This is a genomic window from Kouleothrix sp. (assembly GCF_046328425.1).
Lineage (GTDB): Bacteria > Chloroflexota > Chloroflexia > Chloroflexales > Roseiflexaceae > Kouleothrix.
In genome coordinates, this window is record NZ_JAXLWP010000043.1 from 1 (window position 1) to 48,987 (window position 48,987).

38 protein-coding genes and 1 pseudogene are annotated in these 48,987 nt (G+C 67.4%); 24 read left to right on the forward strand and 15 right to left on the reverse strand.

The annotated features are described in order from the left end of the window. Nucleotides 1-209 precede the first annotated feature (209 nt). The 3 genes and pseudogenes from U0177_RS27250 to U0177_RS27260 form a co-directional block, all read right to left on the reverse strand. On the reverse strand, nucleotides 210-548 hold the full coding sequence (locus tag U0177_RS27250; protein WP_409573839.1) for a hypothetical protein: 339 nt from the start codon (nucleotides 546-548) through the stop codon (nucleotides 210-212). 14 nt (nucleotides 549-562) lie between these two features. Continuing rightward, nucleotides 563-1,087, reverse strand: a complete 525-nt coding sequence (locus tag U0177_RS27255; RefSeq protein WP_409573876.1) for a hypothetical protein — start codon at nucleotides 1,085-1,087, stop codon at nucleotides 563-565. A gap of 24 nt (nucleotides 1,088-1,111) precedes the next feature. Continuing rightward, a pseudogene (locus U0177_RS27260) lies at nucleotides 1,112-1,339 on the reverse strand (RHS repeat-associated core domain-containing protein); the annotation flags it as partial. On the opposite strand from U0177_RS27260, the gene U0177_RS27265 reads away from it, so the two are divergent. Then, nucleotides 1,338-1,601, forward strand: a complete 264-nt coding sequence (locus tag U0177_RS27265) for a hypothetical protein (protein WP_409573840.1) — start codon at nucleotides 1,338-1,340, stop codon at nucleotides 1,599-1,601. The pseudogene U0177_RS27260 and the gene U0177_RS27265 overlap by 2 nt on opposite strands. Continuing rightward, nucleotides 1,594-1,896, forward strand: a complete 303-nt coding sequence (locus tag U0177_RS27270; protein WP_409573841.1) for a type II toxin-antitoxin system RelE family toxin — start codon at nucleotides 1,594-1,596, stop codon at nucleotides 1,894-1,896. Before U0177_RS27265 ends, U0177_RS27270 begins: the two co-directional genes overlap by 8 nt. Nucleotides 1,897-3,822: 1,926 nt before the next feature. Here the strand turns inward: U0177_RS27270 and U0177_RS27275 are convergent. The 3 genes from U0177_RS27275 to U0177_RS27285 form a co-directional block, all read right to left on the reverse strand. Beyond that, nucleotides 3,823-5,607, reverse strand: a complete 1,785-nt coding sequence (locus U0177_RS27275; protein WP_409573842.1) for an RHS repeat-associated core domain-containing protein — start codon at nucleotides 5,605-5,607, stop codon at nucleotides 3,823-3,825. Nucleotides 5,608-5,801: 194 nt separating this feature from the next. Then, nucleotides 5,802-6,233 (reverse strand): hypothetical protein, encoded by a 432-nt coding sequence (locus tag U0177_RS27280; RefSeq protein ID WP_409573843.1) that lies wholly within the window; start codon nucleotides 6,231-6,233, stop codon nucleotides 5,802-5,804. A gap of 896 nt (nucleotides 6,234-7,129) precedes the next feature. Next, complete coding sequence (locus U0177_RS27285; protein WP_409573844.1) at nucleotides 7,130-7,441, reverse strand: hypothetical protein; 312 nt, start codon at nucleotides 7,439-7,441, stop codon at nucleotides 7,130-7,132. Between U0177_RS27285 and U0177_RS27290 the strand changes: the two genes are divergently transcribed. Continuing rightward, nucleotides 7,435-8,079: a hypothetical protein gene (locus U0177_RS27290; protein ID WP_409573845.1), complete on the forward strand. Its 645-nt coding sequence runs from the start codon at nucleotides 7,435-7,437 to the stop codon at nucleotides 8,077-8,079. The two genes, U0177_RS27285 and U0177_RS27290, sit on opposite strands and share 7 nt — an antisense overlap. Nucleotides 8,080-8,324: 245 nt before the next feature. On the opposite strand, the gene U0177_RS27295 is transcribed toward U0177_RS27290, so the two are convergent. From U0177_RS27295 to U0177_RS27305, 3 genes are all read right to left on the reverse strand, one after another. Further along, a complete protein-coding gene (locus U0177_RS27295) occupies nucleotides 8,325-8,831 on the reverse strand; it encodes a DinB family protein (protein ID WP_409573846.1) in 507 nt (168 codons plus the stop codon). Nucleotides 8,832-11,073: 2,242 nt separating this feature from the next. Beyond that, nucleotides 11,074-12,333: a hypothetical protein gene (locus U0177_RS27300; protein WP_409573847.1), complete on the reverse strand. Its 1,260-nt coding sequence runs from the start codon at nucleotides 12,331-12,333 to the stop codon at nucleotides 11,074-11,076. A 47-nt stretch (nucleotides 12,334-12,380) separates the two neighbouring features. Next, nucleotides 12,381-18,263 carry a WD40/YVTN/BNR-like repeat-containing protein gene (locus U0177_RS27305; RefSeq protein WP_409573848.1) on the reverse strand — a complete coding sequence of 1,961 codons (5,883 nt, stop codon included), beginning with the start codon at nucleotides 18,261-18,263 and terminating at the stop codon, nucleotides 12,381-12,383. 182 nt (nucleotides 18,264-18,445) lie between these two features. On the opposite strand from U0177_RS27305, the gene U0177_RS27310 reads away from it, so the two are divergent. Both U0177_RS27310 and U0177_RS27315 read left to right on the forward strand, forming a co-directional pair. Next, nucleotides 18,446-20,548: an ArnT family glycosyltransferase gene (locus tag U0177_RS27310; protein ID WP_409573849.1), complete on the forward strand. Its 2,103-nt coding sequence runs from the start codon at nucleotides 18,446-18,448 to the stop codon at nucleotides 20,546-20,548. Between the two features lie 43 nt (nucleotides 20,549-20,591). Further along, nucleotides 20,592-21,416, forward strand: a complete 825-nt coding sequence (locus U0177_RS27315) for a MaoC family dehydratase N-terminal domain-containing protein (RefSeq protein WP_409573850.1) — start codon at nucleotides 20,592-20,594, stop codon at nucleotides 21,414-21,416. A gap of 8 nt (nucleotides 21,417-21,424) precedes the next feature. Here the strand turns inward: U0177_RS27315 and U0177_RS27320 are convergent, their stop codons facing one another. Then, nucleotides 21,425-22,279, reverse strand: coding sequence for a hypothetical protein (locus U0177_RS27320; protein ID WP_409573851.1), 855 nt, complete (start codon nucleotides 22,277-22,279; stop codon nucleotides 21,425-21,427). Between the two features lie 391 nt (nucleotides 22,280-22,670). Here U0177_RS27320 and U0177_RS27325 point away from each other — a divergent pair, with 391 nt between their 5' ends. The 6 genes from U0177_RS27325 to U0177_RS27350 all read left to right on the forward strand — a co-directional run bounded on the left by U0177_RS27325 (nucleotide 22,671) and on the right by U0177_RS27350 (nucleotide 27,047). Further along, the gene (locus U0177_RS27325; RefSeq protein ID WP_409573852.1) at nucleotides 22,671-23,027 is read left to right on the forward strand and encodes a transposase DNA-binding-containing protein; all 357 of its coding nucleotides are present in this window, start codon (nucleotides 22,671-22,673) and stop codon (nucleotides 23,025-23,027) included. An 87-nt stretch (nucleotides 23,028-23,114) separates the two neighbouring features. Further along, nucleotides 23,115-23,537, forward strand: coding sequence for a hypothetical protein (locus U0177_RS27330; protein WP_409573853.1), 423 nt, complete (start codon nucleotides 23,115-23,117; stop codon nucleotides 23,535-23,537). Nucleotides 23,538-23,744: 207 nt separating this feature from the next. Beyond that, on the forward strand, nucleotides 23,745-24,176 hold the full coding sequence (locus U0177_RS27335) for an IS4 family transposase (protein WP_409573854.1): 432 nt from the start codon (nucleotides 23,745-23,747) through the stop codon (nucleotides 24,174-24,176). A 100-nt stretch (nucleotides 24,177-24,276) separates the two neighbouring features. Beyond that, complete coding sequence (locus tag U0177_RS27340) at nucleotides 24,277-26,001, forward strand: CARDB domain-containing protein (protein ID WP_409573855.1); 1,725 nt, start codon at nucleotides 24,277-24,279, stop codon at nucleotides 25,999-26,001. Nucleotides 26,002-26,016: 15 nt separating this feature from the next. Beyond that, complete coding sequence (locus U0177_RS27345) at nucleotides 26,017-26,655, forward strand: DNA methyltransferase (RefSeq protein ID WP_409573856.1); 639 nt, start codon at nucleotides 26,017-26,019, stop codon at nucleotides 26,653-26,655. Between the two features lie 14 nt (nucleotides 26,656-26,669). Next, the gene (locus U0177_RS27350; RefSeq protein ID WP_409573857.1) at nucleotides 26,670-27,047 is read left to right on the forward strand and encodes a DUF4406 domain-containing protein; all 378 of its coding nucleotides are present in this window, start codon (nucleotides 26,670-26,672) and stop codon (nucleotides 27,045-27,047) included. Here U0177_RS27350 and U0177_RS27355 read toward each other — a convergent pair. Next, nucleotides 27,044-28,048 carry a GNAT family N-acetyltransferase gene (locus U0177_RS27355; RefSeq protein WP_409573858.1) on the reverse strand — a complete coding sequence of 335 codons (1,005 nt, stop codon included), beginning with the start codon at nucleotides 28,046-28,048 and terminating at the stop codon, nucleotides 27,044-27,046. The two genes, U0177_RS27350 and U0177_RS27355, sit on opposite strands and share 4 nt — an antisense overlap. A 121-nt stretch (nucleotides 28,049-28,169) precedes the next feature. Between U0177_RS27355 and U0177_RS27360 the strand changes: the two genes are divergently transcribed. After that, the gene (locus U0177_RS27360; RefSeq protein WP_409573859.1) at nucleotides 28,170-29,075 is read left to right on the forward strand and encodes a LysR family transcriptional regulator; all 906 of its coding nucleotides are present in this window, start codon (nucleotides 28,170-28,172) and stop codon (nucleotides 29,073-29,075) included. 3 nt (nucleotides 29,076-29,078) lie between these two features. Here U0177_RS27360 and U0177_RS27365 read toward each other — a convergent pair whose 3' ends face one another. Together U0177_RS27365 and U0177_RS27370 are read right to left on the reverse strand one after the other, a co-directional pair. Beyond that, nucleotides 29,079-31,184 (reverse strand): thioredoxin domain-containing protein, encoded by a 2,106-nt coding sequence (locus U0177_RS27365; RefSeq protein WP_409573860.1) that lies wholly within the window; start codon nucleotides 31,182-31,184, stop codon nucleotides 29,079-29,081. Between the two features lie 145 nt (nucleotides 31,185-31,329). Next, a complete protein-coding gene (locus tag U0177_RS27370) occupies nucleotides 31,330-32,493 on the reverse strand; it encodes a mandelate racemase/muconate lactonizing enzyme family protein (RefSeq protein WP_409573861.1) in 1,164 nt (387 codons plus the stop codon). Nucleotides 32,494-32,614: 121 nt separating this feature from the next. Here U0177_RS27370 and U0177_RS27375 point away from each other — a divergent pair, with 121 nt between their 5' ends. The 3 genes from U0177_RS27375 (at nucleotide 32,615) to U0177_RS27385 (ending at nucleotide 36,539) form a co-directional block, all read left to right on the forward strand. Further along, a complete protein-coding gene (locus U0177_RS27375; RefSeq protein WP_409573862.1) occupies nucleotides 32,615-33,070 on the forward strand; it encodes a GtrA family protein in 456 nt (151 codons plus the stop codon). 398 nt (nucleotides 33,071-33,468) lie between these two features. Beyond that, complete coding sequence (locus U0177_RS27380) at nucleotides 33,469-34,401, forward strand: type II CAAX prenyl endopeptidase Rce1 family protein (protein WP_409573863.1); 933 nt, start codon at nucleotides 33,469-33,471, stop codon at nucleotides 34,399-34,401. 29 nt (nucleotides 34,402-34,430) lie between these two features. Beyond that, nucleotides 34,431-36,539 (forward strand): sensor histidine kinase, encoded by a 2,109-nt coding sequence (locus U0177_RS27385; protein WP_409573864.1) that lies wholly within the window; start codon nucleotides 34,431-34,433, stop codon nucleotides 36,537-36,539. A gap of 35 nt (nucleotides 36,540-36,574) precedes the next feature. On the opposite strand, the gene U0177_RS27390 is transcribed toward U0177_RS27385, so the two are convergent. After that, nucleotides 36,575-36,970: a DoxX family protein gene (locus tag U0177_RS27390; RefSeq protein WP_409573865.1), complete on the reverse strand. Its 396-nt coding sequence runs from the start codon at nucleotides 36,968-36,970 to the stop codon at nucleotides 36,575-36,577. Nucleotides 36,971-37,178: 208 nt separating this feature from the next. On the opposite strand from U0177_RS27390, the gene U0177_RS27395 reads away from it, so the two are divergent. The 5 genes from U0177_RS27395 (at nucleotide 37,179) to U0177_RS27415 (ending at nucleotide 41,797) form a co-directional block, all read left to right on the forward strand. Beyond that, nucleotides 37,179-38,462, forward strand: a complete 1,284-nt coding sequence (locus U0177_RS27395) for a sensor histidine kinase (RefSeq protein WP_409573866.1) — start codon at nucleotides 37,179-37,181, stop codon at nucleotides 38,460-38,462. Further along, nucleotides 38,440-39,075 carry a response regulator gene (locus U0177_RS27400; RefSeq protein WP_409573867.1) on the forward strand — a complete coding sequence of 212 codons (636 nt, stop codon included), beginning with the start codon at nucleotides 38,440-38,442 and terminating at the stop codon, nucleotides 39,073-39,075. Before U0177_RS27395 ends, U0177_RS27400 begins: the two co-directional genes overlap by 23 nt. A 47-nt stretch (nucleotides 39,076-39,122) precedes the next feature. Continuing rightward, entirely contained in the window at nucleotides 39,123-39,767 is a 645-nt protein-coding gene (locus U0177_RS27405; RefSeq protein WP_409573868.1) for a response regulator, read from the forward strand. 341 nt (nucleotides 39,768-40,108) lie between these two features. Further along, the gene (locus tag U0177_RS27410) at nucleotides 40,109-41,335 is read left to right on the forward strand and encodes a cation:proton antiporter (RefSeq protein WP_409573869.1); all 1,227 of its coding nucleotides are present in this window, start codon (nucleotides 40,109-40,111) and stop codon (nucleotides 41,333-41,335) included. A 111-nt stretch (nucleotides 41,336-41,446) separates the two neighbouring features. Then, complete coding sequence (locus U0177_RS27415) at nucleotides 41,447-41,797, forward strand: hypothetical protein (protein ID WP_409573870.1); 351 nt, start codon at nucleotides 41,447-41,449, stop codon at nucleotides 41,795-41,797. A 69-nt stretch (nucleotides 41,798-41,866) separates the two neighbouring features. Here U0177_RS27415 and U0177_RS27420 read toward each other — a convergent pair whose 3' ends face one another. Further along, nucleotides 41,867-44,086, reverse strand: a complete 2,220-nt coding sequence (locus U0177_RS27420; protein WP_409573871.1) for a choice-of-anchor X domain-containing protein — start codon at nucleotides 44,084-44,086, stop codon at nucleotides 41,867-41,869. A 211-nt stretch (nucleotides 44,087-44,297) separates the two neighbouring features. Here U0177_RS27420 and U0177_RS27425 point away from each other — a divergent pair, with 211 nt between their 5' ends. From U0177_RS27425 to U0177_RS27440, 4 genes are all read left to right on the forward strand, one after another. After that, nucleotides 44,298-45,428, forward strand: coding sequence for a flavin-containing monooxygenase (locus U0177_RS27425; RefSeq protein WP_409573872.1), 1,131 nt, complete (start codon nucleotides 44,298-44,300; stop codon nucleotides 45,426-45,428). A 175-nt stretch (nucleotides 45,429-45,603) separates the two neighbouring features. After that, nucleotides 45,604-47,031 carry an MFS transporter gene (locus tag U0177_RS27430; protein WP_409573873.1) on the forward strand — a complete coding sequence of 476 codons (1,428 nt, stop codon included), beginning with the start codon at nucleotides 45,604-45,606 and terminating at the stop codon, nucleotides 47,029-47,031. 63 nt (nucleotides 47,032-47,094) lie between these two features. Then, nucleotides 47,095-47,685 (forward strand): TetR/AcrR family transcriptional regulator, encoded by a 591-nt coding sequence (locus U0177_RS27435; RefSeq protein WP_409573874.1) that lies wholly within the window; start codon nucleotides 47,095-47,097, stop codon nucleotides 47,683-47,685. Nucleotides 47,686-48,082: 397 nt separating this feature from the next. Further along, nucleotides 48,083-48,937 (forward strand): hypothetical protein, encoded by an 855-nt coding sequence (locus U0177_RS27440; RefSeq protein WP_409573875.1) that lies wholly within the window; start codon nucleotides 48,083-48,085, stop codon nucleotides 48,935-48,937. Nucleotides 48,938-48,987 lie beyond the last annotated feature (50 nt).

Below are 48,987 nucleotides of genomic sequence, written 5' to 3' on the forward strand. Positions count from 1 at the left end.
CGCAAGCATTAAAGGCTACAATTGAGAAGCACTATTTTTTTAGCGCTATTTGGAAACTATGCCCACGGCAGAATATCTAGCTCGGTAAAAAGAGCTTGATAGATACGTACGTTTTGAGGATCGATATAAGGCAGTTGTAACGGTATATGCATAGATAAGCTATTCTCATCCAAGACGTAAATATTATTTTTAGTAAGTGTTTCAATAATTCATTGTTCAATAGGTTCTAAAGCATTGGTTGTTGCATCTATGACTTGAAGTATCTTGCCATATTCTACAACGCGCCAAATAGCAGCGTATGGCCCAACCATTGAGAGTTGTAAACCCCATAAACTTTTATTTTCTCGAAGAACATATTGAAAACTAACATCGATATTAATGTCAGTTTCATCTTCCATAACAATGATTGCGCCTATCTCTTCCTCAATATGAGCATATATACGTTGTACATATGCCGTTCGTTTAAAATAAAAACGTGGTTCGATTAATGATAAGTATTTTTCCTTCACTCGGTCGACAATTTGCTGATATTCATTTGCATCAATCATACTACTTCTCCAAATTACTCTTCAAGAATAGGTTTAAACCTACGTGGTATTGGGTAACTATGAAGCTGTCCTCGTGTATACTTATTTACTCTTACTCGAGAAGTCGGGGATCCGTCGGGTAGCTTGGCTCCAGGAATATCTTGACCGAAATCACGTTCTCGAGTTCGATCATATTTATCGACATCAGGATTTGTCCCAGTATTCCAGGCCTCACGAGTGTATTTTTCAGCCGTCTCGCGATCAGAATATGTACTTACAGGTCCATCCGTCTTGACTCTATTCTTATTGTTGGGTGTACCTTCTACATGTTCGTCCTGCTTTTGCCGCTTTATGGGCAGATCGTCAGATGTTTTAGGGGCATACGGATCATCCGACGTTATGGGGACAATTGCTCCCGCCGCATCGGTGGTATATGCAGTTCCACCTCCAGCTGCTACATACGACGCTGCTGTTCCTACTCCGAAGAGCGTTGCTCCGCCAGCCAATGCGGCAGACTCACTCACCACAACAATGACACAAACAGCCGTATCGACGATCAAACCCGTCGCACAATGCCCCGTCGGATCAATGTTCTTGACAGGGTTGTTTAATCCGTAACTGTAACGATTGAGATCTTGCGGAGAACTTACATATACCACCACGCTATCCGCGCTGACAAAGCGCGCGAGCTCCGGGTCGTACAGCCGTGCATGATTGTACAGTAGGCGCGTATGAACTACAAGCAGCGCGAGAGTTGACCCTGTATGGGCATGCAGCAAGGTGTATAATAGTCCCGATAGGAGGTACCCCATGGAATGGAAACAGGTTACATCGGAACATTTTCCGACAGTCTATGAACATGGCCAACCGGTCGCAGTTTTGGTGGATCTTTCGACGTTTCAGGCACTAGTGTCTGCGGCCGAGCGGCTCGATCAATTGGATGCTGCGGATGAACCCTGGATTCGCGCTGTCGTCGAGCGCGTCCGTACCTATCGTCAACAGCATCCGGATGAGGTCATGCTCTTTGATACGCCAGAGGCGGCGTTGGCGGCGCTGGATTCGCCAGATGACTGAGCCGCCCTATCGTCTCGCATTCGATCGCACCCTCAAACATCAGATTGAGCAACTTCAGGGCAAATTGCGCCAGGAGGTGCGGCAGCGGATTGCGAATCTAGCACGAGAACCGCGCCCCAGCTACGCGCGGGAATTGCGCGGTTATCCTGATGTCTACCGTTGCTGGCTCTCCGACGCACGATATCGGTTGATCTGGGCGGTTGATGACACTGCGCGCCGCGTCGAGATCTACTATGTCGGCCGTAAACCTGACTATGATGCACTCCTCGGTGGGTCGGAGTCGGTTGAGGAGTGATGCGGTTCCGCGTCGCGCCGGCCAGATATCGGGCACCAAATAATGCCATGGCTCGCTTACAGCGCGATGGTCGGGGCGGCGCGCTGCCATTCGCGCTCATGCCGCGCGGCATCAGGGGCCGTCCCGCCCAGCCACGCCCAGAGGGCACCCGACCCCGGCGGCTGGGGCTCGCGCCCCAGACCCCAGAATGAATGCCATCGCTCTTGCTACGCCGGTGGTACATGCCTCGTGGCGTGGGTATGGGTGATGGTTGGCCCTGTGGCAGAGATGCAGGGCGGTGTCTGCGCTCACCCGCTCTCCGCTGGTACGGCCGTCTTTTCCGTAGGGCGCGCATCGTGCGCGCCTTCTCCCTGCCGAGGTGAGCCGGAGCCGTCCCGCCCGGCCACGCCTAAAGAACACCCGACCCCGGCGGCTGGGGCTCGCGCCCCAGACCCCCAATGTCAGCGACGGGCGATTGGAAGGCTGGTGGCGCAGGCCTCGTGGCGCGCCCTGAGGCTGATCGAGGCGATAAGCGGATCAGTCTGCCGCAGGAGGCGTTGTTGCGTGAGCCGAGCGCCTATGAAGCGCACCGTTTCATTTCGGTATTGGAGCCCGCGCACGCGGGCTTCGTATACCCAGGCGAGCGCGTGAGCCCGAGCGCAAGTGGGCTGCGCTCGCGCCGGCGGTCGTGCCGCTGTTCTGGATCTGCACAATCCGCGCGCTGGCCGGGAAGCTGGCCGGCTGGATGTACAGCGAATGGTGCGCCGTGTGCGTGCTGGCGATGGATTTCCAGCTCTTCCATTAGCGCGGTTTCGAGGGCAGCCTGCACGCCGACCAGCGCGGAGCCGCGCATTTGGGCGACCAAGGCATCGGCGACGTCGGTCTAAAAGCTAGCGACCTAAAGATGACACTACCAAACTTTATAATTTATAAATAATGAGCGATGAAATTATTGACAAACATAGTGCGATAATAAGAAATCGCTCTAATTTTTTAAAATCTATTCTCATATACTCTACATTTGGATCCCGTAAGTCCGAACCCAGCGAATTATAACCATGAATATCTAATATTGAGAGCTTAATATTATGTTCTCGCTTCATATATCCCACAAATTTACTTGTCTCAAAAACAAGCACTCCTATAAGCGGAGCTGAAAAGTATAATATATATGCCAAGAATGGAATAAAAGCAATTCTATTCTTCCAAATGTCAGAACCAGAAAAACTGATCAGCAATCTAATAGCTATAGAAAGCGAAAAGAAAATCATCCATGATTTACAATATACATGTACTTTCGATTTAATCACCCGACGATGCATATACTATCCTCAAATAAATACTTCTCCGAATACCGTGAATGTAATTAAAATTAAAAGAATAAGGCAACGAATGTATTCTGTATTAGCGCAATAACAAACAGAGACGAGGTACATGCACATAAGAAGGCGTTCTGTAACGCATTAGCATGTATTCATATCTCAATTCTGTATTATCCGTACACCAAACTAGGCCTATCGCGATGGACGACGCATCTGAAAACAGTCGCGCTAGAGAAAGACTCACAACTCCCCTAGGAATACTATAGAAACAACTGGCTGTAACCAGTATCTTTTCTACATTGTTGCTGTGGTCTAAGAAATGTCGCTTTTAGCTCATTTCTGCTGTCAATGCGCGCATCGACTAACAAACGGAATGCTTACGGCATGACACACACTTGTTCTGAAAACGCGATTTACGCATCCTGATGCCTTGCGCTATTATTTCCGAGGCTCGTTACGCTGCTACTCGGCCCTGAGGCTTTTCGGCGTCCCAATGCGCTATTTCTACTCCAGCACAAATGTGTGTCATGCAATGAGCAACGGAATGTCATTATGTAGTCCTCCAATTACCTATTGAAAAACCGACAAGAGGGCTTCGAATTAGAGTATAGTAACAGCTAATCACTTATCCGGAGGTATGCGACATAAACTCGCTATGCTCCTTATTCGTTTGCTGAATGGATTCCATGAGTTCTGCTGGAGCATTATCGATGATAACAGAATAGGTGCTACCGTCCGGCCTAGTCCCTATAATGGTTACTCTCCGTTTCAGTGGATCTACTTCGATAGAGACTGTGCCATTATCGGTGGCAAACACTGATGCCCGATCGATAGCTTCATTTGCTAGAATGAAACTCTGATTGACATAGTAACCAATCCCAAGTAGTCCACCGGCAGCGGCGGCGCTACAAACAGGACATGGAGCAAAAGCGAGCCCAGCGACAATTGCAGCTCCGCCATAGATAAGATCCCACTTGAGCTTATGTTTGCTAAGAGTATCCGTATAGGCATCCGTCTCGCCAGGCTTGATCGTGATCTTATTAGAATTATGCCCTCTTGGATCCGTCGCCTTCACCGGCGCGTTGAGCACGTAGCTGTAGCGATTGAGCGCCTGCGGGTTCGCCGGCCCCCACGGCACGCCAGCCTGCTGGCGCTGCTGGTCGCTCAGCTCGAACCAGAAGCCGAGGGTATTCTCGCCACCGATCTGCGCGGCAAACCCTGGCTCGTGGAAGTCGGCCGTCAGCCCCTTGAGCTGCACGCCGTCCAGCCCGCCTGAGGCGCTGCTCGGCACCACGCTATCCGCGCTCACAAAGCGCGCGAGCGTCGGGTCGTACAGCCGCGCATGATAATCGAGCAAGCCGCTGCTGTCCAGCCGCTGCCCGGTGTAGTTCAGGCTGGTTGCATTGATGCCGCCGCTGCGCACCGCGCCCCACGCGTCGAAGTCTTGCCGGCTCGTCGCGCTGCCGCTTGCGCTCGTCGCGAAGCTCACCGAGCCAAGCTGGTCGCCATACAGGTAGCTCACGCCCGCCGCGCTGTCGCGCAGCGCCACCACCTGGCCGTTGAACGTGTAGTACTGCGTGCTCGCGCCGCCGACAATCTGCTCCCACAGCCCTGCAAAATAGACAGTCGTGACGCCGCCGACGGTCTTGGCTACGCGCGTGCCGTCGCCGTCGTAGGTGTAGCTCTCCGTCACGCCCGCGCGCGTCACGCTCAAGGGCAGGTTGTCCGCTCGCCGCCAGGTTGTCCGCCCGCCGCCGCTCACGAGGTTGCCGTTTGCGTCGTAGCTGTACGTGCTCCCGCCCACCGTGCGCGCCTGGTGCGGGCCGGCGCCGGTGCCGTTGCCGTTCGCGCCGTAGGCGTAGCTTCCCACGCCGGTCTTGCTCAGCAGGTTGCCCAGCGCATCGTAGGTCATGCTCTGGTCGTAGGCCGCCGGTGCGCTTGGCCCGGTGGGTGTGGTCGTCGGCGTGGCCGTCGGGCCGGCGGGCGTGTTCGTCGGCGTGGCCGTCGGGCCGGCGGGCGTGTTCGTCGGCGTGGCCGTCGGGCTGCCGCCGCCCGATGGGCCGGGCATCGCCGCACTGTCCAGCCGGATGTCGTCGAAGGTCGCGTCGACCGCGTTCGAGTTCGTCGCGCCGACCACCAGCTTGCTCGCCTGGCTGGTGAAGGTTTGGCTGGCGCTGCTGGCGAACGCCGCGCCAAATGCGGCGTCGCCAACCGCCAGAAATGCCTCCAGCACGCCGTCCGCGCCCGTGCCTTTTTTCTGGTGGATGCCGATCCGGTAGAGTGTGTTCGCGCTCAATGCCGCGCTGGTGCCCAGCGTGGTCGAGCCGCTCTTGAGCTGCAGCGTGCCGCTGCTGGTGGGCGAGCCGGGGCCTACGCGGCCCCGTGCCCTGCGGCAGGGGTGCGACGTCACCCCTGCACCCCCGTTTGGGGCTTCGCCCCAAGCCCCGTTAAAGAATACCGCCTCGGTTGCAGCCTCGGTGGTACATGCCTCGTGGCACAGAAGCATGTGTATGGTTTGCCCTTAGTGTCTATCCGTAAATTGCCATGTCACACAAAATATGGGCGCAGGCAAGTTGCACCAAGGCTAACCAATTGCTGGCCTTCTTACACCAGCGGGTGCGCAGGCGCACGGCGCTTGAGTAACCAGTTGAAGGTGCGCTCAACCCACCCACCGCCGCGCCGGAAAACCAGCTTCGCCTGGCACGTCACCAGCCGGCGCAGCCACCGCCCGCGTCGTCTCCGATGTTTGATGTGCGGCGTATAGCCGCTCAGGACAAAGGTATGCACATCACTGTAGTCATAGCCGCGATCGGCACAGAAGTGTTGCTGCTGTGTCGGTCGTTTCGCCACAATCGTGACCACCAGCTCGCGCACCATCGTTTTGTCGGCTGCATTTTGCCCCGGTGATCCGCACGGCGATGGGTGCACCGCGCTGATCGACCACCGGGTGGATTTTGCTGCCTGAACGCGCACGGTCGGTCGGATTCTTTCCAGTCGCTTGGCCGCCCAGTGGCGCCGCACCACTACGGCTGTCAATCGATTGCCAGGTCCACTGGATGTGGCGCGTGCGGTTGTAAAAGCGTAGCAGCACCTCCAGTATTTTGGCAGAAGCGGCCTTGCTGCTCCCAGACTTGAAAGCGGTCGTGGATGACCGAGCTGCAAACGCCAAACCACGAACGATGGACGGCTTTCCGATTGGCGGCCGGTCCACAGGGACATACCAGATGCCATTGATAATCGCGCGGGTATCAGCCCTCGGTCGTCCCAGGCCACGACGGACCGGTTGTTTGGGGAGCAAGCGCTTGATTTTGCGCCACAGCGGGCGTGGCACACGAAAGTAGTCAACGTTCTTCGGTTTTGTGCTAGGATAGCGCATGGCGTAGCCTTTCTGACGATACCGATTCGCACCAGTATTGTCGGGCGGCTACGTCTCGTTGTCCACCCCCTCCCCATTTACGGATAGACACTTAGGCATAGGCGCAGAGCAATGTTTCCGCTCCCCCGCTCATACCAAATTCGCTTGATGACTTACACTTTGGTGGGGGTTTGGGGCGGCGAAGCCGCCCCCAAATTTCTTTTTCTTGTGCGGCGCCCGGCAAAGCCGGGCGCCGCACAAGAAAACACAAGTAATCAAACGGAGTTGGTATCAAACGCTCAAACGCACCCCCGCTGGGGCTTGCGCCCCAAGGCCCAATGTGAGCTGCGTGGCAATCGAAATGCCGGTGGCGCATGCCTCGTGGCGTACCTCCAAGCCAGTCAAGGCGATCGGAAACGATATATCGCTATCGCTTCCATGCCGCAATCAAATCGACGCCATTTCGATCATCGCGCGGCGCGGCAGCGCGGCCCCTACCTTCGGTATATGATTCGTGAACAAGATCCGTCGTGGGTAGCGCGCCCATCGGCCTACGGCCCAATCGCCCGGAGAGCGCTCATGCAACACAATCGAAACACATCGCCCGCCCGTAATGGCACGCTGCCGCCGGAATCGCCAGTTCAGTCGCCGGAATCGCTAGTTCGGTCGCCGGAGTCGCTAGTTCAGTCGCCGGAATCGCTAGTTCAGTCGCCGGAATCGCCAGTTCGGTCGCCGGAATCGCTAGTTCAGTCGCCGGAATCGCTAGTTCAGTCGCCGGAATCGCCAGTTCGGTCGCCGGAATCGCCAGTTCAGTCGCCGGAATCGCCAGTTCAGTCGCCGGAATCGCCAGTTCGGTCGCCGGACGCTCAGAGCCGCGCGCGGATGTCACGGCTGCGCCGGCAGCTTGGCGGCTACAACGCCGACGCGCGCGTCAGCCAGCGCCTGCTCGCCGCGCAGGTGGCGATCGAAACCGTGCAAACCGACGCCAGGCTCAGCGCGCGCATGGCCGCACGCGGCTACGACGCTGCGCGCATGGCCGAGGGCCTTGCGCTGCACGCCGCAGCAAAGGCGCAGTATCAGCACGCCCGCGCCCACGCCGATCAGCAGCGCGCCGCCAACGCTACACTCACAGACGCTCTGCGCAAGGCCCGCGCGACCCACAAGGAGTATGTGCAGATCGCGCGCGTGGCATTTCGCGCCGCCCCGCTCACTGCCTCCGCGCTCGGCCTCGACAAGCCGAGCATGCGCTTCACTGCCGACTGGCTGCTGCAGGCCGGGCAGTTCTACGCTACCGCGCTGGCAAGCCCGGCGAGCGTCGCGGCCTTCGCGCGCTACGGCGTGTCGGCCGAAGACCTGGCGGCGGCACAGGCGCAGGTGGCGGCGGTAGCTGCTGGCGCCAGCGCGCAGAACAGCGCACGCCTCGCCACGGAGTACACCGCAACGACGCGCAGCACGGCAATGGCCGCGCTCGATGATTGGATGCGGGATTTCTTGGCAATTGCGAGGGTGGCGCTGGCTCAGGGGTAGGCTGGGGCTTCGCCCCAAGCCCCGTTAAAGAATACCGCCTCGGTTGCAGCCTCGGTGGTGCATGCCTCGTGGCACAGAAGCATGTGATGGTTTGCCCTGAGGCATGAGCCTACGGCGTTGCCACTGGTACGGCCTTTCCCGTAGGGCGCGCATCGTGCGCGCCTTCTCCGCATCGGGGTGAGCCTGGGGCTATGCGCCCCGGAGCGATCCACTCCTGCGGGGGCGCTGCGCCCTGAAGCGACCGATCAGGCGCTCCGGTAGGGCGCCTCGTCGTCGATATTGCCGATGAACTCAGGCAGGTCGGTGTGGCCGAGCTGCTGGCGGATGGCCAGGTTTTCGCCAGTATGATACCAGTAGTGGTAGATCACCCGCTGCATCAGATTGCCGAAGCTCGTGCTCCAGGTGTTTGTTGGCGTGGTGTAGATCTCGAGCAGCTTGGCGGTTGTCACTTGTTCGAGCCAGGTGTCGGCGGCGGCGGTGACGTGGCGCCAGAGGCCAAGCATCTCGGCGAGCGACGGCGCGCTGGCGGGGGCGCCATAGGCGAACTGCTGGTTCAGCTCGGGCGCCGGCACGCTGCCCTGCGCGAACGTGATGAAATAGCGCTGCTCTTGCCAGGCCAGGTGGCCGACGTTCCAGCTAATGCAGTTCATGGGCACAAAGCGGTGGCGCGCGTCCTGCTCGCCGAGGTCGGCGAGGCCGCGCAGAAACTCGGCGCGGGTGAAGCGTAGCTGCTGAACCAGCGGGTGCGGCATGGCAATTCTCCTGCGTGTATTGCGTGTGTTGAGAGGAGTATAGCGCCGATAGCGGGCGAAATCGCTCCGGTTTTGAGCGGGCGTTTGCTTTTGGGTGTGCCTGGGCCTTGCGCTCCAGGCTGCTCCGGGGCTCTGCGCCCCGTGCCCGCGTTTGCCGAAACTGCTTCGGGGCCTGCGCGGCCCCGCGCCCCGCGGCAGGAGGCCGCCGCCGGCCTCCTGCACCTCCCCGCTGGGGCGATGCCCCAGGCCCCGTAAAGAATGCCACCTCATTTGCGATGCCGGTGGTGCATGCCTTGTGGCAAACCGACACGTCATTCTGTGCTCTGAGGCATGATCGTACGGCGTTGAAGCTGGCACGGCCTTTCCCGTAGGGCGCGCATCGTGCGCGCCTCGTGCTCGCCCCTCCAAAGGCTTTCGGGGGCTATGCACCCCATGCCCGCGTTTGCCCGAAACTGCTTCAGGGCCTGCGGCAGAAGGCCGCCGCCGGCCTCCTGCACCTCCCCGCTGGGGCGATGCCCCAGGCCCCGTAAAGAATGCCACCTCATTTGCGATGCCGGCGGCGCATGCCTTGTGGCAAACCGACACGTCATTCTGTGCTCTGAGGCATGATCGTATGACATTGCCGCTGGCACGGCCTTTCCCGTAGGGCGCGCATCCGTGCGCGCCTCGTGCTCGCCCTCTCAAAGGCTTTCGGGGGCTATGCACCCCATGCCCGCGTTTGCCCGAAACTGCTTCAGGGCCTGCGGCAGAAGGCCGCCGCCGGCCTCCTGCACCTCCCGCTGGGGCGATGCCCCAGGCCCCGTAAAGAATGCCACCTCATTTGCGATGCCGGCGGCGCATGCCTTGTGGCAAACCGACACGTCATTCTGTGCTCTGAGGCATGATCGTATGACATTGCCGCTGGCACGGCCTTTCCCGTAGGGCGCGCATCGTGCGCGCCTCGTGCTCGCCCCTCCAAAGGCGTTCGGGGGCTATGCACCCCGTGCCCGCGTTTGCCGAAACTGCTTCGGGGCCTGCGCGGCCCGCGCCCGCGGCAGGAGGCCGCCGCTCCCGTAGGGCGCGCATCGTGCGCGCCTCGTGCTCGCCCCTCCAAAGGCTTTCGGGGGCTATGCACCCCATGCCCGCGTTTGCCCGAAACTGCTTCAGGGCCTGCGGCAGAAGGCCGCCGCCGGCCTCCTGCACTCCCCGCTGGGGCGTGCCCCAGGCCCCGTAAAGAATGCTACCTCATTTGCGATGCCGGCGGCGCATGCCTTGTGGCAAAGCCGACACGTCATTCTGTGCTCTGAGGCATGATCGTATGACATTGCCGCTGGCACGGCCTTTCCCGTAGGGCGCGCATCGTGCGCGCCTCGTGCTCGCCCCTCCAAAGGCTTTCGGGGGCTATGCACCCCATGCGCGTTTGCCCGAAACTGCTTCAGGGCCTGCGGCAGAGGCCGCCGCCGGCCTCCTGCACCTCCCGCTGGGGCGATGCCCCAGGCCCCGTAAAGAATGCCACCTCATTTGCGATGCCGGCGGTGCATGCGCTTGTGGCAAACCGACACGTCATTCTGTGCTCTGAGGCATGATCGTACGGCACTGACATTGGTACGGCATTCGTTCCCGTAGGGCGCGCATCGTGCGCGCCTTCTCCGCATCGGGGTGAGCCTGGGGCTATGCGCCCCGCGCCCCGCTCGCTCGAAACTACTTCGGGGCCTGCGCGGCCCCGCGCCCCGCGGCAGGAGGCCGCCGCCGGCCTCCTGCACCTCCCCGCTGGGGCGATGCCCCAGGCCCCAGTAAAGAATGCCGCCTCATTTGCGATGCCGGTGGTGCATGCCTTGTGGCAAACCGACACGTCATTCTGTGCTCTGAGGCATGATCGTACGGCGTTGAAGCTGGCACGGCCTTTCCCGTAGGGCGCGCATCGTGCGCGCCTCGTGCTCGCCTCTCCAAAGGCTTTCGGGGGCTATGCACCCCATGCCCGCGTTTGCCCGAAACTGCTTCGGGGCCTGCGGCAGGAGGCCGCCGCCGGCCTCCTGCACCTCCCCGCTGGGGCGATGCCCCAGGCCCCGTAAAGAATGCCGCCTCATTTGCGATGCCGGCGGCGCATGCCTTGTGGCACGGCAAGATGTATTGGTTTGCCCTGAGGCATGAGCGTACGGCTGTGACGCTGGTACGGCATTCTTTCAGCCGGAAAGGTTGTAGGAAAACCGGCAGGGTTTTCCTGCGCGGGGGCCGGGGGGCGCAGCGCCCCGGAGCGGCACGCTCAGCCTGCGCCGGGCAAGCTCGCCAGCTCGCGGCGCAGGTCTTCGATCTCAATCACGATATGCGGCGGCGTCTGGATGCCGTGCTGCGCCTGCTGGCGCTCGAGCAGCTTCAGGCGGCGGCGCTTGTCCTCGATCGCCTCGGGCGGCAGCGGCGGCGGGCTGGCCTGGCGCGGCGCGGGGCTGTTAGCCGCGAACCAGTCGCGAAACATCGCGCCGGCCACCTGGAAGCGCGCGCCGCCCGAGGCGACGGCGGCGACCCCGTGGTAGCACAGCGCGTCGAGCAGCTGCGGCAGGTTGGCCTGCGCGGGCAGCCGGGCGCGCAGCTCGGCCTCGCTCAGCGCGCCGGCCTCGGCCAGCGCGGCGTAGACGCGCAGCCCCTCGACGCCCAGGCCATCGGCCCAGTCGGCGAAGTCGTGGCGCTCGCGCTGGAAGGCAGCGGCGGCCTGGCGCGCGGCCTCGGGGGTTGCGCGGTCGGGCGCGAGGCTCCACAGCTGGTAGGCCAGGTACTGCGTCAGAAACGGCTGGCCGCCGCTCTGCTCGAGGATTGCGGCGACCGCCGGCTCGGCGAAGCGCCCGGCCGCAGGCGCGCTCAGCAGCGCGCGCGCCGCCGCGTCGCCGAGCACGGCCAGCATGTGGTACACCAGCACGTTCCACAGCGGCGAGCCGCGCTGGCGCACCTGCGTCAGGAAACGGTGCGAGCCGGCCATCACCACCTTCAGCAGCGCGCGCGTCGACTGGCCCACCAGCAGGGCGCGCAGCGCGGTGTGCAGGTCGGCGGCCCACGGCTGCTCGACGATCTCCTCGCACTCGTCGAGCAGCAGGATCAGCCGCAGCCGCGCGCCGCGCCGCGCCAGCGCGGCGCGGCCCCAGCCCTCGAGCAGCCGCCGAAATGCTGGCGCGGGCGGCTGTCCAGGGCCAAACAGCGCCGGGTCGATCGGCGGCAGCGCCAGGTCGGGCGCGAGCGCATCGCGGGCCTGCTCGGCCACCAGCCGAAACAGGTCGTCGGCCGAGTCGAGCCCCTCGCCGCTCAGGTCGAGCAGTATCGGCAGCGCCAGCATATCGGCGGCGGGCACCTCAAGCGCGCGGCGCAGCGCTTCGAGCATGCTGGTTTTGCCCATGCGCCGCCCGCCCACCAGCGCAATCGAGTCGCCGGGCGCGCCGGTGAGCTTTTGGGCCAGCGCGGCCACGTCGGCATCGCGGCCGAAGAACATGGCTGGCTCGACCGGCAGGTTGTAGTTGTAGGGGTTTGCATCTGGCATGGCATTTCTTTTCCATGGTGCTTGTGGCGGGCTGTATCGCCGGCGCCTCAGGCGGCGGGCAGCGCGAGGACATAGCGCTCGATCCAGCGGCGGTACAGCGGGATGCTCAGCTCCCAGCCGAGCGAGCCGCTGCGAACCAGGCTCTGGTCGCACAAGCGGTCGAGCGCGAGCTGGCGCGCGCGGCGCGCCTCGGGCGGCAGCTCGGCGGCCAGCAGCGCCGCGTCGGGCTGGGGCGCGGCGGCCAGCAGCCGCAGCAGCTCGGCCTCGGGCGCGGGCGGGCCGCCGTTGTCCATGCCCCACAGGCTCTCGGCCATGTAGTTGCGCGGCAGGCGCAGGTAGGCCTCGATCGCCTGCGCGGCGCGCTCGGCCGAGACCACCGCCGGCCGATCGAGGTCGCGCACGGCCTGGCTGCAGATCTGGCGCGTGAGGAACGGGTGGCCGCCGCCAGCCTCGGCGAGCATGTCGATCGCGGCATCGTCGTAGCTCACGCCCATCTGCCCGCCGAGCGACATGATCATTGTGCGGGCGTCGGCCGGCTCGAGCGGCGGCAGCGGCAGCTCGCCGAAGAACGAGTAGAACGGGTTGCGCTGGCCGTCCATCCGGTCGGCGCGGTTCAGCAGCGGGTCGAGCCCGGCCACCAGCACGGCGAAGCGCCCGCGCCAGCGCGGATTCTCGGCCAGGCCGCGCAGCACCGCCGCGAAGTCGGCGTAGGCCGGCTGGCCGAACAGGATGTCGATCTCGTCGACGAACAGCAGCAGCCCTGGGCGCCGCGGCTGGCTCGCCAGCAGCGCCAGCAGCTCGCCGACAGCCTGGCGGAATGCCTGGGCCTGCGCAGCAGCGTCGGCGGCGGCTAGCTCGGCCGGCAGCGCGGGCAGGGCCAGGTCGGGCGCGCTGGCCTCGATCGCCGCGCGCCAGCCGCTCAGCGCCTCGGCGTACAGGTAGCCAAAGCCGCCGACATACTCCTCGATGTTGATCGTGGCCACCGGCCAGCCGCACTCTTCGCGCAGCCGGCCCATCAGCGACGACTTGCCGATCTTGCGCACGCCGAACACCGCCACCGAGCGGCCGCCAATCAGCCGCCGCTGGAGGTCGGCCAGCAGGCTGCTGCGCCCAAAGAACGACAACACATCGGTGACGGCGGCGCGCATGTCGTACAGGTCGGTGCGCCCGGCGTACAGGTCGATCTGCTCCTTCAGCGCCTCGATCTCGCGGCTTGCCAGGCGCGCCTGGCCGATCAGCGAGCTGGGCAGCGGCACGATCGTGAGGCCTTCCTGGGCGCGCAGCGCGAAGATCTGGTACAGGTCGCCGGCGCGTGGCGGCTGGTCGATCACCACCGCAGCGGTGCGGCCGCGCAGCTCGCCGCCGGTGGTGCGCGCGGCCGCGCACAGCGCGCCAAACTCAGCCAGGTCGAGCTCGCGGTCGAGCACCATGCGCACATACAGCGGCGAAACGTCGGCCCACAGCGGCAGGCTGCTGGTAGCCAGCAGGCCGAATGCGTCGGCCGGGGCCACCGCGAAGCCGGCCTGCTCGAGGAAGCGCCGCGCCTCGGCGAACAGCGGGTGCGACTGGCGGGTGCGCTCGGCCAGCTGCGCGGGCGCGCCAGGCGCAAGCTCGCGGCGATGCACCTCGGCCAGCATCGGGTCGGCCACGCGCCAGCCGGCCTCGTCGCGCAACAGCAGGCCGCGCTGCGCCAGGGCAGGGCAGGCGCTCTGCAGCGCGGCCGGGCTGCTGGCCGCGCCAAGCTCGCGCAGCGCGGCGTCGATCTGCGCGAGCGCGAGCGGCCCCTCGAGCGGGGCGTGCAGCAGCACCAGCTGCTCCAGGGGCTCGGCGGCGGCGGCGCGCTCGGCGTAGGCGCGGTAGCCGGCCGCGGCCAGCAGGTAGCGCGGGTGGCGCAGCAGCCAGCCGAAGGTGCGCGCGCGCAGCCGGTTCGGCCGCGCGATGCCGGCGTAGGCATACGCCAGCGCCAGCGCGAGCAGCAGCCCCGGCCCCACCGCCAGCAGGCCGGCGTTGGTGCGCAGCCAGAGCAGCCGCCGCCAGGACCAGGCGACCATCGACCAGTACGCGCCCTGCGGGCGGACGAGCTGCGGCAGCGGCAGGCTGATCGTGCGCAGCGCCACGGCGCTGCCCGGCGCGTACAGGTTCGCCACGCCGTCGCGCACAATCAGGGCTCTGGGGGGCACACCCTGGACGCGCGCCAGCGGCACCCTGCCATACTCGCTATCGAGCAGCTCGATCGTATCGCCGCTCAGCACATAGCCATTCTGCTGCAGCCGCTGCGGCTCCGCGAGCCGCGACCAGCGCATGTCGTCGCCGAGCTGGAACCAGTCGCCATCCTGCATCAGCAGCGTCAGGCTCCGGCCTGTGGCATCGGGGCTGAGCGATACCGACCGTGCCATCAGCCCCTGGCCGGCGTTCTGCCAGGTTGCGCCGCCGTCGCCCGAGCGGTACAGGCCGTCGAGCGTGCCTGCGAGAAGGGTGTTATCGGGCGCGAGCACCAGCTCGCGCACGTAGCGGTTGCCGAGGCCGGCGCTGACATTCTGCCAGGTTGCGCCGCCGTCGCCCGAGCGATACACGCCGCTGTTGGTGCCGACAAACATGCGCTGGCCGTCGGCAGAGAGCGCCAGCGGCAGCTGGTCGGCCACGAATTGCTCGCTGAGCTGCCAGGTTGCGCCGCCGTCGCCCGAGCGATACACGCCATTGTAGCTGCCGACCAGCAGCTGGCGGCCGTCGGGCGTCGCGACGACGTTGTAGATGCCGCTGTCGGGCAGGCCGCCGAGCTTCTGCCAGGTTGCGCCGCCGTCGCCCGAGCGATACAGACCGCGGTAGCTGGCTGCAAACACAAGCTTGCCGTCGGGCGGCACGGCGAAAAACCGGTTGATGTAGACGCCTTCCAGCTCGGCGATCGGCTGCCAGCTCGTGCCGGCGTTGTCCGAGCGGTACACCTTGCTCTGCTCGTCGCTGGCAAAAACGCGCCGCCGATCGGGCGTAACCATCACCGTCGCAAGCCGCCCATCCTGTGAGGGCTGGTTGACGAGCTGCCAGCGTACACCGGCGTCGTCGGAGCGATACACGCGGCCCGTAGCGATACTGAACAGCTGCGCGCCGTCGGCAGCGGCGCTCAGGCTGTAGCTATATATCGGTTGCCCGAAGCCGTCCACCGTCGGCCCGGCGGCAAGCAGCCAGCTCTGGCCGCCATCGTCGGAGCGATACACGCCGCCATAGGTAGTAGCGAACATGCGCCGCGCGCCGGCCGCCAGCGCCAACGTGTTGATCGGCAGGCTGGCGGGCGTACGCCGGCTGCGCTGCCAGGTTGCGCCGCCATCGTCCGAGCGATACAGGCCGTCGGCGTAGGTGATCGCAAACACGCGCCGGCCGTCACGATCGGGGCGCAGCTGGTTAATGCCCACCGCGCTTTTAGGCAGCGCGCCTGCCTGCCAGCTCTGGCCGCCGTCGTCCGAGCGGTACACCCGATTGTAGTTAGCCACGAAGATATGGCGGCCATCTGGCGTAAGCGCCACCACCTGCGTGATCGATTCGTCGGGGTCGGGCTTGATCCGCCGCCAGCTCTGGCCGCCGTCAGCCGAATAAAACAGGCCTGCCTGCGTATCGACCACCATCTGCTGGCCGTTGTCCGCGAGCGCGAGCCTGCCGACCAGCTGAATTCCCTGGTCTTGCCCGAGCGCCCGCCACGTCAGGCCGTCGTCGTCGGAGCGGTACAAACCTAGGTCGTCGCCACTGAACAGCTGCCTGCCGTCAGCTGTGATGGCCATGATCGTGTTGCGTTTCGAATCCGGCGATCCCTCGACCAGGCGCCACGCGCGGCCGGCGTCGTCGGAGCGATACAGGCCCGCACTTGTTCTTGCGAACAGCTTTGAGCCATCGGCGGCGCCAACCAGCCGATTGATGAACAGCGTGCCTTCGGGCAGCACCACGTGCTGCCAGCTTGCGCCAGCATCTTCCGTGCGGTACATGCCGCCGCCGTTGGTGCCAACCACCGCACGCCGCCCGTCGCCGAGCAGCAGCAGCACGTCGGGGTTAGGAAAATCGAGGCCCGTGTTCGACGCCGCCCAGCTTTCTCCGCCGTCGTCGGAGCGATAGATGCCATTGGTAGTGGTGGCGAGCATCAGCCGTCCGTCGGCGGCGGTGGCCAGGTCGTACACGCTCAGCGGCCCGTCGGTCGGCAGCCCCGCGGCGGGCGTGAGCGACCAATCGGCCTCGGGCGGGCGCAGCGCCAGCGCGATGCCAGCGCCATTGGCCAGCAGCAGCAGCGCCAGCAGCAGCGCCAGGCCGCGCAGCAGCAGGCGCCAGATCGACAGGCGGTTGAGGTTGGTCCAGCGCCGGTGCAGCGGCGGGAAGGCGCGCCCCCAGCCGCGCGCCAGCAGCGGCGCGAGCCAGGCCAGCCCGCGGCGGTAGCCGGCCTCCAGCGCCGCGACCGGGCGCAACAGGCGCAGGCGCCGCCAGAGCAGCCGCCACGACAGCGCCAGCAGGCCGAACCCCAGCTCGTACGCCAGCACGGCCAGCAGCGTGGTGTCGATCGCCACGGTGCCGGCGAACGAGGCCACCAGCGCGGCGATCAGCCCGAGCAGCAGCGCGGCGAGCATGCCCCAGGGCATAGCCATGCGGCGCTCGGCCCAGGCCGGCAGCGGGCCGAGCAGCAGCGTGGCCAGCGCCAGGCCGCCGAGCAAAATCCCGGCGAATTGCCACTGGGCACTGTTGCCGAGCCAGATCACGAACAGCACCAGCGGCAGCAGCGCGAAGAAGCGCAGCACGCGCCGACGCTCAAGCGCGGCGGCGAGCGGATCGAGCCAGGCGCCAGCCAGCGCGAGCCACGACAGCGCCACGACGAGATAGGGCCAGAAACTGCTGATATGCAGCGCGTTGCCCAGCGCCACAAGCCACACCGTCACCAGGGCGCCGGCCAGCCACACCAGCACGAACCGGCGCGCCAGGTAGCGGCGCTCGGCGCTGGCGGTGAGCATATCCCACGCGACGCGGCCGCATGTCGCCAGCGCCGCCAGCGCCACGCCGAAGCCCAGGCACAGCCCGAGCACCAGCAGCAGCACCGGGGCCGGCGCAGGCGCCACGGCGTAGTAGGCCGCCAGGATCGCCGGCCTGAGGTGGTAGGGCAGCTCGAACAGCGGGCTCAGCGGCCCGCTGGCGAACACGCCGGTAAGGTAGGGCTGTGTCATCCAGGGGAACAGCCAGGCCAGCAGCAGGGCGGGCAGGCCAAGCGCCAGGGCGCGGCCGGGCCAGCGCCGCGCCAGCCATGCGGCCGGGCGCGCCAGCCAGCGCGCCGCCAGCGCGGCCCACACCCCAAACACCAGCGTGTCGCGCAGGTTCGCAGTGCCGCCGGCGATCACCGCCACAAAGCCATTCAGGCCCGCGAGGTAGGCCGCGCTGAGCCACACCAGCACGAAATCGCGCGCCGGCCGCGCGCCGCCGATCGGGCGCGCCAGCGCATCCCACGCCACGCGCGCGCACAGCGCCAGCGTGGCCAGGGCCAGGCCCAGCAGCGCGAGCAGGCCGCTGGCGCGCGCCAGCGCCGCCACGGGCAAGCCATCGCGGTATGGCTCGACGAGCAGCGCGATGATCAACGGTTTGATCCGGAACGGCAGCTCGAAGAAATCGCGCGCGGCGCCGGCGGGCATACGGCCGAGGTTCGGCACCAGCAGCCAGGGCAGCAGGCACGCCAGCGCAGCGGCCAGCAGCAGCGCGGCGGCCCAGCGCACGTACCAGCTGCGCGCGAGCCGCGCGGCGGCGGGGGCCAGCCCCAGGCTCGCCAGCGCGCCGACGCCCAGAAACAGCAGGCCGTCGAGCGCGTTCGGCGTGCCTCCGGGGAGCGCCAGCGCCAACGCCCAGTCGGCGGCGACCGCAAGGGCGCAGCCGAGCCAGATCAGCGGAAACCGGTAGCGCGCCAAACGTCTCGCCATAGCCGCTCCGTGGGTTTGGGTGGTTGCTCTGAATCACTAAACGCGCGCCGTACCACAATTTGGTACGGCGGCGCTTGCGCGCCCGGCCGCCGCGATTGCCAAATAGCGGGGCGTATTTTATCATGGCCGCCGGCGCCTTCAATTGGCGTATCAGGCGCCCAATCTTGGCGAGCGAGATAACCTTGCAAGTACCCACGACACCCGCGCGCGCGGCACGGCCAGCCGGCCTGGCGCCGGCGCGCTTCGGCCACTGGCTGTTTGTGGCAGGGCTGGCGCTGGCTGCGCTGCTGCCGCGCACGCTCGGCCTGGCCGATTTCTACACGATCGACGAGGCCTACCACTGGCCCGACCGGGTGCGGCGCTTCACTGCCGCGCTGCTGACGCACGAGTGGATCCGCACCGACCAGACCGGCCACCCCGGCGTTACGACAATGTGGCTCGGCTCGCTCGGCCGCTGGCTGAGCCTGAACCTCGGCATCCCCGACCGCGGGCGGATCGGCAATGGCGCGGCGTACCTGGCGATGCTGCGCCTGCCGCTCGGCGTCGTGAATGGCCTGGCGGTGCTGGCCGGCTACCTGCTGCTGCGCCGGCTGGTGCGCCCCTGGGTGGCCGCGCTGGCCGCGCTGCTATGGGCGACCTCGCCGTTTATTGTGGCGCACAGCCGCCTGCTGCACCTCGACGCGCTGCTCACCTCGTTCACTACCCTCAGCGTGCTGTGCATGCTGGTGGCGGTCGTGGGCCGGCCCAGGGGCGGCGAGGAAGAACATCAGCGCAGTGTCTCGCGCCGATCGCCGGCGCGCGCGGCGTATCTGGCGTCGGCGCTGTGCGGCGGGCTGGCGCTGCTCACGAAAGCGCCATCGCTGCTGCTGCTGCCCTCGGTTGGGCTGCTGCTGTTCGCGCTTAGCCCCCGGCCGGGCCTGTGGCAGCGCCTGCGCTGGTCGATCGGCTGGTACCTGCCCTGGCTGGCGATTGCGGTGGCCGTGGTGTTCGCAGGCTGGCCGGCGATGTGGGCCAGCCCGCGCGCGGCCGTCGCCGACGTGATCAACGAGATCGTCAGCAATGGCGGCCAGCCCACCGAGAACGGCAACTTTTTCATGGGCCGGGCGGTGCCGGTGCCCGGGCTGCTGTTCTACCCGGCCACGGTGCTGTGGCGCACGACGCCGCCGACGCTGCTGGGCCTGCTGGCGCTGCTGGGCTTCGGGCTGTACCGCCTGGCGGCGCGGCGGCGCGCGCTGGCGCCCACGCCCGATGCTGCGCGCGAGCGGCGCGTGCTGCTCGCGCTGCTGGGGTTTGTGCTGCTGTTCAGCCTGGCGATGGACATCGAGCCAAAGCAGTTCGACCGCTACCTGCTGCCGATCTGGCCCAGTCTGGAGATCATGGCGGCCGCCGGGCTGGTGCGCGCGGCCAGCCTGCTGGGGCGCTTCATCGGCCAGGCCGGCGCGCGGCTGGCAGGCGGCGCGGCGCTGGCGCTGCTGGCCGCGCTGCAGATCGGCCAGCTGTGGTGGTTCCACCCCTACTACATCGGCTACTACAACCCGCTGCTGGGCGGCGGCGCCGTGGCGCAGCGCGTGATGCTGGTGGGCTGGGGCGAGGGCATGGAAGACGTGGGCGCGTGGCTGCGGTCGCGGCCCGACCTTGGGCGCGGGCCGGTACTCTCGTGGATGCCATTCACGCTCGAGCCGTTCGTGCCGGCCGAGATACCTGTGCACAACCTCGAGCCTGGCGCGGATGGCAACTACGCCGTGCTGTACTCACGCAGCGTGCAGCGCAAGGAGTCGGCCGAGGCCGAGGCGTATGTGCGCCAGTTCGCGCCGCTCCTGACGGTCGAGAAGCACGGCATCACCTACGCCACGGTACACCAGCTGCCGCGCCCGTTCGAGCGGCCAGTTGGGGCGGTGTTCGGCGAGGGCATTCGCCTGCGCGGCGTCAGCCAGGCGTTTAGCGGCGGCACGCTGACGATCACGCCGTCGTGGGGCATCGAGGCCAGCCAGCCGGGCAGCGCGTACACCTTCGTGCATGTGCTCGCGCCCGACGGCCGCAGAGTCGGCCAGCTCGACATTCCGCTCGACCAGGGCCTATTCGCCAGCTGGCAGAACGGCCAGCAGTTCGACGGGCCGATCCCGATCGGGCTGCCGAGCGACCTGCCGGCGGGCGAGTACCGCGTGGTGATCGGCGTCTACCGGCTGGGCGAGCCGGCGCGGCTGGCGCTGAGCGGCGTGCCAGCGCTGCCCGAGGCGGTCGATGGGCCAGACGCGGTGCTGGCCTCGACGTTTACGCGGCCGTAATCCGCTTAAGCCTAATGAAAAGCCAGGAGTCTTTGTTTACAGAATGATGAACGACCTGCAGAGCTGGATCGGCAAAACCAGTACCTCCGAGGCCTACCTCGACCCGGCGCAGGCCAACCGCATGGCCGCCACGCTCGATCGCGCGCCGGATTTCAGGCGCGGCGATGCGCTGCCGCCGGCGTGGCACTGGCTGTACTTCCACGATATTGCCAGGGCTGCGGATCTGGGCGACGAGGGCCACCCACGGCTGGGGCTGTTCATGCCGCCGGTGCCGCTGCCGCGGCGCATGTGGGCTGGCGGCAGCTTCGAGTTTCGCGCGCCGCTGCGGCTCGGCGCTGTCGCCGAGCGCGTGTCGACGGTGCGGACGATCGAGCAGAAGCACGGCCGCAGCGGCGCGCTCTGCTTTGTCGGCGTCGAGCATGTGCTGCGCGCCGAGGGCGCGGTGTGCCTGGTGGAGCAGCAGACGATCGTGTACCGCGAGCTGGAGCGCGCCACTGCGGTGGCCGACGCACCGCCGGCGCCGGCCGCGGCCGACTTCACGCGGCGCTACGCGCTCGACAGCATTGCGCTGTTTCGCTACTCGGCCCTCACCTTCAACGGCCACCGCATTCATTACGACGCCGACTACTGCCGCGCGGTCGAGGGCTACCCAGGCCTGGTGATCCACGGGCCGCTGATCGCCACACTGCTGCTCGACCTGTACGTGGCGCAGGGGCTGCCGCTCGGCCGCTTTCGCTACCGCGCGCGTAGCCCGCTGTTTCTGCCGCACGCCTTCAGCGTCTGCGGTAGTGCCGGCGCGGGGGTGGCGCGGCTGTGGGCCGCCAGCCATAGCGGCGGCCTGGCCATGGAGGCCGAGGCGGAGGCCTGACGCGGCGGCTACTTGCGCAGCGAGCCGAGCACCTGGATCAGGCCAAGCACCGCGCCGAGCACCATCAGCACGCCCGATACGAGCGACATCAGCACATTGCGGTAGTATAGTGGCGAGTAGTGCGGCACACCGGCGCGCAGCCGCAGCACGCCAAAGGCTAGCAGCCCCACGCCGCCAGCCAGCGTCGCGATGCCAAGAAACAGCAGCAATGGCGCCTGGCGCCGGGCGATGCGCGGGCTATGCTGCGCGATAATCCGGTTGACCAGCTGGCGGGCGCTTTCCCAGGTGTAGCCATGGTCGCGGCAGAGCATACGGCAGGCTTCGTCGGGGGTACGCCCGCTGCCAAGCGCCCGCACCACCAGCTCGACGATCTCGGGCGGGCTGGTGGGCGCAGCAATGGTGGCGGGCTCGGCCACGATTGGCGGCGGGGCGTACACGGCCACCGCTGGGTCGGGGAGGCTGGCGGAACCATCGGCCGGCAGCGCCAGCGATATGGTGGTGCCGGTGGCCGCAGCCGCGTCGCGAGCGCCTGCGAACGCGAACCCCGGCACCGTGGCGCACTCCGATTCGAACAGCGCGCGCGGCTGGATCGGCACGACCTCACGCGGCAGGCGCGCCAGGCCGTTGCGCGCGGCGGCGTTCGCGGCGTCGAGCACCAGCACCTGCTCGAGGCAATAGCGGCGCTCGGCATCGCTCGCTACCACTCCCGAAAGCCAGAGCCAGGCGCGCGCGTCGCGCGGCTCAAGCGCTAGCGCTCGCGACAGCAGCTCGCAGGCGTGGCTGTGCCGGCCGGCGCGGGCGGCGGCAATGCCGCTGTCGATCAGGGCTTGCGCGGAGGCATCGTTGGAGATGTGCGTCGTCATAGCAGCCTCGGGGTGCATGTTTCGGTTCCAACGCGACTATAGCACAGCCCCGCCGACTATTACATAGGCCAGAAGGGAGATTGGCGAATGGTACTATTGGCGCCCGCATACCAGTATTCACCCCTGTGCGTGCGCGATACATCGCGCCCGTAGCCCTTCAATGCGCAGGGCTCGTGCAAAGTCGGCCCTGGTATCTTAGGCAGGACCCCCTTCCCCCCTCTCGCGCGCGGGAGGGAAGAGGCAGTCGCAGCTTGCGACCGCACCACACCGCCAGATGTGTTACCCCCTCCTCTGACAGGGGACTAATCTTTACCCACATTTTTCCTCGGCTACGATGTGGTGGTACGATAGGAGCAGATGTTGTCGATCGGTGCGCGAACGGAGGCTCAGTATGGATGTTGTTGATGTCACGCTGATGGATTCGTGGGCGGAGGAGGAATTCGCTGCCGCTGACTTGGGTGATGCGCGCCGCACCAAGCGCTTGATCGCCTTGGCCGATACCTTTGCTCGCCGTCCTCCGCCTCCTTGCCCCAGGCTGCCCAAGATCGCCATGCTCAGGCCGCCTATCGCTTCTTTGACACCGATGCGATTGAACCTGACGCCATCGCCAGTCATTGTACTGCCACTCACGACCGTTGTAGCAGTGTGCCGCTGGTGCTGGCCGTGGATACCTCCGAACTCGATTGGAGCCACCATCGGCCTGCCGATCTTGGCCCGATCCATACCAAAAAGCACCTCGGCTTGCTGATGCATACCACTCTGGCGATCACTCCTGAGGCGGTACCGCTGGGCATTCTGCGGCGGTATGTGTGGGCACGCGACCAGACGACCTTCGGTGAACTGCCTGATCCTTACACGCCCGTTTGAAGACAAGGAGAGCTATCGCTGGGCGCAGGGCTTGAAGGCAATCAATGCCGCGCGCGAGGCCTGTCCGACCACACAGTTCGTCCTGGTCGCTGATGCCGAGGCCGATATCTACGACCTGATGGTCGCCGAACGGCACGCCGGGGTTGATCTGCTCATTCGTGCTGGTCAGGATCGGCATGTGTTGAGCACCCCGAGGCTCGTCGGCTGTGGCAGGCACTGCCGCTGGGAACGCAGGTGGGCAAACGCGTGGTGCATATTCCCGCTCGTGATGGCAAAGCGGCGCGCACGGCAGGGTCACGATTTGGTTTCAGACCGTGATACTGCGGCCACCTCAGCGGTGTGCCAAGGAGAAGCTCACGCCGGTGAGCCTGACAGCGGTTTGGGCGATTGAGGAGACGCCGCCTGGCGTGGAGGCGCTCAATGGCTGTTGCTGACCAGCGTTGCGGTTGAGCGCGCCGCGCAGGCGCTGACGGTGCTGGAGTGGTATTGTCGACGCTGGGGGTTGAGATCTGGCATAAAACGCTGAAAAGTGGCTGCGCGATCGAGACGCGGCAGTTGGAGACGGCAGATCGGCTGCGGCGCTGTCTGGCTGTTCAGTGTGATTGCGTGGCGGGTGATGTTCAGCACAATGCTGGCGCGCGCCGTGCCGGATGTGTCGTGTACGCGCGTGTGTTGGACACGGCGGAATGGCAGGCGCTGTATTGTCATCCATCGGACGCTGATACTGCCGGGCAAGACACCCGGTCTGCACGACGCGGTCGGCTGGATTGCGCGATTGGGCGGCTTCCAAGGGCGCAAAGATGATGGCGAACCAGGCGTCACCGTGATGTGGAGAGGATTTCAACATCTGGCCGATCTGACTCCATGTACTGCCTGTTCCGTCGTTCGCGCAACAACGAACATGTGGGTAAAGATTGTTTTCCCTTCCCCTGACAGGGGAGGGGGTAGGGGGAGGGGTCGACAGACGTTGCACGAGCCCTGCTTCAACGCGGTTGTTGCGTGCGGAGCGCGGAAAAAGCGCATACAATAGACTTTATCGCAAATACGGGAGCCATAGGGGCTTTGCCCCTCCGAACCGCCTTGGTGGGACGTCTGAGGATCGTATCGCTCTGCCGAAGAAGGAAACGCCGATGAAATGGTGCGCACTGCTCGTAGCGCTGCTGGCGGCTGGCGCAATCGCGCCGCATCCGGTCGCCAGCGCGGCGCTGCCGGATCTCGACGCCGCGTATATCGGCAGAACGCCGCGCTACGACTACGACGCGGCGAAGAACCAGCCGGCCGCCGGCGACCCAGTCGTGTTCGAGGGGCATATCGCCAACCGCGGCGGCACGGCGATCGGCTCGTTCGAATTCGCCTGGTACCTCGACGACCAGCTTGTGCAGAGCGGCACGTACCCAGGCTCGCTGGCGCCCGGCGCCACCGCCACGCTGTCGCTCAGCTGGAGCTGGCAGCCGGGCGCGCACACGCTCAGCCTGCGGCTCGATCCGGCCGGCAAGATCGCCGAAGTGTCCGAGCATAACAACCAGCTCGACGATCGCACCAGCGCGCTCGCGGTAGGCCTTTGGGTCGAGCAGGGCGTGTACGACTACTTCAACAGCCATCAGGCCCAGCTTGGCCTGGGCAGCGTCTCGTGGGACGATTGGGCGCAGCGCCAGCTGAGGGTGTGGAACGGCATGTTCGCCGCAGCCATTTCGCCGCTGACGCCGCAGGGAGTGCTCGATCGCGTGCGGCTCGACAAAGTGACCGTGGTGCCAAACGGCGCGCTGCCCGACTGCGCCACCAACTTCCCGGCAATCGACGATAAAACGATCGACTTGCAGTGGGGGTTCCCGGCCGAAGAGGTAGGCATCCCAAGCGGGCATTCGTGCGGCGCGCTGAACTACTATTTCGACAACCCAAGCGCGCAAAACATCGAGTATTCGCTGATGCACGAGCTTAGCCACGCGCGCTACCTGGTGGATCTGTATGGCTTCAATGTATATGCCAACGCGGCGTATCTTGCGGCGGCGGTGGGCAGCGCCAGCACCACGCTGCCGACCGACCGCGATGTCGAGCACGATGATAATTTCCCTACCCCCACGCACCTGGCGATCGACGGCGAGCTGGTGATCTGCCAGGCCAAGAGCGGCACCAGCTTCACCAGCTGTGCGCGCGGGGCCGAGGGCACGCACGCGCGCGCGCACGCCAGCGCGGCGCTGATCAATAATGCAGTAGTTGAGCTGCAGGATGGCCAGGGCAACCTGGTGCAGGGCAGCGCGGCGCTGCCGGTGCGCGGCACATGGGCCGATCACCTGTACTTCAACCGATACGTCGACGATATGATGGGCGGCGGCGACTGGACGGGCTACCGGACTCACTCGGCCTACGCGCTGAACCGGATCGCCGGGCGGCGGCCCCTATGCGGAAACTACAACGCGCCCTGCAATATCGGCGAGTATCTGAACGACATCCCGGCCCACAATGTTGTCGAGATCCGCGACAAGAGCAACCAGCCGCTGCGGCGGGCCAAGGTTGAGGTTTTTCAGGCCCAGCCGTTCGCGATCTGGTATGGCAAGCGCTTCCTCGAACCAGCAAACCTGAGCGTCGTCGCAGACTACCGGGGGCGCGCCGACCTGGGGGCGTTCCCGTTTGGCGATGCCCCGCCGATTGTGCACTCCTACGGCCAGAGCAGCGGAGTGCTGCTGCTGCGGATCTCGTCGGGCGGCGCGACGGCACTGCAGTTCTTCGAAGTCACGCAAGCAAACGAGGCGTTCTGGCAAGGCCAGCGCGACACGGCGGTGTATGTGCTGAATACCGACCTGCCGGCAGGATTGCCGGATCTGCAATACTATGTGCCGATCGCGCGGCAGAGCTAGCCGGGCAAAAAGCATATGCGCACATTTCTGCGGCTGAAAAACCAGCAGCCAGGCCACCTGCCGCCCGAGTTCGCCGGCGAAGAGCTGCGCTACCCCGAGGAGCTGGTAGGCACATTCCTGCGCCAGTTCACGCGCCCCGGCCAGGCCGTGCTCGACCCATTCGCGGGCTACGGCACCACGCTGGTAGTTGCCGAGGCCATGGGCCGCGCCGGGTTTGGCGTTGAGCCCGACGCACGGCGGGTGCGCTATGCCCGCGCGCGGCTGGCCCACTCCGAGCGGCTGGTTCATGGCGATGCCCGCGCGCTCGGCCAGTATGCCCTGCCGCCGATCGACTTCTGCATGGCCTCGCCGCCGTTCATGGCGCACGACGAGGCCGAGAATGTGATCAGCGGCGAGCGGCGCGCCGACGCGTACGCCAGCTACCTGGCCGACATCGCGCGGGTGTACGCGGGCCTGGCGCCGCTGCTGCGGCCGGGGGCGCGCGCCGTGATCGAGGTTGCGAACCTGAAGGGGCCAGGCGGCACGACCATGCTGGCCTGGGATGTTGCCCGCGCGGTGGCGCAGGCGCTGACCTTCGAGGGCGAGGTGGTGATCGGCTGGGATCGCTACGACTACGGCTACGACCACAGCTACTGCCTGGTGTTTCGCGCGTAAAAAAGGAGCTTCCTATGAGCACAGCAACCAAACCGCTGATGATCCTGGTGGCCGGGCCATACCGCTCGGGCACTGGCGACGACCCGGCCAAGATCGCGGCGAATGTGCACGCGATGAACGTGGCCGCGCTGCGGCTGTTTCGCGCCGGCCACATTCCCGTGCTCGGCGAGTGGTTCGCGCTGCCGCTGATCGAGACGGCCGGCTCGCAGGCGCTCGGCGACGCGGTCTTCACCGAGATCTTCCACCCGATTGCGCACGCCGTCGCGACGCGCTGCGACGCCTGTTTGCGCATCGGCGGGCCATCCGCCGGCGCCGACGGCATGGTCGAGCTGGCGCGCTCGCTTGGCCAGCAGGTGTTCTTGCGCATCGAGGATGTGCCGGGCTGCGGCTAGCGCTCGCCCGGCGCCTGCTCGAGCAGCAGCTCCATCAGCACGACGTCGAGCCAGCGGCCGAACTTGAAGCCGACCTGGTGCAGCCGCCCAGCCTCGGCAAAGCCGCAGCCGGCGTGCAGTTGTACGCTGGCTGCGCTCTCGGCGTCGATCACCGCGAGCATGCTGTGCATGCCGCGGGCGCGGGCCTCGTCGATCAGCGCCAGCATCAGCGCGCGGCCCAAGCCGCGCCCGCGGTAGGCCGCGTCGACGTACACCGAGTGCTCGACGGTGTAGCGGTAGCCCGCCCTCGGGCGAAACTGCGCGAACGTGCCAAAGCCCAGCACCGTGCCGCCCACCTCGGCCACCAGCACCGGGAAGCCCTGGCCGGTGCGCTCCTCGAACCAGGCGGTGCGCTGCGCCAGCGTGCTGGGCGCTTCGTCGTACGACGCGGTGGTGTTCAGCACGGCGTCGTTGTAGATCGCCAGGATGGCCGGCACGTCGGCGGCTGCGGCCGGGCGGATCGCCAGAGGCGCGGCCGGGCCAAGCTCCTTGCCGAAGCAGCGGCTCCACTCACGCTCGGCGTACTTGCCGTAGCACGGCACGCGGGCGTAGCCGGCGCGCTGATACAGCCGGATGGCGGCGTGCTGGCGGTCGCCGGTTTCGAGCATCAGCCGGGCGTAGCCAAAGCCGCGCGCCTGCGCCTCAAGCTCGGCCAGCACGGCCTGCGCCACGCCCTGGCCGCGCGCTTCGGGCGCCACAAACATGCGCTTCACCTCGGCCGTATCGAGCGGGTTTGTGTCGGCCATCGGGCGGATGGCCCCGCAGCCCACCGGCCGGCCGGCCAGCCGCGCCACGACAAACGCCGCGCGCGGCACCTGCGCATCGGCCGGCACAAACGCGCCGCTGCCGTCGTCGCCATACACTTGCGCCAGCTCGGCCGAAAGCTGCCGGATCAGCGCGAGCGCATCGGGGTGCTGCGGGTCGACGCACGTAACCGTGAGGTTGGTGGCTTGCACATGCATGGGGCGGCTCTTTCTATTTGCGCGCTTTGCGATCGCCCCTGAGCGTAGCCGATTGTGCGCTATACTGCAAGCGGATAGCGCGAATAGCTGCTATCGGTTTTTGTGATACCCAGGAGCAGGCATGGACACCGAGCAGCTGGTGATGTTTGAGCGGATCGCGCGCGAGGGCAGCTTTAGCCGGGCCGCCTGGGCGCTGGGCGTGGCCCAGCCGACGGTGAGCGCGCGGGTACAGGCGCTGGAGCGGGCAGTCGGCGGCCAGCTGTTTGTGCGCGGCAGCCGGGGCGTGGCGCTCACCGACCTGGGGGCCAGCTTTTTGCCATTTGCGCGCCGCGCGCTCGAAGTGCTCGACGCGGGCGTGGCCGCGGCGCGCGAGGCCCACGCCGGCCAGCGCGGCCGGGTGACGCTGGGGGTGCTCGAGTCGCTGTCGGGGGCGTTCCTGGGGCCGGCGCTGGCGGAGTTTCACGCCGCTCACCCGCTGGTGGAAGTTGTGGCGCGCGCCGGCCGGCACGAGCAGCTCGTCGAGCTGCTGCTCGACGGCGTGATCGGCATGGCGCTGCTCGCCTGGCCGTGCCTCGACGCGCTCACCACCGACCTGGAGGTGCTGCTGGCGCTGCGCGAGCCGGTGGTGCTGGTGGCGGCGGCGCAGCACCCGCTGGCCGGGCTGGCGCGCGCCGACGAAGACGCGATCGTGGCGCACGCGCGGCCGCTGCTGCTGCTGCGCTGGTGGCTGGCGCTGCCGCCGGCGATCGAGCGGCTGGCGCGCCGCGCGCCGTCGGTGCTCGACGTGCCGATGGAGACCGGCCGGCAGCTGCTGGAGAGCGGCGTGGGCGCTGGCTTTTTTTCGTGGATGCAGGTCGCCGGCGCAGTCGAGGCCGGCCGACTGGCGCAGATCCCCGTGCGCGGCCTGGCCGGGCTGCAGCGCGAAAGCGCGCTGGTGCGCCGCGCCTCGCTGCCGCTTTCGGCCCCGGCCGCCGCGCTGGCCGAGGTGCTGCGCGCGCGCGCCGCCCAGCTCGGGCTGCTGGCGTAGCGGCTACGCGTCGAGCTGCGCCGCCAGCGCGGCCGGGTCGGTCACTGGCAGGCGGCAGGCGTAGTTCTGGCACACGTAGGCGGTAGCCCGGCCGCCGACCTGCGCGCGATCGGCCAGCAGCGGCGAGGCGACCGCCGGGGCGGGCTCGGCGGGGCGGGCCAGCAGCACCACCGTGTTTGGCCGGAACGCGCCAAAGATCACCTGGCAGAGCGCGGCTGTGTCGGGCGCGGCGGGCTCGCCCACCAGCGCGATCTCGTGGGGCGTGCTCAGCGCGAACTCGGCGGCGGCGAGGTAGCGCCCGAAGCCGGTGGGGTAGCGCGCCAGGAACGGCGCCAGGTTCGCCAGGATCGTCTCGGCGCGCTGGCGGTACAGCGGCTGGTCGAAGATAATCGCCAGCCGCAGCAGCACGTCGGCGGCGGCCGAGTTGCCGGCCGGCGTAGCGTTGTCGCCGGTGTCGCGCGGGCGCACCACCAGCGCCTCGTGGTCGGCGGCGGTGTCGTAGAAGCCGGCGATCGAGTCATCCCAGAAGCGCGCCAGCATGGTCTCGGCCAGGGCGCGGCACTCGCCGAGCCAGCGCGGCTCGAAAGTAGCCTCGTACAGCGCCAGCAGGCCATCGGCCAGCAGGGCGTGGTCTTCCAGAAAGCCGGGCACGTGGCCCGCGCTGCCATCCTTCCAAGCGCGCAAGAGCTGGCCATTGGCGTCGCGCAGCGCGCGCAGCACGAACTCGCCATTCTGCTCGGCAATGGTGCGGTAGTCGTCGCGGCCGAACGCGCGCGCCGCCAGCGCGAACGCGCGCAGCGCCATGCCATTCCAGGCCGTCAGCACCTTGTCGTCGAGGTCGGGCCTGGGGCGGCGCGCGCGGGCCTCGAGCAGCTTGCCGCTGGCGCGGGCGATCAGCGCCTCGACGCGCTCGGGCGGCATGCCGGTCACGCGCGCGACATCGGCGGGGCGGCGCTGCACGTGCAGGATGTTCTTGCCCTCGAAGTTGCCGCGCGCCGTCACGCCGAACACCTGGCCGAACAGCAGCGCGTCGGCGCCCAGCACCTCGCGCAGCTCGTCGGGCGTCCACACGAAAAACGCGCCCTCTTCCTTGTGGCCCAGCTCGGGCACAAGCGAGTCGGCGTCCTGCGTCGAGTAGAAGCCGCCGTCGGGGTGTCGCAGCTCGCGCGCGATGTAGTCGAGCGTTGCTTCGGCGATGCGGCGGTAGAACGGCTCGCCGGTGGCCTGGAACATCTCGGTGTACACGCGCGCCAGCAGCGCGTTGTCGTAGAGCATCTTCTCGAAGTGCGGCACCAGCCACTGCTCGTCGACGCTGTAGCGGTGGAAGCCGCCGCCGAGCTGGTCGTACATGCCGCCCTCGGCCATGGCGCGGAGCGTTGTGTGCAGCATCTCCCAGGCGAGCTGCGCGCCGGTGCGCCTGGCGTAGCGCAGCAGGAACTCCAGGGTGGTGGGCTGGGGGAACTTGGGCGCGCGCCCAAAGCCGCCGTAGGTTTGGTCGAACTGGCCGTGCAGCGTCGCGTAGGCGTCGTCGAGCAGCTCGGGGCTGAGCTGGCCGTCGGCCAGGCGGCTGGCGCTGGCCTGGCGCATATGCTCAAGCAGCTCGGTTCCGGCGCGCAGCAGCTCGTCGCGGCGGTTGGCGTAGGCGTCGGCGATGCCCAGCAGCACCTGCGAGAACGAGGGCATGCGCTGGCGCGGCTCGGGCGGGAAGTAGGTGCCGCCATAGAACGGCACGCCCTCGGGCGTGAGAAACACCGTCATCGGCCAGCCGCCGCCGCCGGTCATGGCCTGCACCGCGGTCATGTAGATATTGTCGATATCCGGGCGCTCCTCGCGGTCGACCTTCACGCTCACAAAGTGCTCGTTCATGATCCGGGCGGTCGCCTCGTCCTCGAATGACTCGCGCTCCATGACATGGCACCAATGGCAGGCCGCGTAGCCGACGCTGAGCAAGATCGGCTTGTCTTCGGCGCGGGCTTTTGCCAGCGCTTCCTCGCCCCAAGGGTACCAATCGACCGGGTTGTGCGCGTGCTGAACCAAGTATGGGCTGGTGGCATCGATTAGGCGGTTGGTGTATTTATGACTCTGCCCCGGCGATGTTTCAGTTGTCATGATCATCTCTCCCTGTCCACTCTATGAAATCGTTGCGCTGAGCAGTTGGCGCCCTCGGCCTTCGGCAGAGCGGTACTATGCTCCGTATCGTGTCCATTTTCCGCGCGGAGCGCGGAAAATGGACACAGAAGATGAACAAGTACCATCACCAGTTTGTGTACGAGCCGTCGGGGCGGCGCAGCAGCGGGATGGGCGCGCTGTGGGCGTCGACCTCGGCCACCAGCGTGGCGCCGGCCGGGTCGAACTCGACGCCGAGGCCGGGCCGGCGGCTGGGCCACAGCTTGCCGTCGCGGAAGTCGCAGCCCTGCGGCAGGTGCGGCGGCGGCTGCGGGCCGGCGCCCACCACCTCCATCAGCGCGGGCGCCGGCTGGGCGCACAGCACGTGCACCAGCGCGGCGAGCGCGATCGGGCCGGTGAAGTGCGGGATCATGCCGAGGTAGTGCGTCTCGCAGATCGCGGCGATCTTCTGCCACTCGGTGATGCCGCCGACATTCGGCAGCGTCACGCGGGTGTAGTCGATCAGGTGGTGCTCGATCAGCTCGTTGATCTCCCAGCGGTCGCCGAACTGCTCGCCGACGGCGATCGGCAGGCGCGTCTGCTGGCGCAGCATCGCCAGCGCGCCCGGGTTCTCCGAGCGCAGCGGGTCCTCGACGAACAGCGGCCCAAGCTCGCCGATCAGCTCGCACAGCCGCACCGCGTCGGCCAGGTCGAGCCGGGTGTGGAAATCGATCGACCAGTCGCCATCGGGGCCGACACCCTGGCGCACCTCGCGGCAGTTCGCGGCGGTTTTCTCGACCATGCGCCGCGCGTCGAAGACGCCGGAGGGCGGGTCGGCCACGGCGGTGCGGAAGGCGCGAAAGCCGGCTTCCACGCAAGCGCGCGCGGTAGCGGCCAGCGAGCCCTGCCAGGGGTAGCCGGTCGAGTAGCACTCGACGTAGTCGCGCGTCGGGCCGCCGAGCAGCTCGTACACCGGCGCGCCGAAGCGCTTGCCCTGAATATCCCACAGCGCCAGGTCGAGCGCGCCGAGCGCGTGCAGCTTCTCGCGGCCGGGCGGGTAGAAGAAGCCGCGGTACATCAGCTGCCAGAGGTGCTGGATGCGGCCAGGATCCTCGCCAATCAGCATGGCCGCGCACTGCGCCAGCATCTCGGGCGAGCCACCCTCGCCCACGCCGGTGATGCCGGCGTCGGTCTCGACGGTGACGACCATATCGGCCTGGTTGAAGGTCGGGTTGGGGCGCTGCGGCCGGTAGCAGCGAACGCGGGTGATCTGCACGGTGGCCTCGCTTTCGTTGGCGTGTCGCGCAATCATACCACAGCGGCGGCGTGCAGCCGGCATGCGGGCATAGCACTTGCTCGTAGCGATAGTTCTTTGATTGCGCTCCGGCGGCTGCGCGTGGCGCGGCGGCGGGGCGGCGTGGGCAACAAACGATATGCAGATACAAACAATAAGCGCGGCGCTCGCGCCACTGCGGCGCTTCGAGCGCGTGATGCGCTTCGGGCTGGTGGGCCTGAGCGGCCTGCTGGTGAACAGCGCGGTGCTGTGGCTGTGCGTACACAGCCTGGGCTGGCCGGCGCCGCTGGCCAGCATCCCGGCCACCGAGACGGCGATCCTCAGCAATTTCGTGCTGAACGACCGCTGGACGTTCGCCGGGGCGGGCGCGCCGGGCATATGGGCGCGGCTGCTGCGCTTCAACAGCGTGGCGCTGGGCGGCATGCTGATCACCGCGCTGCTGCTTGGCGCGCTCACCGGCTACGCCCAGCTGCCGCTGCTGGCGGCAAATGTGCTGGCGGTGGCCGGCGCTATGGCCTGGAACTACCTCGCCAACGCGCGCTGGACCTGGCGCGCGCCAGGCGTCGCCGCGCCGCCGGAGTGCCCACCCGAGTAGCGCAGGCGGCAAAGGCTCGGCCAAAAGGAGTACGGCGATCGTGACAGCGATCCCATGCGCGTATGACATCCCGGCTGGTATGCTAGCGGCACAAACAAAGCGAGCTACGCGCTAGGCCGCGTGGCTCGTAGGAACCGGACGTAGGCGGTCGCCCGCGATACGGTTCGTGGCCTTTCTGCCGAAGGCAAAAACGCCTACCGCGAAAGGCCTGTGAGTGGCCGCTTATACCAAATCCGGCTGATTGCTTGGATTATGGTGGGGGTTCGGGGGGGGCGGGGCCGCCCCCCCAAATTTCTTTGTGCGGCGCCCGGCAAAGCCGGGGCCGCACAAGAAAACACAAGTAATCAAACGGAGTTGGTATTAACCAGGCGGGCGCACCCGCCGGGAAAGGAACGACAATGTCAACGATCGCAACCGTGGCGCCGCGCGCCGCTGGGATCGCGCCACGGCGCTGGATGGCCGCGCACCCGCTGCTGGCCTATTTTCTGATCGCGTTCGGCGTCGTGTGGCTGGCCCTGCTGCCGGTGGTGCTCTCGCGCAATGGGCTTGGCATCCTGCCATTCGGCATCTCCGACGGGCTGTTCGTCGTGCTGTTCATCGGCAGCACGCTGCTCGGGCCAACCGGCGGCGCGTTCGCCGTGACTGCGGCGGCCGAGGGGCGCGCCGGCGTGGGCCGGCTGCTGCGCCGCTATGTGCAGTGGCGCGTCGGCCCGCAGTGGTACGCAATCGCGCTCTTCGGCTATATTGCGCTGCACCTGGTGGCCGCCGGCGCGCTGCTGGGCGCCGGGCCGCTGCTGGCCATGCTCGCGCAGTGGCCGCTGCTGCTCAGCAGCTACCTGCCGGCGCTGCTGATGATGATCATCTTCCCGGCGCTGCTCGAGGAGCCGGGCTGGCGCGGTTTCGCGCTGCCGCGCCTGCAGGCGCGCTATGGCCCGCTGGCCGGCACGCTGATGCTTGGCGTGCTGCACGGGCTCTGGCACCTGCCGGTGTACACATTTGTCAGCGGCCCGGCCGCGATGGGGCCGTTCAGCATCGGCCACGTGGCCAGCAACACGCTGTTCATCGTGCTGCTGACGGTGATCTGGGCGTGGGTGTTCAACAATGCCAGCGGCAGCATTCTGATCGCCATCCTGCTCCATGCCGCCAGCAATGCCACCGGCAATTTCTTCAGCGCGCTGCTGCCCACCCCGCTGCCTGCGAGCTTCGCGAGCGAGTTCCAGCTGCTGATGTTCGGGCTGTACTTCGCCGCCGCGCTGGCGATTGTGCTGGCCACGCGCGGCCGGCTGGGCTACACCGGCGCTCGCCAAAGCCCCGCGGCCGTGGTAGAGTAAAGAGCAAACCGCACTCACGCGAGGTCGATATGGCGGGCGAGCCGATCGGCGCGCCATTAGAGGAACAGCGCGCGCCAGCCGCACGGTGGCAGCTCCGTGGCGGCTGGCGCGTCGCGGCGCGCGCGGCGTGGCTCGCGATCGCGCTGCTGGCGCTGGCGGTGTTTGTCGCTACCCTGCCCGATGCCTACGCCAAATACGTGGCCGTGTGCGCCGGCCCAGCCTGCGACGCCAGCGATCTCACCCCCGAGGGCGCACGGCAAATCGCGGCGCTGGGCCTCTCGGTCGGGTTTGTGGCCGCAGCGTTTGTGGCGCTGGAGTGCCTGTTCGTCGCGGTGAGCTTCGCGGTAGCCGGGCTGATCTTCTGGCGGCGCTCCGACGACGGCGCCGCGCTGCTGATCGGGCTGTTTGTGGCGGTGTTCAGCGCGTCGCTCTTTCTCGGCGGCATCCGCCCGCCGCCGCCCTGGCGCCTGCCGGTGGACGCGATCAGGCTGCTCGGCGCGGCGTCGCTGTTTCTGTTCGTGCTGCTGTTCCCCGACGGCCGGTTTGTGCCTGGCTGGTCGCGCTTTGCCGCGCTGGCGCTCGGCCTGATCGGTCTGGCTGCGGCGCTCGTGCCGGCGCTGGCGTGGCTCAGGCCGTTCGAGGGCGCGAATGCGCTGGTGCTGCTGGGCCTGGGCATTGGTGCGCAGATCTACCGCTACCGCGCCGCCTCGGGGCCGGCCGCGCGCGAGCAGACCCGCTGGGTGGTGCTAGGCGTGGGCCTGGCGATCGCCGTGCTGAGCGCGGCGCAGGTCCTGGCTGCGCTAGGCGCGACGCGCGGCATTCTGGCCGGGCTGGCGAGCGCGCTGGCCGTGTACCTGGCGCTGCTGCTCGTCCCGCTCTCGATCGGCCTGGCGATCCTGCGCTACCGGCTGTGGGGCATCAGCATTCTGCTGAACCGCACGCTGGTGTACGCGCTGCTCACCGCGTGCGTGATCGCGATCTACGTGCTGGCGATCGGCGCGCTTGGCGCGCTGTTCCAGGCCAGCGGCAATCTGCTGATCGCCACGGCCGCGACCGGGCTGGTAGCGGTGCTGTTTCAGCCGCTGCGCGAGCGCCTGCAGCGCGGCGTGAACCGGCTGATCTATGGCGAGCGCGACGACCCGTACGTCGTGCTTGGGCGGCTCGGCGCCGCGCTCGAGGCGGCCGTCGCGCCAGAAGAGCTGCTGCCGGCGATTGTCGAAAGCCTGGCGCGCGCGCTGAAGCTGCCCTACGCGGCGATCATGCTCGACCAGGCCGGGCGCTCGGTGGTTGCCGCGTCGGTGGGCGCGCTCGCGCCCGGCACGCTGCGCCTGCCGCTAATCTACGGCGGCGAGACGATCGGCCAGCTAGTGGTGGCGCCGCGCGCGCCCGGCGAGGGCTTCGGCGCCGCCGACACGCGGCTGCTCGGCAGCCTGGCGCAGCAGCTGGCCGCCGCCGCCAGCGCCGCGCGCATGGCTGCCGAGCGCCAGCGCCTGGCCGAAGATCTGCAGCGCTCGCGCGAGCGGCTGGTGCTGGCGCGCGAGGAAGAGCGCCGCCGCCTGCGCCGCGACTTGCACGACGACCTAGGGCCAACCCTGGCCGGGCTGGCGCTCAGCGCCGGCGCAGTCGCCGACACGATCGGCGCCGACCCGGCCACGGCCGCCGCGCTGGCCAACGAGCTGCAGGAGCACATTCGCGCCACCGTGGGCGAAGTGCGCCGTCTGGTGTACGCGCTGCGCCCGCCCGCGCTCGACGAGCTTGGGCTGGTTGGCGCCATCCGCGAGCAGGCCGAGCGCTACAGCCACGGCGGCGGCCCGGCGATCGCCATCGAAGCACCCGCCGAGGCGCTGGCGCTGCCGGCCGCCGTCGAGGTGGCCGCCTACCGGATCGTGGCCGAGGCGCTGGCGAATGTGCTGCGCCACGCCCACGCGCGCACCTGCACAGTGCGCCTCGCCGCCGATGCCGGCGCGCTGCTGGTCGAGGTGGCCGACGACGGCGTGGGCATCGGCGCGGCGCGCGCCGGCGTGGGCATGCTCTCGATGCGCGAGCGCGCCGCCGAGCTGGGCGGCACCTGCCTGATCGAGCCGGCCGCGCAGGGCGGCACGCGCGTGCGGGCGCGCCTGCCGATCGCCGCGCTGTGAAGCCACAGGCGCGCTCGCGCGAACCGAGGCAGTGCTTACAGCGCAGCCACCCCCGGCTGTGGCTTGCGCTGATACAGCCGATCCATCGCAAAGGCAAACACCCAGATCGCCAACCCAAAGAGCGCCAGCAGCACCTGGGGGTCGCGCGTGGCAACATGCGCGCCAAATGCGAGCAGCAAGTTGTAGAGAAACCCGGCGTACGCGAAATCCTTGATCGTTCGCGAGCGCCTCTGTACGACGCCAATCAGCCCAAGCAGCTTGGCGCTCGCCTGCGGGATCAACAGCCAGTCAGGGAAGCTCAGCTTATGGTACTCGTCGATCGTCCCCTGCGGATCAGAGACGCTCAACCAGATCGACACGCTGAACAACACGATGAGGAGGCCGATTGCGATGATGTACAACACCCTTGTGTTACGGCCGCGCGCTTCCATCTCACACCTGTCCTTCCGCTCGGCTGCCGGCGCTTCGCGTGAGGCGCCCCGTTCGCAGCAAGCTCGTTTGTTGCTAGTGTAGCCAGCGCGCATTTGCCAGAACAGTCACTGCGGTCACGATACGCGCGCACATCGCGTGACATATGTCATCCCTGCGGATGACGCGCGTCATTGGAGCACAAGCCGAAAACTTACTATAATGGCAGGTATGGACACTGTTTCGCCAACCGACACACTGGCCGCGCCACGAGCTGGCGCACCTGGATGGGAGAGGCGCCTGCTGCGAAGCATTGCGCTGGCGTGGATGGCCTACGTGCTGTCGCTCGCGCTGATCGACAGCGTGCTGCTACCCGAAGGCATGCCCACGCCGGCCTTCTACCTGGTGCACGTGCTCGGGGCGGCCGCGCTGCTGGCCTTCGCCGGCGCGGCGCGGCGCCGTGGCCCGACCTCCGACGCTTTGCCGCTCTGCATCGGCGGGATCGTCGGCGTGGCCGTGCTGGCCGCGCTGCCCAGCGCGGCCGGATCGCTGCAGTCCGGCGCCGAGGGGCTGGCGCTGCGCGGCCTGCCGGTGCTGATGCTTGCGCTGGTGCTGGTAGCCTGGCGCTATGGCTGGCCGCAGGTAGTCGTGTTCAGCCTGGCCACGGCATTGCTCTCGTGCGCGCCGCTGCTGCTCCTAGGCTCTGCCCTGTCGCCGGCAATGGGGCCGACGATCGTGGTCGCCGCCATCCAGACCACCAGCTTCCTCGCGGTTGGCGGCTCGGTGGCGCTGCTGATGCGGCAGCTGCAGGCGCAGCAGGCCGAGCTTGAGCACGCTAACCGCCAGCTGCGCCTCCTGGCCGAGATGCGCGAGCAGCTAGGCGCGAGCCAGGAGCGCGGCCGGATCGCCCGCGAGCTGCACGACACCCTGGCCCACACGCTGAGCGGCCTGAGCATCCAGCTCGAGGGCGCTGACGCGTGCTGGGAGCACGATCCGCCGCGAGCGCGCGCGATCGTGCAGCAGGCTCAGCTGATCGTGCGCGGCGGCCTGCAGGAAACGCGGCGGGCGCTGCGCGCGCTGCGGGCCGGCCCGGTCGAGCAGCACGGCCTACTGGCCGCGCTACACCAGCTCGCGAGCGTAAGCGCGGCGCGCGCGAACCTGCGCCTTGAGCTTGCCCTGGCGCCAGAGACGCAGGCGCTACCCGAGCCGATCGAGCAGTGCGTCTACCGGACGGCGCAGGAGGCGCTGGCGAACGCCGCCCGCCACGCCGCTGCTACGACGCTGTGGGTACAGCTGCAAGCCGATAGCCAGCGGCTCGAGCTGCTTGTCCGCGACGATGGCCAGGGCTTCGACCCGCACGCGCCGCACCCGGATCGGTACGGGCTGCGCGGCCTGCGCGAGCGAGCCGCAAGCCTTGGCGGCGAACTTAGCATTGTCAGCTCGCCCGGCGGCACGATGCTTCGCCTGATCATACCCAACGTGTGGAGGAGCGATGCACGTGCTCATCTGCGATGACCAAGACATCACGCGCGACGGGCTGGCGCTGCTGCTCGGCATGGAGCAGGGGATCACCGTGGTCGGGCTAGCCCAGGACGGCTACGAGGCCGTCGAGATGGCGCTCCGGCTGCGGCCCGACCTGGTGCTGATGGATCTGAAAATGCCCGGCTGCAATGGCGTCGACGCGACCCGCCAGATCCGCAGCCGCCTGCCCGAGACGCAGGTACTCGTCCTCACGACATTCGACGACGACGCCTGGCTGTTCGATGCCATTCAGGCCGGCGCCGCGGGCTACCTGCTCAAAGACACGCCTCGCGCAGAGCTGATCCGCGCGGTGCGCGGCACCGTCGCCGGGCGAACATACGTCGACTCGGCGGTGGCCGGGCGGCTGTTCGAGCATGTCGCGGGCAAAGTGCCGCAGCCCGAGTCGGCAGTGCTCGGGCGCCTTTCCGAGCGCGAGCTTGCCATTCTGCAGCTGATCGCGCGCGGCTACAACAATGCGGCGATCGCTGGCGCGCTTTCGCTGTCGGCCGGGACGGTGCGCAACCACGTCAGCGCGCTGCTGGCCAAGCTCGATGTCGAGGATCGCACGCAGGCGGCGGTGCTGGCGATCCGCCACGGCCTGCGATGAGCGCTGCAGGCGGGCAAGGTCGTTGGAGTGACGGGGGTATTTCAACAATGGAAACACTACGCGTGCTGATCGCCGACGACCACCCGCTGTTTCGCCATGGCATCGCCGCGCTACTGCAGGCCAACCCCGGCTTCGCGGTGCTGGGCGAGGCCGCCAATGGCGCCGAGGCGATTGCGCTGGCCGAGCAGCTGCAGCCCGACATCGTGCTGATGGACGTGCGCATGCCCGGCGTGGGCGGCATCGAGGCCACGCGCGCCATCCTGCACACCAGCCCGAGCATCCGCGTGCTGATCGTCACCATGGCCGACGACGACGCGGCGGTGTTCGCGGCCATGCGCGCCGGCGCGCGCGGCTTTGTGCTGAAAGACGCGCACAAGGACGACATCCTGCGCGCCATTCGCGCGATCGGCCGGGGCGAGGCGATCTTCAGCCCGACCATCGCCACCCGGCTGATCGAGTTCTTCGCTGCGCCGCGCCCGGCCGCGCCGCCACAGGCGTTCCCCGAGCTGACCGACCGCGAGCGCGAGATCCTCGGGCTGATCGCCCAAGGCCACAGCAACGCCGAGATCGCCGCGCGGCTGGTGCTCAGCGGCAGCACCGTGCGCAACTATGTCTCGAATATCTTCGCCAAGCTCCAGGTAGCCGATCGCGCCCACGCGATCGTGCGCGCGCGCGAGGCCGGCCTGGGCTGACGCCACCGCCGCTCCGGCCGATTTTACCCCGATTTTACTTTTCGGCGGCCCATTTCCACCTGCGCCATGCTATACTCGTGGCAGCCGGTACACGTTCTCGATTAAAACGAGGTCTTACGCGGTTGGCGTGCTCAGCCTTCGGCAGAGCAGAGCCATCGACAAAATACTGAGAGCCTGTTTGAAAAGGGGTGCGCGAGGCTATGCCTCGCACTTCCCTTCTGGCGGGTGGCGGCCACGAATGTGGCCTACCCGCAGAAAGAGTGATATTTGGAGCGACGAAATCCCTTCAAACCACCCTTTTCAGGCAGCTTCTGAGGTTTGAAGCGCACGGAGGAGGTGAGATGACGCCATTTCTGCAGCTTATTCTAGCGCTTGTGATTATCATTGCCAGCGCGAAGCTGGCCGGGCTGCTCAGCACCCGGCTGGGGCAGCCCGCCGTGCTGGGCGAGCTGCTGGCCGGGCTGCTGCTCGGCCCAACTATGCTGAACATGTTCGCCTGGCCGTTCTTCACCAACACCCACCTGCACGACACGATCACCGAGCTAGCCGAGATCGGCGTCGTTTTGCTGATGTTTGTGGCCGGCCTCGAGATCGACCTCGACGAAATGCGCAAGTCGGGCAAGCTCGCGCTGCTGGCCGGCGTGTTGGGGGTGGCAGCGCCGCTGCTGCTGGGGCTTGCCGTGGGGCTAGCCTTTGGCTACAGCCTCGTCGGCTCGCTGTTCGTCGGCGTGCTGCTCACCGCCACCAGCGTCAGCATCTCGGCGCAGACGCTGCTTGAGCTTGGCAAGCTGCGCTCGCGGGTCGGGCTGGCGCTGCTGGGCGCGGCGGTGATCGACGACGTGCTGGTGATCTTGATCCTCTCGCTGTTCGTGGCGCTCGCCAGCGGCGCCGGCAGCCTGGCCGGGGTGCTGCTGATCGTCGCGCGCATGGCGCTGTTCCTGGTGGGCGCCACGCTGCTGGGCGGCTGGATCATCCCGCGCGCGCTGCGCCTGGCCGCGCGCTGGCCGATCAGCCAGCCGATCCTCACAACCGCGCTGCTGATCACGCTGCTGATGGCGTGGTCGGCCGAGGTGGTGGGTGCGGTGGCGGCGATCACCGGCGCGTTTCTGGCCGGGGTGCTGTTCGCGCGCACGCGCTACCGCCACGAGATCGAGCGCGGCGTCGGCCAGATGGCCTACGCGTTCTTTGTGCCAATCTTCTTCGCCAGCATCGGGCTGCGCACCGACGCGCGGCTGCTTGGCGCGCAGCTGATCTGGTTCACGCTGGCGGTGTGCGCCGTGGCAGTGATCTCGAAGCTGCTCGGCAGCGGGCTGGGCGCGCGCCTCGGCGGGGCAACCAACCGCGAGGCCATCCAGATCGGCATTGGCATGATCTCGCGCGGCGAGGTCGGCCTGATCGCGGCGTCGGTCGGCATCAGCAACCGGATCATCAACGAGGAGCTGTTCGCGGTGACGGTGGTGATGGTGCTTGTGACCACGCTGGCCACGCCGCTGCTGCTGCGCCTGGCCTTCCGCGCGCCGCAGGCCGCCGACGCGGCCCAGCCCGCCGCGCCAACGCCGGCCGAGTAGCCCGGCCGCGCAGCTCGCCTTTGTGTAGAAGAAAACCGGCGCGTGCCGGCATCGAGCGCCTGGCGCGCATGCCCCCGCCGCATCCGCGCTGGCCGCGAACCCGAGGTGTATATGCCACAGGTCATCGTCATGGTGCTGACCGACGCCACCCAGCTGGAGCCGCTGATCAATGCCTGGACCGACGCCGGCGCGCGTGGCGTCACGATCATCGACAGCACCGGCATGGCTCGCCTGAGCGGCGGCTGGACGCGCGACGACACGCCGCTGTTTCCTTCGCTGCGCGACCTGCTCGAGCAGGCCGACCCGGATCACCGCACTCTGTTCACCGTCGCCGACGATGCCCAGGTCGATGCGCTCGTCGCCGCAGCGCAGCGCGTCGTCGGCGATTTCGATGCCGCCGACAGCGGGCTGCTGTTCACGGTGCCGGTGGGCCGCGTGCTGGGCCTCCGCCGCGCACAATAGCCCGCCCCTCACTCTCACGGTTTGGCGAGCGTCGCAGTCACCGCTGCGGCGCTCGCCAAATGGCGCGCGCTACGGCCGCCGTGCGATCGGCAGCAGCACCCGCTGCGCGCCCTGGCTGGCGGTGGTGCCTACCGCCGCCGAGAACGCGCCCACGTTGCCCATCGCGTCGATCGCCGCGACGCTGATGCTCCAGCTGCCCGCAAACGGCAGCAGCAGCGTGGCGCTGTTGGCCCGGCTCAGGTCGATCGTCTCGGCCGACCCGCCGCCGAGCTGGTAGCGCAGCCGGTAGCCCCACAGGTCGGGCACATCCACCTCGTCCCAGCGCAGCGTCGCCGCCGCGCCGCTCTGGCCCACCAGCGCGAGCCCGCTGGGCGCGGGCGGCGCGGCGTAGGCGATCTGGCCCTGCGCCGCAATAAAGCCGCCGTCGGTCGAGGGCGCGGTCTGGTTGCTGTCGCCGCCGCCAAACAGCACCGCGATCACGCCCGAGTCGAAGGCGTCGCGCGGGTGGCTGAACAGATAGGCCGCGCGGTTGTCCTGGTAGTGCTGCGGCGTGTTATTCAGGCTCATGTTTCCGGCCGGCACCTGCCACAGGACCAGCCGCTTGCCCGCCGCCGCCGAGAGCGCGTTCTCCCACAGCACCGCGCGGGCCGGGCGCGGCAGGATGCGGTTGGTGTCGTCCCACCACGGCCGCAGCCCGCTGCCCGCGTCGCGGTCGCTCCACTCGACAAAGAGCAGGTCGGCTTTGTCGCCGCCCATCGCCGCGAGGAAGGCCGCAGTGCTCTGGGCCATGCCCGGCACCGCCGCAGCGCTCACGCCATTCGGGTCGGCGTTCGTCGACCACTTGCTGGCCTGCAGGCCCACCAGCGCGTTTGGCGCGGTCTGGTGAATTATGTCGACCACGCGCTTGCCAAAGCCGGCCAGGTTGTTCGCGTAGCCCGGCACGTTCAGCGCCACCGGGTACGAGCTGGGGTCGTTGGGGTTGGCGGCATTCCTGCTGTACTTGTACTGCTGCATAAAGCCGTAGAAGTCAGGGTCGATATGAAAGATCACCGGCTTGTTGCCTTTCGCCTCGGTGGCGGCCAGCTGCAGCGCGCCGAGGTAGCCGCTCACCGCGCTGGCGTTCTGCAGCTTCTGGGCGTAGCAGCTCGGGCTTTCGCCGCAGGCCGGCGGCGTGCCCAGGATGAGGTAGGCCGAGATCACCGGGATGTAGCCTTTGCCCCAGGCCTGCTGCACAAACCGGCCGACGAAATTCCCGCCCCAGTGGCCGGGGTCGCTGTACCACTCATAGGTGATGTACTGGTACACGTAGCTCCACGGCACGCCGCTGTTCACCTGCCAGTCCTGGCCGGGCGTCTCGCTCCACTCGTTGCTTCCCCAGCCGAGCCGCTGCGGCAGGCTTGCGGGGATACCGCCGCCCGGCGCGGCCAGCACGTCGAAGGCGCCAAGCGGCAGGCTGCTGGTGTGGCCGGCCTGGTCGCGCGCGCTTGCCAGCAGCTGAAGCTCGCCGGTGGCCGTGCCCGGCGCGATCGTGAACGCCAGGCCATACACGCCGTCGCCGGGTGCGCCGTCGTTGCTGCGCCCGTCGTCGTGCAGCGCGAGCGTGCCGCGGCCCAGCGCTGTGGCGTCGACGGTTACGGCGGCGATGTCGGCGGCGCCCTGCGGGTCGGTGGCTTTCACGCGCAGCACCACCGCAGTCGCGCCATCGGCGTGCGCGGCGCGCGGCAGCAGCACGGCATCGGCCAGCGCCGGGGCGTCGGGGCTTTCGTCGCTCGCCAGCGCAATATCGTCGATGTACAGCGTCGGCTGTGCGCCGCCGGTCGCGTCCTGCCAGGTCAGCCCGGTGATCGTGGTGTTGTCGGCGCCCAGGCTGCTGAGCGCGATCTGCACCTGGCTCCAGCCATTGGCGGCCGGCGGCGGCACGGCGACAGTGGGGCCGTGGCTGTTGGCGGCGTCGCTGGCGCGCGTGGCGAACAGGTTCAGCTTCTGGCCGCCCGCGCTGCCGCCGTGGATGAAGAAGCTCAGCTTGCTGAAGCCTGCGGTCGCGACGCCGGGGTGGTGCAGGTACAGCCCCTCCCAGGCGCCGTACGTCACCGCGATGCTTTTTGTGCCGCCGTGAACCGGCGCGCCGGCCTGCAAGTTCACCGTGGCCCACGAGTAGTTGTCCCAGCCGGCGGCGAGCGCGTCGTCGTAGATCGACTGCGGGGCCGCGAGCGCGGCGCGGCCGGGCGGCAGGCCTAGCGCGGCCGCGAGGGCGACCAGGAGGCAGCAGTAGCCGAGTGCTCGGATCATGGCGTCCTCACATCCCCGATTGGCACAAGGTACTTTGAACCAGGCCCATACACGAAAAGAACCGCGTACATTGTGCGATTGAAAACACTAGCGTGCGGGCGCTAGCTGTATTGTAGCGTGCGGCGCGCAGCCCGACCTGACGTTTTTGTCACAGTCGCGCTGGCGTGGTGTATACTACGCAAGCTATGGATCATCACTCTCTCTCAAGCCTATGCCTGATCTCGACATCCTGATCGTCGGCGGCGGCGCGGCTGGCCTCTCGGCCGCCGGGGCGCTGCGCCAGCGCAAGCTCAGCCCGCTCATCCTCGACCGCCGGCCGCGCGTCGGCGATGTGTGGGCCGAGCGCTACGACCGCCTGCACCTGCACACGGTGTATTCGAGCCTGGCGCACTACCCGCTGCCCAGGAGCTACCCGAAGTACCCGTCGAAGGATCAGTACGCCGCCTACCTGCAGAGCTACGCGCGCCACTTTGGGCTGAAGGTCGTCGGCGGCTGCGCGGTGCGCCAGGTGCGGCCTGCGGGCGATGCCGGGCGCACCTGGCTGGTCGAAACCGACATCGGCATGTTCCGCAGCCGCGTGGTGATCATCGCCAGCGGCCAGTACAACCAGCCGATCGTGCCCAATTGGCCTGGCCGCGCCGAGTTTGGCGGCGCGGTGCGCCATTCGTCGGAGTACCGCAACGCCGGGCCGTACGCCGGGCAGCGCGTGCTGGTGGTGGGCATCGGCAACAGCGGCGCCGAGATCGCCACCGACCTGGCCGAGCACGGCGCGGCGTTTGTGGCGATCAGCATCCGCACACAGCCGCCGATCGTCGCGCGCGACCCGTTTGGCATGCCGGCGCAGCGCTCGGGGCTGCTGCTGGCGCGCCTGCCCGCGCGCCTGGCCGACGCATTGGCGCGCGCGGTGACGCGGCTGGCGCTGGGCGACCTGACGCGGATCGGGCTGGCGCGGCCGGCGTGGTGGCCCTACACCGCCCGCCACGTCCCGGTGATCGACGTCGGCTTTGTGGGCGCGGTGCGGCGCGGGCTCGTGCAGCCCCGCCCCAATGTCGCGCGGCTCGCCGCCGGCAGCGTGGTATACGCCGATGGCCGCGCCGAGCAGTTCGACGCGATCGTCGCCGCCACGGGGTTTCGCAGCGGCCTCGGCCAGCTGCTTAGCCTGCCGGGCGCGCTTGAGGACGGCAACTTCCCGGCTTTTGAATCGGGCCAGCCCACCAGCTTCCCCGGCCTGTACTTCATCGGCTTCACCCACAGCCTGCGCGGCCACCTCTACGAGGCCAACCGCGACTCGCGCCGGCTCGCGCGCGCCGTCGAGCCCTACCTCGCCAGCGCACCCGAGTAGGGCCGCGTGGACCTCGGGGAGGCGTAGCCTCCGAAACGTTCCCTCTTCTGGCGGCTGCCGGCCACGAGTATGGCCGTCGGCCGCCAAAAACCAGTGTTGACAAATCGCCGCAGTCGCAGTATCATCACACTAACTTACCGACCGGTAAGTAACTTACTGGTGAGAGGACAGAATCATGACACAGGCGGAGACACAAACCCGCAACCGGCTGCTCGGGTTGCTGTTTATTGGCGTACTCATGGCCGCGCTCGACATCGCAATCGTCGGCCCGGCGCTGCCGGCGATCCGCGCGGCCTTCGGCGTCGACGACCGCGCGGCGGCGTGGATCTTCACCATCTACGTGCTCTTCAACCTGATCGGCACGCCGCTAATGGCCAAACTTTCGGATCTCTTCGGCCGCCGCGCGATCTACGTGCTCGACGTGGCGCTGTTCGCGTTTGGCTCGCTGCTGGTGGCGATCTCGCCCGGCTTCGGCGTGCTGCTGGCCGGGCGCGCCATCCAGGGCCTCGGCGCCGGCGGTATCTTCCCCGTCGCCAGCGCGGTGATCGGCGACACCTTCCCGCCCGAAAAGCGCGGCAGCGCGCTCGGCCTGATCGGCGCGGTGTTCGGCATCGCCTTTCTGATCGGCCCGATCATCGGCGGCGTGCTGCTGATCTTTGGCTGGCCCTGGCTGTTCATCATCAACCTGCCGCTGGCCGCGCTGGTGATCGGCCTGGGCTTGCGGCTGCTGCCGTCGTCGCGCCCGGCCACGCAGCCCTCGTTCGACTGGCTAGGCATGGCCGTGCTGGGCGCACTGCTGACGGCGCTGGCCTACGGGCTCAACCAGCTCGACACCGCCAATATCGGCCAGAGCCTGGCCTCGCTGCGGGTGTGGCCATTCCTGGCCGCCGCGATCGTGCTGGTGCCGGTGCTGTGGCTGCTCGAGCGCCGCGCGGCCGACCCGATCCTGCGCACCAGCCTGTTTGGCCGGCGCCAGATCTCGCTTACCGCCGCGCTTGCGGCCGGCGCCGGGCTGGCCGAGGCCGCAGTGGTGTTCGTGCCGGCGCTGGTGGTGGCCGCGTTTGGTGTCAGCGAATCGCAGGCCAGCTTTATGCTGGTGCCAGTGGTGCTGGCCATGGCGGTTGGCTCGCCGCTCTCGGGCCGCATGCTCGATCGCTCGGGCTCGCGGGTTGTGGTGCTGCTCGGCAGCGCGCTCGTGACGCTCGGGATGCTGCTGTTGAGCTTTTTCGCTACCAGCCTGGCGCTGTTCTATGTGTCGGCGGTGCTGTTTGGCTTGGGCCTCTCGGTGTTGCTCGGCGCGGCGCTGCGCTATATCATGCTGAACGAGGCCCCGGCGTCCGAGCGCGCCTCGGCCCAGGCGATCCTGACAATCTTCACCAGCGTGGGCCAGCTGCTCGGCGGCACGCTCGCCGGCGCGGTGGCGGCGTCGCGCGGCGGCGGCGTGCTGGGCTATACTTCGTCGTTCTTCCTGATTGGCGTGGTGATGCTGCTGCTGACGCTGGCCGCGCTTGGCCTCAAGGGCCGCGCCGAAGAGCTGGCGACACTTGGGGCGCAGGCTGCCGGCGCGGAAGCAAGCTCGCAGGCTGCGGGCTCGCACGTGTGACGCTGTCGCAGCGCAGGCCAACCTGCCGCTGGAACCAGCCGGCCTGTCAGTTCGAGGTTTATTATGTCAAATTCTGATATTGCGCTGCGCGAGCGCATTCTCGCCGAAGGTGCGCGCCTGTTCATGGAGCACGGCTATAACGGCATCTCGATGCGCGAGATCGCCGAGGCGGTGGGCGTGTCGAAGGCTGGCCTGTACTACCACTTCAACGACAAGCAGGATCTGTTTCTGGCGATCATGCACGGGGCGCTCGACGCCACCGGCCAGATTGTGCGGCAGGCCGCCGGCGCCGGCCCCGATGTCGGCGCGCAGCTTGGCGCGCTGGTGCGCGGGCTGGCGGGGCAGCCAGCCGACCAGCGCGCGCTCGTGCGGCTCGCCGGCAACGAGATCGCCCACCTTGGCCCCGAGGCGCGCGCCGGCTTCGGCCAGCGCTACCAGGCCCAATTTATCGGCCCGATCACCGCGATGCTGGCCAGCGGTATGGCGCGCGGCGAGCTGCGCCCGGCCGACCCGCCCACGCTCACGTGGCTGCTGCTGGGCATGCTCTACCCGTTTCTCACCACCACGCCCGCCGGCGGCGCGCGCACGCCCGACACGGCAATCGATGCTCTGCTCGAGCTGTTTCTGCACGGCGCGGCCGCCGATCGCCGCTAGCCTCATTCGGCTGATCACTTGCTGTATGGCGGAATTTCGTGGGCGGCAACGCTGCCCCGAAATTCCTTTTTAGTTATGGCTTACGCAGTTGGCGTGCTCGGCCTGCGGCAGCACGGTACTCGCTGCTCGACCCGTATGCAGTTTTTCCGCGCAGAGCGCGGAAAAACCGCGCTGCCGCAGGCAAATATGCCGCACCCAGCCAAGCCGGGCAGGGCATACCAAAAAAGAAGTGATCAGACGGATTTGGTATAAATCCGCCAAATGATGTAGCAAAACCAGCACCGGTTGTTCGTCTTTATAGGCGTATGTTCAACTGTGGACATCGCTCGTGCAAGGAACAACCGTGAAACACTATATATCAGCGATACTGACATTAATCGCCGGAATTGCGATTTTCATGCATGCGCCCAACGTAGGCGCCGCGCCCCGGCTGAAAACCTACACGGCGCCAAGCGGCGAGTGGAGCGTACAGTACCCCGCCGACCTGCTGCACGTCGAGCAGCTCACGCCCGAGATCACGATCTTCATCAGCAAGGATCGCCACACCGTCGCCGCGATCGACACGTTCGACGCCGGCGCGGATACGCCGGCCGACGCGCTGGCAAAGCGTGGGCAGGCCGCGCTGCGCCAGATCTACAGCAAGAGCGTGAAGAACACCGGCGCAATCGCCATGCCCGGCGCGCGCTGGGAAACCGGCTTTACCTTCACCACCGACAAAGGCTCGAAGGGCGCCGCGCTCTACCACCAGAACGGCCGCGTCGACCAGGACTACCGCGTGTTTGGCTTTGTGTACGGCTACAAAGCCGCTGGCGAGAAAAGCGTGCGGCCGGCGCTCGAGGCGATCGGCGAGTCGCTGAAGATCAACCCGCCGGTGGTGCAGCGCCTCGACCGGGCGCGCGACGGCCTGCGGGCCTACTTTGGCGCGCTGTACGCCGGCCGCTACGCCGACGCAGCCAGGCTCTACGGCGGCTCGTACGACATCCTCGCAGGCTGGAACCCCGACGTGCCCGCGCGCGATCACATCGCGCTGCTGCGCAATGGCTGCGAGCAAAACGGCCTGCAGTGCCTGCGCCTGAAGCGCATTGTCGCCGAGAAGGCCGTGAGCGCCGACGAGTTCCAGTTCACCGTCGAGTTTCTGGCCGACTCCGGCAAGCTGTTCGTGCTGCTTGGCAAAACCTCGCGCTTCACATTCACGGTGAAGCACGCCAGCGGCAGCTACCTGGTGCAGGATCTGCCGGTGTATATGGCCTAGTAATACCAATTCGCCTGATGACGTACACTTGGTAAGGGTTTGGGGGCGGC

Bases quoted from the DNA above. Each gene is read 5' to 3' on its own strand.
- U0177_RS27290 (WP_409573845.1), top strand. From the start codon at position 7,435: ATGTCACGGCTGCGCCGGCAGCTTGGCGGCTACAACGCCGACGCGCGC.
- U0177_RS27390 (WP_409573865.1), bottom strand. From the start codon at position 36,970: ATGGAAGCGCGCGGCCGTAACACAAGGGTGTTGTACATCATCGCAATC.
- U0177_RS27355 (WP_409573858.1), bottom strand. From the start codon at position 28,048: ATGCATGTGCAAGCCACCAACCTCACGGTTACGTGCGTCGACCCGCAG.
- U0177_RS27395 (WP_409573866.1), top strand. From the start codon at position 37,179: ATGGACACTGTTTCGCCAACCGACACACTGGCCGCGCCACGAGCTGGC.
- U0177_RS27270 (WP_409573841.1), top strand. From the start codon at position 1,594: ATGACTGAGCCGCCCTATCGTCTCGCATTCGATCGCACCCTCAAACAT.
- U0177_RS27320 (WP_409573851.1), bottom strand. From the start codon at position 22,279: ATGACGACGCACATCTCCAACGATGCCTCCGCGCAAGCCCTGATCGAC.
- U0177_RS27315 (WP_409573850.1), top strand. From the start codon at position 20,592: ATGATGAACGACCTGCAGAGCTGGATCGGCAAAACCAGTACCTCCGAG.
- U0177_RS27250 (WP_409573839.1), bottom strand. From the start codon at position 548: ATGATTGATGCAAATGAATATCAGCAAATTGTCGACCGAGTGAAGGAA.
- U0177_RS27425 (WP_409573872.1), top strand. From the start codon at position 44,298: ATGCCTGATCTCGACATCCTGATCGTCGGCGGCGGCGCGGCTGGCCTC.
- U0177_RS27345 (WP_409573856.1), top strand. From the start codon at position 26,017: ATGCGCACATTTCTGCGGCTGAAAAACCAGCAGCCAGGCCACCTGCCG.
- U0177_RS27325 (WP_409573852.1), top strand. From the start codon at position 22,671: ATGGATGTTGTTGATGTCACGCTGATGGATTCGTGGGCGGAGGAGGAA.
- U0177_RS27365 (WP_409573860.1), bottom strand. From the start codon at position 31,184: ATGACAACTGAAACATCGCCGGGGCAGAGTCATAAATACACCAACCGC.
- U0177_RS27435 (WP_409573874.1), top strand. From the start codon at position 47,095: ATGTCAAATTCTGATATTGCGCTGCGCGAGCGCATTCTCGCCGAAGGT.
- U0177_RS27300 (WP_409573847.1), bottom strand. From the start codon at position 12,333: ATGCCAGATGCAAACCCCTACAACTACAACCTGCCGGTCGAGCCAGCC.
- U0177_RS27420 (WP_409573871.1), bottom strand. From the start codon at position 44,086: ATGATCCGAGCACTCGGCTACTGCTGCCTCCTGGTCGCCCTCGCGGCC.
- U0177_RS27440 (WP_409573875.1), top strand. From the start codon at position 48,083: ATGCATGCGCCCAACGTAGGCGCCGCGCCCCGGCTGAAAACCTACACG.
- U0177_RS27265 (WP_409573840.1), top strand. From the start codon at position 1,338: ATGGAATGGAAACAGGTTACATCGGAACATTTTCCGACAGTCTATGAA.
- U0177_RS27385 (WP_409573864.1), top strand. From the start codon at position 34,431: ATGGCGGGCGAGCCGATCGGCGCGCCATTAGAGGAACAGCGCGCGCCA.
- U0177_RS27430 (WP_409573873.1), top strand. From the start codon at position 45,604: ATGACACAGGCGGAGACACAAACCCGCAACCGGCTGCTCGGGTTGCTG.
- U0177_RS27410 (WP_409573869.1), top strand. From the start codon at position 40,109: ATGACGCCATTTCTGCAGCTTATTCTAGCGCTTGTGATTATCATTGCC.
- U0177_RS27295 (WP_409573846.1), bottom strand. From the start codon at position 8,831: ATGCCGCACCCGCTGGTTCAGCAGCTACGCTTCACCCGCGCCGAGTTT.
- U0177_RS27350 (WP_409573857.1), top strand. From the start codon at position 26,670: ATGAGCACAGCAACCAAACCGCTGATGATCCTGGTGGCCGGGCCATAC.
- U0177_RS27360 (WP_409573859.1), top strand. From the start codon at position 28,170: ATGGACACCGAGCAGCTGGTGATGTTTGAGCGGATCGCGCGCGAGGGC.
- U0177_RS27400 (WP_409573867.1), top strand. From the start codon at position 38,440: ATGCACGTGCTCATCTGCGATGACCAAGACATCACGCGCGACGGGCTG.
- U0177_RS27305 (WP_409573848.1), bottom strand. From the start codon at position 18,263: ATGGCGAGACGTTTGGCGCGCTACCGGTTTCCGCTGATCTGGCTCGGC.
- U0177_RS27340 (WP_409573855.1), top strand. From the start codon at position 24,277: ATGAAATGGTGCGCACTGCTCGTAGCGCTGCTGGCGGCTGGCGCAATC.
- U0177_RS27415 (WP_409573870.1), top strand. From the start codon at position 41,447: ATGCCACAGGTCATCGTCATGGTGCTGACCGACGCCACCCAGCTGGAG.
- U0177_RS27405 (WP_409573868.1), top strand. From the start codon at position 39,123: ATGGAAACACTACGCGTGCTGATCGCCGACGACCACCCGCTGTTTCGC.
- U0177_RS27380 (WP_409573863.1), top strand. From the start codon at position 33,469: ATGTCAACGATCGCAACCGTGGCGCCGCGCGCCGCTGGGATCGCGCCA.
- U0177_RS27370 (WP_409573861.1), bottom strand. From the start codon at position 32,493: ATGATTGCGCGACACGCCAACGAAAGCGAGGCCACCGTGCAGATCACC.
- U0177_RS27375 (WP_409573862.1), top strand. From the start codon at position 32,615: ATGCAGATACAAACAATAAGCGCGGCGCTCGCGCCACTGCGGCGCTTC.